The 57,671-nt window shown below is 69.6% G+C and carries 50 protein-coding genes (1 of these 50 running past the window's edge); 29 read left to right on the top strand and 21 right to left on the bottom strand.

Features of this window, described 5'->3' with window-relative positions; all coding sequences use genetic code 11:
• Window positions 1-1,266 carry the 5' portion of a ferredoxin reductase family protein gene (locus ACWEOW_RS15105; RefSeq protein WP_452270035.1) on the bottom strand. The gene continues 195 nt to the left of window position 1, outside the view, so only the first 1,266 of its 1,461 coding nucleotides appear in the window; its start codon is at window positions 1,264-1,266; the stop codon falls past the left edge of the window.
• Between the two features lie 62 nt (window positions 1,267-1,328).
• On the opposite strand from ACWEOW_RS15105, the gene ACWEOW_RS15100 reads away from it, so the two are divergent.
• Window positions 1,329-1,997, top strand: coding sequence for a response regulator transcription factor (locus ACWEOW_RS15100; protein ID WP_452270034.1), 669 nt, complete (start codon window positions 1,329-1,331; stop codon window positions 1,995-1,997).
• A complete protein-coding gene (locus ACWEOW_RS15095; RefSeq protein ID WP_452270033.1) occupies window positions 1,997-3,352 on the top strand; it encodes a sensor histidine kinase in 1,356 nt (451 codons plus the stop codon). Before ACWEOW_RS15100 ends, ACWEOW_RS15095 begins: the two co-directional genes overlap by 1 nt.
• Before the next feature lie 318 nt (window positions 3,353-3,670).
• On the opposite strand, the gene ACWEOW_RS15090 is transcribed toward ACWEOW_RS15095, so the two are convergent.
• The 5 genes from ACWEOW_RS15090 to nhaA form a co-directional block, all read right to left on the bottom strand.
• On the bottom strand, window positions 3,671-7,630 hold the full coding sequence (locus ACWEOW_RS15090) for a S8 family serine peptidase (protein ID WP_452270032.1): 3,960 nt from the start codon (window positions 7,628-7,630) through the stop codon (window positions 3,671-3,673).
• Window positions 7,631-7,849: 219 nt separating this feature from the next.
• Window positions 7,850-8,731, bottom strand: coding sequence for a serine hydrolase (locus tag ACWEOW_RS15085; RefSeq protein ID WP_452270031.1), 882 nt, complete (start codon window positions 8,729-8,731; stop codon window positions 7,850-7,852).
• Between the two features lies 1 nt (window position 8,732).
• A complete protein-coding gene (locus ACWEOW_RS15080; protein ID WP_452270030.1) occupies window positions 8,733-9,644 on the bottom strand; it encodes an alpha/beta fold hydrolase in 912 nt (303 codons plus the stop codon).
• 23 nt (window positions 9,645-9,667) lie between these two features.
• Window positions 9,668-10,180, bottom strand: a complete 513-nt coding sequence (locus ACWEOW_RS15075) for a phage holin family protein (protein WP_452270029.1) — start codon at window positions 10,178-10,180, stop codon at window positions 9,668-9,670.
• 128 nt (window positions 10,181-10,308) lie between these two features.
• Window positions 10,309-11,697 (bottom strand): Na+/H+ antiporter NhaA, encoded by a 1,389-nt coding sequence (gene nhaA / locus ACWEOW_RS15070; RefSeq protein ID WP_452270028.1) that lies wholly within the window; start codon window positions 11,695-11,697, stop codon window positions 10,309-10,311.
• Window positions 11,698-11,935: 238 nt separating this feature from the next.
• On the opposite strand from nhaA, the gene ACWEOW_RS15065 reads away from it, so the two are divergent.
• Both ACWEOW_RS15065 and ACWEOW_RS15060 read left to right on the top strand, forming a co-directional pair.
• On the top strand, window positions 11,936-12,190 hold the full coding sequence (locus ACWEOW_RS15065; RefSeq protein ID WP_452270027.1) for a hypothetical protein: 255 nt from the start codon (window positions 11,936-11,938) through the stop codon (window positions 12,188-12,190).
• A gap of 81 nt (window positions 12,191-12,271) precedes the next feature.
• Complete coding sequence (locus ACWEOW_RS15060) at window positions 12,272-13,531, top strand: hypothetical protein (RefSeq protein ID WP_452270026.1); 1,260 nt, start codon at window positions 12,272-12,274, stop codon at window positions 13,529-13,531.
• Here the strand turns inward: ACWEOW_RS15060 and ACWEOW_RS15055 are convergent.
• Window positions 13,528-14,337, bottom strand: a complete 810-nt coding sequence (locus ACWEOW_RS15055) for a GNAT family N-acetyltransferase (protein WP_452270025.1) — start codon at window positions 14,335-14,337, stop codon at window positions 13,528-13,530. The two genes, ACWEOW_RS15060 and ACWEOW_RS15055, sit on opposite strands and share 4 nt — an antisense overlap.
• Window positions 14,334-15,476 (bottom strand): dTDP-4-amino-4,6-dideoxygalactose transaminase, encoded by a 1,143-nt coding sequence (gene rffA, locus ACWEOW_RS15050; protein ID WP_452270024.1) that lies wholly within the window; start codon window positions 15,474-15,476, stop codon window positions 14,334-14,336. The genes ACWEOW_RS15055 and rffA overlap by 4 nt, the downstream gene beginning before the upstream one ends.
• Before the next feature lie 40 nt (window positions 15,477-15,516).
• On the opposite strand from rffA, the gene ACWEOW_RS15045 reads away from it, so the two are divergent.
• From ACWEOW_RS15045 to ACWEOW_RS15035, 3 genes are all read left to right on the top strand, one after another.
• On the top strand, window positions 15,517-15,921 hold the full coding sequence (locus ACWEOW_RS15045) for a GtrA family protein (RefSeq protein WP_452270023.1): 405 nt from the start codon (window positions 15,517-15,519) through the stop codon (window positions 15,919-15,921).
• A 36-nt stretch (window positions 15,922-15,957) separates the two neighbouring features.
• Window positions 15,958-17,028, top strand: a complete 1,071-nt coding sequence (locus ACWEOW_RS15040; RefSeq protein ID WP_452270022.1) for a glycosyltransferase family 2 protein — start codon at window positions 15,958-15,960, stop codon at window positions 17,026-17,028.
• Between the two features lie 107 nt (window positions 17,029-17,135).
• Entirely contained in the window at window positions 17,136-19,337 is a 2,202-nt protein-coding gene (locus tag ACWEOW_RS15035; protein ID WP_452270021.1) for a hypothetical protein, read from the top strand.
• A gap of 23 nt (window positions 19,338-19,360) precedes the next feature.
• Here the strand turns inward: ACWEOW_RS15035 and ACWEOW_RS15030 are convergent, their stop codons facing one another.
• A complete protein-coding gene (locus tag ACWEOW_RS15030) occupies window positions 19,361-20,821 on the bottom strand; it encodes a hypothetical protein (protein ID WP_452270020.1) in 1,461 nt (486 codons plus the stop codon).
• A 165-nt stretch (window positions 20,822-20,986) separates the two neighbouring features.
• Between ACWEOW_RS15030 and ACWEOW_RS15025 the strand changes: the two genes are divergently transcribed.
• The 10 genes from ACWEOW_RS15025 (at window position 20,987) to ACWEOW_RS14980 (ending at window position 31,058) form a co-directional block, all read left to right on the top strand.
• Window positions 20,987-21,163: a Flp family type IVb pilin gene (locus ACWEOW_RS15025; RefSeq protein WP_452270019.1), complete on the top strand. Its 177-nt coding sequence runs from the start codon at window positions 20,987-20,989 to the stop codon at window positions 21,161-21,163.
• A gap of 156 nt (window positions 21,164-21,319) precedes the next feature.
• A complete protein-coding gene (locus tag ACWEOW_RS15020; protein ID WP_452270018.1) occupies window positions 21,320-21,472 on the top strand; it encodes a Flp family type IVb pilin in 153 nt (50 codons plus the stop codon).
• A gap of 11 nt (window positions 21,473-21,483) precedes the next feature.
• The gene (locus tag ACWEOW_RS15015) at window positions 21,484-21,969 is read left to right on the top strand and encodes a TadE/TadG family type IV pilus assembly protein (RefSeq protein WP_452270017.1); all 486 of its coding nucleotides are present in this window, start codon (window positions 21,484-21,486) and stop codon (window positions 21,967-21,969) included.
• Entirely contained in the window at window positions 21,957-23,282 is a 1,326-nt protein-coding gene (locus ACWEOW_RS15010) for a pilus assembly protein TadG-related protein (protein WP_452270016.1), read from the top strand. Before ACWEOW_RS15015 ends, ACWEOW_RS15010 begins: the two co-directional genes overlap by 13 nt.
• 29 nt (window positions 23,283-23,311) lie before the next feature.
• Window positions 23,312-24,106, top strand: a complete 795-nt coding sequence (gene cpaB, locus ACWEOW_RS15005; RefSeq protein ID WP_452270015.1) for a Flp pilus assembly protein CpaB — start codon at window positions 23,312-23,314, stop codon at window positions 24,104-24,106.
• Window positions 24,103-25,275, top strand: coding sequence for an AAA family ATPase (locus ACWEOW_RS15000; RefSeq protein WP_452270014.1), 1,173 nt, complete (start codon window positions 24,103-24,105; stop codon window positions 25,273-25,275). The genes cpaB and ACWEOW_RS15000 overlap by 4 nt, the downstream gene beginning before the upstream one ends.
• On the top strand, window positions 25,272-26,654 hold the full coding sequence (locus tag ACWEOW_RS14995) for a CpaF family protein (protein ID WP_452270013.1): 1,383 nt from the start codon (window positions 25,272-25,274) through the stop codon (window positions 26,652-26,654). The genes ACWEOW_RS15000 and ACWEOW_RS14995 overlap by 4 nt, the downstream gene beginning before the upstream one ends.
• 5 nt (window positions 26,655-26,659) lie before the next feature.
• Complete coding sequence (locus ACWEOW_RS14990; protein WP_452270145.1) at window positions 26,660-28,651, top strand: type II secretion system F family protein; 1,992 nt, start codon at window positions 26,660-26,662, stop codon at window positions 28,649-28,651.
• Between the two features lies 1 nt (window position 28,652).
• Window positions 28,653-29,570 (top strand): type II secretion system F family protein, encoded by a 918-nt coding sequence (locus tag ACWEOW_RS14985; RefSeq protein ID WP_452270012.1) that lies wholly within the window; start codon window positions 28,653-28,655, stop codon window positions 29,568-29,570.
• A 27-nt stretch (window positions 29,571-29,597) separates the two neighbouring features.
• On the top strand, window positions 29,598-31,058 hold the full coding sequence (locus tag ACWEOW_RS14980; protein WP_452270011.1) for a hypothetical protein: 1,461 nt from the start codon (window positions 29,598-29,600) through the stop codon (window positions 31,056-31,058).
• 3 nt (window positions 31,059-31,061) lie between these two features.
• On the opposite strand, the gene ACWEOW_RS14975 is transcribed toward ACWEOW_RS14980, so the two are convergent.
• The 3 genes from ACWEOW_RS14975 to ACWEOW_RS14965 form a co-directional block, all read right to left on the bottom strand.
• Window positions 31,062-31,610 carry an NADPH-dependent FMN reductase gene (locus ACWEOW_RS14975; RefSeq protein ID WP_452270010.1) on the bottom strand — a complete coding sequence of 183 codons (549 nt, stop codon included), beginning with the start codon at window positions 31,608-31,610 and terminating at the stop codon, window positions 31,062-31,064.
• Between the two features lie 166 nt (window positions 31,611-31,776).
• Window positions 31,777-32,781 carry a lytic transglycosylase domain-containing protein gene (locus tag ACWEOW_RS14970; protein WP_452270009.1) on the bottom strand — a complete coding sequence of 335 codons (1,005 nt, stop codon included), beginning with the start codon at window positions 32,779-32,781 and terminating at the stop codon, window positions 31,777-31,779.
• Between the two features lie 196 nt (window positions 32,782-32,977).
• The gene (locus ACWEOW_RS14965) at window positions 32,978-36,754 is read right to left on the bottom strand and encodes a S8 family serine peptidase (RefSeq protein WP_452270008.1); all 3,777 of its coding nucleotides are present in this window, start codon (window positions 36,752-36,754) and stop codon (window positions 32,978-32,980) included.
• Between the two features lie 273 nt (window positions 36,755-37,027).
• On the opposite strand from ACWEOW_RS14965, the gene ACWEOW_RS14960 reads away from it, so the two are divergent.
• Entirely contained in the window at window positions 37,028-38,014 is a 987-nt protein-coding gene (locus tag ACWEOW_RS14960) for a helix-turn-helix domain-containing protein (RefSeq protein WP_452270007.1), read from the top strand.
• Window positions 38,015-38,194: 180 nt separating this feature from the next.
• Entirely contained in the window at window positions 38,195-39,070 is an 876-nt protein-coding gene (locus ACWEOW_RS14955) for an LLM class flavin-dependent oxidoreductase (protein WP_452270006.1), read from the top strand.
• A 183-nt stretch (window positions 39,071-39,253) separates the two neighbouring features.
• Here ACWEOW_RS14955 and ACWEOW_RS14950 read toward each other — a convergent pair whose 3' ends face one another.
• From ACWEOW_RS14950 to trpS, 3 genes are all read right to left on the bottom strand, one after another.
• On the bottom strand, window positions 39,254-39,610 hold the full coding sequence (locus tag ACWEOW_RS14950; protein ID WP_452270005.1) for an META domain-containing protein: 357 nt from the start codon (window positions 39,608-39,610) through the stop codon (window positions 39,254-39,256).
• A gap of 87 nt (window positions 39,611-39,697) precedes the next feature.
• Complete coding sequence (gene acs, locus ACWEOW_RS14945; RefSeq protein WP_452270004.1) at window positions 39,698-41,707, bottom strand: acetate--CoA ligase; 2,010 nt, start codon at window positions 41,705-41,707, stop codon at window positions 39,698-39,700.
• Between the two features lie 208 nt (window positions 41,708-41,915).
• Entirely contained in the window at window positions 41,916-43,061 is a 1,146-nt protein-coding gene (gene trpS, locus ACWEOW_RS14940; RefSeq protein WP_452270003.1) for a tryptophan--tRNA ligase, read from the bottom strand.
• Between the two features lie 290 nt (window positions 43,062-43,351).
• On the opposite strand from trpS, the gene ACWEOW_RS14935 reads away from it, so the two are divergent.
• The 10 genes from ACWEOW_RS14935 (at window position 43,352) to ACWEOW_RS14890 (ending at window position 52,131) form a co-directional block, all read left to right on the top strand.
• Entirely contained in the window at window positions 43,352-44,236 is an 885-nt protein-coding gene (locus tag ACWEOW_RS14935; RefSeq protein ID WP_452270002.1) for a hypothetical protein, read from the top strand.
• Window positions 44,237-44,890: 654 nt separating this feature from the next.
• A complete protein-coding gene (locus ACWEOW_RS14930; RefSeq protein WP_452270001.1) occupies window positions 44,891-45,784 on the top strand; it encodes a hypothetical protein in 894 nt (297 codons plus the stop codon).
• A 25-nt stretch (window positions 45,785-45,809) separates the two neighbouring features.
• Complete coding sequence (locus tag ACWEOW_RS14925; protein ID WP_452270000.1) at window positions 45,810-46,997, top strand: TadA family conjugal transfer-associated ATPase; 1,188 nt, start codon at window positions 45,810-45,812, stop codon at window positions 46,995-46,997.
• A gap of 113 nt (window positions 46,998-47,110) precedes the next feature.
• Window positions 47,111-48,061, top strand: a complete 951-nt coding sequence (locus tag ACWEOW_RS14920) for a type II secretion system F family protein (protein WP_452269999.1) — start codon at window positions 47,111-47,113, stop codon at window positions 48,059-48,061.
• Window positions 48,058-48,708 carry a type II secretion system F family protein gene (locus ACWEOW_RS14915; RefSeq protein WP_452269998.1) on the top strand — a complete coding sequence of 217 codons (651 nt, stop codon included), beginning with the start codon at window positions 48,058-48,060 and terminating at the stop codon, window positions 48,706-48,708. The genes ACWEOW_RS14920 and ACWEOW_RS14915 overlap by 4 nt, the downstream gene beginning before the upstream one ends.
• Before the next feature lie 57 nt (window positions 48,709-48,765).
• Window positions 48,766-48,954 (top strand): DUF4244 domain-containing protein, encoded by a 189-nt coding sequence (locus ACWEOW_RS14910; protein WP_452269997.1) that lies wholly within the window; start codon window positions 48,766-48,768, stop codon window positions 48,952-48,954.
• Window positions 48,955-48,995: 41 nt separating this feature from the next.
• Window positions 48,996-49,325: a TadE family type IV pilus minor pilin gene (locus ACWEOW_RS14905; RefSeq protein WP_452270144.1), complete on the top strand. Its 330-nt coding sequence runs from the start codon at window positions 48,996-48,998 to the stop codon at window positions 49,323-49,325.
• Window positions 49,250-49,786 carry an Rv3654c family TadE-like protein gene (locus tag ACWEOW_RS14900; protein WP_452269996.1) on the top strand — a complete coding sequence of 179 codons (537 nt, stop codon included), beginning with the start codon at window positions 49,250-49,252 and terminating at the stop codon, window positions 49,784-49,786. The genes ACWEOW_RS14905 and ACWEOW_RS14900 overlap by 76 nt, the downstream gene beginning before the upstream one ends.
• Before the next feature lie 215 nt (window positions 49,787-50,001).
• Entirely contained in the window at window positions 50,002-51,408 is a 1,407-nt protein-coding gene (locus tag ACWEOW_RS14895; RefSeq protein ID WP_452269995.1) for a hypothetical protein, read from the top strand.
• A 60-nt stretch (window positions 51,409-51,468) separates the two neighbouring features.
• Window positions 51,469-52,131 carry a class F sortase gene (locus tag ACWEOW_RS14890; protein WP_452269994.1) on the top strand — a complete coding sequence of 221 codons (663 nt, stop codon included), beginning with the start codon at window positions 51,469-51,471 and terminating at the stop codon, window positions 52,129-52,131.
• Between the two features lie 140 nt (window positions 52,132-52,271).
• On the opposite strand, the gene ACWEOW_RS14885 is transcribed toward ACWEOW_RS14890, so the two are convergent.
• From ACWEOW_RS14885 to ACWEOW_RS14860, 6 genes are all read right to left on the bottom strand, one after another.
• Window positions 52,272-52,736: an RrF2 family transcriptional regulator gene (locus ACWEOW_RS14885; protein WP_452269993.1), complete on the bottom strand. Its 465-nt coding sequence runs from the start codon at window positions 52,734-52,736 to the stop codon at window positions 52,272-52,274.
• Between the two features lie 244 nt (window positions 52,737-52,980).
• The gene (locus ACWEOW_RS14880; RefSeq protein WP_452269992.1) at window positions 52,981-53,991 is read right to left on the bottom strand and encodes a sulfate/molybdate ABC transporter ATP-binding protein; all 1,011 of its coding nucleotides are present in this window, start codon (window positions 53,989-53,991) and stop codon (window positions 52,981-52,983) included.
• On the bottom strand, window positions 53,988-54,797 hold the full coding sequence (gene cysW / locus ACWEOW_RS14875) for a sulfate ABC transporter permease subunit CysW (protein ID WP_452269991.1): 810 nt from the start codon (window positions 54,795-54,797) through the stop codon (window positions 53,988-53,990). Before cysW ends, ACWEOW_RS14880 begins: the two co-directional genes overlap by 4 nt.
• Window positions 54,794-55,834: a sulfate ABC transporter permease subunit CysT gene (cysT, locus tag ACWEOW_RS14870; protein ID WP_452269990.1), complete on the bottom strand. Its 1,041-nt coding sequence runs from the start codon at window positions 55,832-55,834 to the stop codon at window positions 54,794-54,796. The genes cysW and cysT overlap by 4 nt, the downstream gene beginning before the upstream one ends.
• Entirely contained in the window at window positions 55,831-56,862 is a 1,032-nt protein-coding gene (locus ACWEOW_RS14865; protein WP_452269989.1) for a sulfate ABC transporter substrate-binding protein, read from the bottom strand. The genes cysT and ACWEOW_RS14865 overlap by 4 nt, the downstream gene beginning before the upstream one ends.
• 363 nt (window positions 56,863-57,225) lie before the next feature.
• Window positions 57,226-57,671, bottom strand: a 446-nt coding sequence (locus ACWEOW_RS14860; RefSeq protein ID WP_452269988.1) for a hypothetical protein, incomplete at its 5' end; no start/stop codon positions are given.

Below are 57,671 nucleotides of genomic sequence, written 5' to 3'. Positions count from 1 at the left end.
CGCCGGTGGACCCACGAGGGACAGGACCTGGTGGCCCGCGAGCGAGGCGAGCCGTTCGAGCTCGGGGTGCAGCGGCAGCTGGTTGACATCGTTGGCGCGGTAGACCACGGTCACGTCGCCAGGTGCCGCATGGCCCTCGAGGACGAGCTCTTCGAGCAGCGCGCGGACCGGAGTCACCCCGATCCCGGCCGCGATGAGCAGCACTTTCGGGCGGGTCCGGGCCCGGGTCGTGAAGGCGCCGTAGGGGCCTTCCACGAGCACGAACGTGCCCGGTCGAAGGTCGGCGATGCGTTCGGAGTGGTCGCCGAGGGCTCGGACCGTGATGCGCAGCGTCCGCCCGTCGGGCGCCGCGGACAGCGACCACGGGTGGGCGGCGAAGAAGAGGCTGGGGGTGACGAAGCGCCAGTTGAAGAACTGCCCGGCGCGCACGTCGAGGCGGTCGAGGTGGCGCCCTCGCACGACGACCGACCAGACGCCGGGGCCTTCCGGCCTGACCGCCGTGACGCGCAGCCCGTGGCGGGCGCTCCGGACCACGGGGAGCAGCACCCGCCACCAGGCGACGCTCGCCGCGACGACGACCCAGAGGGTCCACCAGTACGCACGCGACACCAGGGAGGCGTTGAAGTCGGTCCCGAGCGAGATCTGGTGGGGGACCGCGAGGATGACGGCGGCATACGCCATGAGATGCACAGCGTGCCACCACTCGTACGACAGGCGGCGACGCGCGATCCGCACGGACGTGACCGCGATCGCGACGAGCGCGGCGGTCGCCAGCAGGGCGAGGAGCAGGTCGTCACCGCCCGTGACCAGGATGAGCAGCTCGCGCAGCCAGCCGAACGGCCCGGTCAGCCCGTCCGCGGAGGCGTAGCCGAGCAGGATCGCCCCGACGTGGACGAGGACGAGGGGCACGGTGATGCGTCCGAGGATGCGGTGCGCGGCGAGCGCGCGGTCCATCCCGTAGACCCGGTCGACCCAGGGCACACGGGCGGCCAGGAGCACCTGGAGCAGCAGCAGGTCCATCGCGACGAGGCCGGTCAGCCGGCCGACGGCCGTCAGCCGGTCGCCGACGTTGCCGCTGAGCAGGGCGTGGCTCCCACCCCCTGCGAGGAACTGCACCACGACGACGACGACGCTGCTGATGGCCAGGACCTCGAGCACGTCGGCTATGCGCGTTCGCCAGCGCCGGAACTCCGCTCCGCGCCGCAGCGCCCGAGCCGCGCGGGTAGGGACGCGTGCCCGGTCGGGAGATGCCAGAGTGTTGCTCACGAGGTCGATCGTCCTGAGCAGATCTCAGAAAGTTATGAGACGGAGGGGAGATCGTGGGCCGCATGGACGACCTGACGCTCGGCGCGCGACTGCTGCTCGTCGAGGACGACCCCCAGCTGTCCGTGATGCTCGAGCAGCTGCTCACCGAGGAGGGGTATGCCGTCTCGGTCGTCCGCGACGGGCAGTCGGGTCTTCATCGCGGACTGGTCGAGCCGTGGGATGTTCTCGTCGTCGACCGCGGCCTGCCCGGGATCGAGGGGGTCGACCTCGTTGCGCGGCTCCGGTCGAAGGGGGTCGCCGCGCCGGTCCTGTTCCTCACGGCTCGGGGCACCGTCGCGGACCGCGTCGAGGGCCTGGACGCGGGGGCTCAGGACTATGTCGTCAAGCCGTTCGACGTCGACGAGCTGCTCGCCCGACTGCGTGCGCTGCGGAGGCCGCTCGGGGCGGGGTCGGCGGAGCTCGCCGTTGGGACGCGCCGGCTCGTCGTCGCGGAGCAGCGCGTCACCGGGAACGGGCAGGACGTGGTCCTGTCGCGCCGGGAGTCCGCGCTCCTCGAGGTGCTGGCGCGCCGGCCGAGGCGGGTGTTCACCCGTGAGGAGCTGCTAGACCGTGCATTCGACCGTGCCGACACCCTCGGCGCCGTCGACACGTACGTGCACTACCTGCGCCGCAAGCTGGGCAAGGGCGTTGTCGAGACGGTCCATGGAGTTGGGTACCGGTTAGGGGCGTAGTGACGAGATCGACTGACACCAAAGCTGATCCGGTCGCCAGAGCCGCCCGGTCGATCGCGACGCGCATCGGGATCACGACCGCGGTCGTGGTGCTGCTGGCCATCCTGGGCGCGGGTATCCTGTTCGACCGGCAGCAGGCCACCGAGATCCGGCGGCAGGTGATCGCAGCGGCGCAGACGGTCGACGACGTCGGCGACGCGCCGCCCGGCATCTGGCTGGTCGAGGTAACGCCCTCCGGTGCGAACGCGACCCCTGGCACTCCGCCCTCCATCGTGGCCGCGGTCCAGACGGCGGTCGATCGCGAGGCCGGCCGCGACGGCTCGGCCGGAACGACCGCGGCGTCCGGTGGCTCGGGCGGCTCGGGTGGGACGACCGGCGCGCCGGGCGGCGGCGGCAGCGCATCCGGGGGAGCCACGGCATCCGGCTCGTCCGAGCCGCGCATGATCTCCGTCATCTCCGACGGCCGGGACTGGCCGACCGCCGGCGTCGAGCGGCACGGCACGACCTTCGCCGCGGTCTACGACATCAGGCTGCACCAGCAGCAGGAGCGGAACCTCCTGCTGTCCATGGCGGTGGCGGGACTCCTCGGCGTGGCTCTGTCGGCGGTGGTCGGCCTGCTCGCCGCCAGGCGCGCGGTGCGACCGCTGGCCGAGGCGCTGGAGCTGCAGCGCCAGTTCGTCGCGGATGCCAGCCACGAGCTGCGGACTCCGCTGTCGGTCATCAGCATTCGCGCGCAGATGCTGCGACGCCGGCTGCGCGCCAGCGGCCGCGACGAGGAGGCCCAGGAGGTCGAGCAGCTTGTCGCCGACACGAAGGTGATGAGCGACGTCGTCTCCGACCTGTTGCTGTCGGCTCAGCTCGACGCGACCGAGGCGACCAAGGACGCGGTGAACCTCGTCCACGTGGCGGAGCAGGTCGGCCAGTCGCTCGAGCCGTATGCCGCAGAGTCGGGCGTGACCCTCGCGTGGCCGAACGCCGCGCACCGTCGGCCGGTCGTCGTCGACGGGGTCGCTTCGAGCCTGCGTCGCGCAGTGCTGGCCTTGGCCGACAACGCGATTGCGCACTCGCCGGACGGGTCGAGGGTGGAGCTGCGGGTCGAGGCCCGTGGACGTGAGGCGGTGGTGGACGTCGCTGACCAAGGGTCGGGTGTGGATGCGGCAGACCTCAGCCACCTGACGCGCCGCTTTGCTCGGGCGAAGGACGACGGGGCGGGGCGCCGGTTCGGGCTCGGCCTGGCGCTCGTCACCCAGATCGTCCGGTCGCACGGCGGGACGTTGGCGGTCGACCAGACGCCCGGAGGCGGCGCGACGTTTTCCCTTCACCTGCCGCTGGCTGAGGACGGCGAGGACGAGTAGCGGCGGTCCACTACCACCCGCCGCCCCGGCCTGTCGCCCAGCCCCCAACCGACCGACACAGCGGTGGATGTGGCGGCCAAGGCAGAGATGCCTGGCCCACGCTCGGACTCGGATCGCTCTTCGCCGGTCTGGTCTCCAGTTTCGGTCACTCGACTCCTCCGGTTCGTGTGGGGCACCCAGACGCGTCCGGGTCTTGCCACTCTCAGAGACGGACCAGCGCCGGGAACGTGACGCGTCCGGTTTGTCACGGCCCCATGGAACTGACCCCTCGACGCAGCAGCTCTGCAGTCGAGGGGTCAGTTCCATGGCCGAGACGCGTCAGGTGACCTTGACGGCTCGGTTGGGGCTGTAGCCCGCGAGATGGTCGGTGTCCGCCGGCTTGTAGACCCGGTAGGTCGCGGTGCCGCGGGCGGTCGGCTTGACCGAGAACGAGTAGGTGCTCGTGGAGCTGAGCGCCTTGCTCGTCACGGTCGTCCACGTGCCGTTACCGGCATACCGCTGGAGGTAGACCGTCTTGCCCGCGTGAGCCGGCGACACGGACCCGGTCAGCGTGAACGTGCCGCCTAGGGCGACCGAGGTGCGGCTCGCCGTGGCGGTCACCGCCGTCTTGACCCCGACCCGCCGGAGCGCGCTGCTGGAGCCGACATAGGCGGTCGACCCTCGGTACACCCACATGTAGTCGACGGAGGCGGTCGGCTTGTGCGCGAAGGAGACTGCACCGGTCGAGCTCGACGTGCGTGTCGCGGCAAGCGTCCACGTGGTCGTCCCGACCCGGCGCCAGTAGAGCTCCGCCGGGGCGCCGGCGATCGCGGCACCCGTGTCACGCCGCGTGACCTTGCCGCTCACCGTGACCGAACCGCCCGAGGTCAGGGAGGTGACGTTCGAGGTCATCGACACCGCGGTGCCCACGAGCTTGGCCGACGCTGCGGGACTCAGCTTGCCCGCGCGGTCCTTGACCCAGACGCGGAAGGAGTAGACCGCGCCGGTGAGGTTGCTCGCGGTCATCGCCGTGCTGGTGCCCGAGTAGAGCGCCGTGCCGGAGCTGACGTCCGCGGGCGGGGTGGCGCCGGTGGCCATCCGCACGATGTAGCCGTCGAGATCCGTGATCGCCGGCGCCTTCCATGCCAGGGTCGCGGCCCGGAGTGCGCCGGTCGCCGTGAAGCTGCCGACGGCGGGCGGCGTCACGTCCGTCGTCCGGAAGGTGGAGGTGATCGGCGTCGTCATCTGGTTGCCGTCGGTGTCCTTCACCCCCGAGACGAGCAGGCGGTAGGGCGCTGCGTCGTAGAGCGGCGACGTCGGCTTGATGGTCGCCACCCGAGTGGCCGGGTCGTACGTCACGGACGCCGGGACGCGAGCGCCCGTTCGACCGTTGAGGATTCCGACGGTCGCGTTCGTGACGTATGCCGGGTCGACGTCGCGCTGGAAGGTGACGGTCGGCAGGTAGGTGAGGGTCATGCCCGAGCCGAAGTCGGACGGCGTCGTGCTGCGGACCCACAGCTGCTCGCCACCAGACGTCGGACCACCGGCGTTGCGCAACAGGTCGATTCCGGCGTTCGATGCCACCACAGCGTCTGTCTGGCCGTCGTCGCTCAGGTCACCGAGAGCGAGGCTGTAGAACCGCATGTAGTCCGCGTAACCCATCTGGGAGGTGATCGGCTTCGCGAGCGTGCCATCCGCCTGCTGCGTCAGCACGCTGACCTTTCGGAAGATGCCGTGTGCCGACACGAGGTCGATGCGACCATCGCCGTCGATGTCGCCTGCCTCGACCGTCTCGGGGGAGTCGGCGACGGGCAGGAGGCTCGGCCCGGCGAGGGTGCCGTCGGCGGCTTGGGGCCAGACGACGAGCTGGGAGTTCGGTGGGTTGCCGCCGATCGTGCCGACGAGGTCGGCTCGCGAGTCTCCGGTGATGTCAGCCACCTCGATCCCGTGCGTGGGAAAGTTCGTGCCGACCAGGTGGTCCGTGGCCGACCATCCATCAGCGGTGTTGTGCAGGACACGCACGCCGGTGTTGTTGAGTTTCACTGCGACATCGACTTGCCCGTCGCCGTCGAGGTCACCCAGCTCGATCTCGTAGCCCCCGGAGTCCGACACCGTCGTACGCCGCCACGAGCCGTCAGGCTGTGCCATCAGCGTGGCGACATCCGAGTACGAGCTCGTCACGAGGTCGACCCGTCCGTCTGCATCGAGGTCGCCGGCCGCGACGTACGTTCCCGTCGCCCCGGGCACGACGGCGGCCTGCTCGAGGGTCCCGGTCTCGGACTGGGTGAGGACCTGCACTCCGATACTGGTCGACAGAACGACGTCGTTGCGGTGGTCGCCGTTCACGTCCGAGACGACGATGTTGTTGGGCAGTGCGGCGTCCACTGTCTGGTACGGCACTGGAGCACCTGGCGTGCCGTCGTCCTGCTGCGGCAGAACATAGAGAGGCGCACTCGGCGTGTTGGTGAAGGTCGGCCCCGCGAGGATGTCCGCCCTGCCGTCGCCGGTGACGTCGCCGACGGCAACGGCCGACGCCGGTGCGGCCGGCAACGAGATCGACGCAGCCGGGTCGAAGACTCCGGCTGGGGTGTCCACCACTCCAAGGGAGTAGGTGCGCGTGTCACGAGAGCCGTTGTAGTTCCGGACGGCCAGGTAGTAGGTGCCCTTGCCCATGAAGAAGGACAGGGTCTCCAGCTCGCCCTCGGCGTAAGAGTCGGCCACACCGATCAGCCTGAGGTCCTGGTCATAGACACTGACCACCATGTCGACGTTCTGGGCGAGGGTCGGCTCATACGCCGAGGGCCTCGCCAGGACGTCCACAGACCGGGCGCTCGCGGACTCGTAGCGATACCAGTCGACGTCGCCTTCGGCCCCGATGGCGCCGGTGGCCGAGTCGGCCATGACGACGGCCCTCGCCGGCACGTCGTTGGGCTCGTTCACCCCGGCCGACGGTTGCGGGAAGTCGGCCGCCCACGTGCCCCCGACGGCATACGTCGCGTCGACGATGCCCGCCCCGTAGAAGGGGTCGATCCCTCTCGGGCCCGCGTCGCGGGCAGTCGTCCTGAGCCGCGCCGCGACCTGCGCCGGTGTGTACGTGGGGTACTGCGCACGGATGAGCGCCGCGATCCCCGAGACGATCGGTGCGGAGAAGGACGTGCCCGAGCCGACGTAGTAGTCGTACGTGCGCCACGTCGAAACGATGTCGAAGCCCGGCGCCGCGACGTCGACCCAGTCGCCGTGCGTGGAGAAGTCGGTCAGGCGGCCGTCCTTGTCGGTGGCGGCGACAGCCACGACCTCGGCGTATGCCGCCGGGTACTCGGGCTGGTCAGCTCCGGTGTTGCCTGCGGCAGCCACGACCACGGCGCCCTTCGAGACGGCATACGTCACGGCGTCGTGCAGGAACGGGCTGTCGTCGGCGCCGCCGAGCGAGAGGTTGATGACCTTCGCGCCCTTGTCGGCGGCCCAGCGAATGCCCTGGATGACGTCGGAGTCGGTGCCGTCGCCCTGCGCGTCGAGCACCTTCACGGGCATGATGCGGGCGTTCCAGGCGACGCCGGCGATGCCCTCCGTGTTGTTGGTGTTGGCGCCCGCGATGCCGGCGACCATCGAGCCATGGCCGTTGTCGTCGCTCGCGGCACCGGCCGGGATGGCCGTGTCGGTGATGGCGTTGAAGCCGGCGAGCACCCGGCCCGCGAGGTCGGGGTGCCCGCCATAAACGCCCGTGTCGACGACGGCGATGATCTGCGAGGTGGAGCCCTTCTGACGATCCCAGGCAGACGGCATACGCACGGTGTTGAGGTACGGCTGGTCGCCATAGGCATAGGCGAGGTCGTTGGGCGCGACCGACGCCGTACGGATGTAGTCGAGGCCGACCTGGGCGACCTGGCTGTCGCCGCGCAGGCGGCTCGCGAGGTCTTCGGCGGAACCGCTCGTCTGCAGCTCGACGACGTCCGTGCCCGCGACCCTGCCGACCGCCTTGGCCCCACGGTTCCTGACCGCCTTGTCACGGGACGCCTGCGAGGCGGACCTCTTGAACTCGACGAGCACCTTGCCCTGGGCGTGCTTGCTGTGCTCGGTCTTGCCGCGATGGGGACGCGGCAGTGGCTTGGCGTGCAGGCGGTTGCCCGGCGATGCGCTGGCGGCCGGCGCGCCGGCTGTGGTGGCCGTGGTGGCGGTGCTGGTGGCGGTGCTGGCGGCGGTCGGCGACGAGGACGCGACGGCTGCTGAGGTGGAGACGGCCAGGACGGGCGCGGCGAGCGCGGCCGTCAGGGCAGCCGCGAGTGAGCGGCGACTGAGCATGAAGGGGCCCCTGTTTCGGTGAGTTGGCGAGCGAAGTCTGCCAGAGGACGGTGACGTCAGCGCGTCGAGTGTGGGCAGGTTCGCTCGGACATACCATCTACTCGCCTGACCGCCGAGCTGCGCTCAGCTGCGGCGCCCTCGACGGACTTTGTGTGTCCGACGGTCCGCACGCTGGAGACTCTCCACGAAGGACAAGTGCGGAAGGTCGACAGCGCGCGCTCAGAGAGTGGAGAGCACCTTCTCGCCGATGTGGCGCATGCCGCGGAGCACCGCCCAGATGGTGAGCGGCTCGAGGCGCGTGCCGGTCGCCGGCTCCCAGTTGGCGATGGCGGCCCACGTCACCGTGCGGTCGCCGACCGTGACTCCGCCGACATCGGCCCGGACGCCCGAGTCCGTCCCGGTCTTGTTCCACAGCAGTGGACTGCCCCCGAGCGAGACATGGTGTGCGATCGGGTCCATGCCGCCTTGCTCCACTAGCGCGGACCCGACCATCGACTGGTCGACGTTTGCCGAGAGCCACTGGCGCACAAGACGATCCGCCTCGGGGCTCGCTGCGGCTCCAGCGGCCACTCGGCTCATCAGCGCACTCAGCTCGATGGCGGTGCCGGTGGAGAGCGTCGCCGGATGCTCGGCCGACCGCACGTCGCGCACCCGGTCGTGCAGAGCGGTCGCGCGCAGCCCGAGGGCCGTGGCGCGCGCTGCGACCTCGGCGAGCCCGACCCGGCGCAGCAGGACGTTCGTCGCAAGGTTGTCGGACACGGCGCCGACGAGCGCCGCGACGTCGATGAGCGGGAGGGTCTCGACCGAGAGGGTGTGCCACAGTCCTGAGTCACCGACCCACAGGTCGACCGTCCGGGTGAGTGGCTCGTCGGGCGAGAGCTCGCCCGCCGCGATGGCGCGTGCAGTCTCGATGAGCAGCAGAACCTTGCCCACGGACGCGGTGCGCAAGGGCACGTCGCCGCCGACGACCCCGAGCGGCATACCGGAGTCCAGGGGACTCGTCGAGCGAGCTCCCCGACTCCCCTGTCCCGGCTCCGCCTCGACGCGCCGGACGCACACCGACCACGTGACGCCGCCGGCGTCTGGAAGGTCGAAATCCAAGTCAGGCAAGGGAGTCCAGCCATGAGACCAGGGCGGCGCTGACCTTCTCGGGAGCCTCCTCGGAGAGGAAGTGCCCGGCGCCGTCGATCGTGAGGCTGCGATAGTCGCCGGGCACGAACGCGCCGGACCCGTGCGTCGCCTTGGCCAGGACGCACCCGTCGTCGGACCCCTGGAGCTGCAGCACCGGCACGCGGACGGCGTGCCGGATGCGACGCATGAAGATCGGTCCGTCGGGTCGGACGGACGAGCGGCCCAGCCACCGGTAGTGCTCGGCGGCGGAGTGTGCGACGAAGGGGATCATCATGCCGTCGCCGTAGCGCGCGATGTCCTCGTCGGTCGGGTACGCCCCGAAGGGGGAGGCCCAGGAACGCATCAGGCGCTCGACGTACTCGTGCGAGCGGGCCATCTCGCGCTCGGGAGCGAACGGCTTCTGCAGCGCGGCGATCCACCCCGATGCGCGCCGCTGCTTGCGGTCGCTCCACGTGGCTCTGCGCATGATCCGCGGGTGCGGCATCGACAGGGAGGCGATGGCGCGCGTGACGTCGGGGCGGAAGGTCGGCATGCACCACGTGACCCAGCCGCCGAGCCCCTGGCCGACGATGACGGCGTCCTTCTCGCCGAGGGCCCGCACGACACTCGCGGTGTCGAGCGTCGACATGTAGGTGTCGTATCCGCGGGGAGGCTTGTCGGATCCGCCATAGCCGCGCAGGTCCATCGCCGCGGCTCGATAGCCGGCATGCGCGAGCGCCACCAGCTGGTGGCGCCACGTGTACCAGAACTGCGGGAAGCCGTGCAGCAGGAGCACGAGCGGCCCGTCGCCCAGCTCCGCGACGTGGAAGCGCGCGCCGTTGGCCGACACGTAGCGGTGCTCCCACGGGCCCTCGATGTTGACGAAGGCGGCGTCGACCGGCATCGGTTGGTGGTTTCGGAGATCGGTCAAGCGTCGCGGGATGGGTCAGGTGCGGGCGGCGTCGCGGGCGCGGCGGCCGTCGCTTGCGGGAGGCTGGGCTGGTCCCACGGCGGGCGGGGCGCGGGGACAACGGTGCCCGGGTGCTCGGTCGCAGCCTTGATGCCCTCGATCGTCTGCTGGGTGCTGGCGATCGCCTTCTCAGGCGTGGGGTTGACCGTCTTCAGCTTGCGCACGCCGAGCCAGGCGAGCAGCGCCGCGACGAGCAGCATGAAGACCGTGACGATGAGGTATGCCGCCCAGGCCGGGAGGCCGAGCGCCTTCAGCCCTTCGGCGATCGTGGTGAAGATGAAGTAGACGGAGTAGAAGACGATGACCGCAGCCGCGGCGAGCAGCCCACCACCGGTGCCGGCCTTCTTGAGCTGGACCGAGATCTCCGCCTTGGCCAGGGCGATCTCGCTGCGCACGAGCAGGGAGATGTCCTGGGTCGCGGACGCGACCAGCTGGCCGAGGGTCCGCTCCTGCCGGGGATCGGTGCTCATCGCTCACTTCCTCGGTTCTCGGGTCGCGAAGCGCGAAATACGCCCGCCGAAAGCCACCCTACTGTGCTCGCCATACCCAAACATGGCAGGCAGCGCCAGCGGGGGCCGACCACGAACAACAATGGTCCTCACGCCGACTCCTCCGTCTCGTACACGTCGGGGATGCCGTCGTGGTCGCGGTCAGCGGCCTCGCGGACCTCGACGCGGCGATAGTGCGCGTTGCGGATGCGCAGGACGACCGCCGCGAGAAGGGAGGCCAGCAGGCTGCCGGTGAGCACCGCCAGCCTGGCGTGCTCGTCCTGCTCGGTGCCGCTGCCGAACGCGAGCTCGCTGATCAGCAGGCTGACGGTGAAGCCGACGCCGGCAAGAAGAGACAGGCCGAGGACGTCGGTCCAGGAGAGGTCCTCGTCGAGCTCGGCGCGGGTGAACCGCGCGACCGTCCAGGTGCCACCGAAGACTCCGATCGCCTTGCCGGCGACGAGCCCGACGATGACGGCGATGGCTGCCGGGTCGTGGAAGGCTGCGGCCAGACCGCCGCCGACGACGGTCACGCCGGCCGCGAAGAACGCGAACACCGGGACCGCGATCCCGGCCGAGAACGGCCTGATCCGGTGCTCCATCCGCTCTGCGAGCGAGTGACGGTCCGGGTCGTCCTCATGCTCGCGGTTCACCGGGACGAGCAGGCCGAGGAGCACGCCCGCGACGGTCGAGTGGACACCGCTCGAGTGCACGCACACCCAGGCGAGGACGGCTGGGACGGCGAGCAGGAACGGGTTGGTCAGCTTGCGCTTCAGCAGGATTCGCCATGCGGCAAGCGGGAGGACTGCGGCCAGGAGCCAGAGCACCTTGACCGACTCCGTGTAGAACAGCGCGATGATCGTGATCGCGATGAGGTCGTCGACGACAGCCAGGGTGAGCAGAAAGGACCGCAACGCGCTCGGCAGGTGCGTCCCGATGACGGCGAGCACCGCGAGTGCGAACGCGATGTCGGTCGCCGTGGGCGTCGCCCAGCCGCGGAGTATGCCGCCGACGTCGGTCGCGCTGTCGCCTCGGGTGAGCGTCAGCGCCGTCACGACGTAGAGGATCGCGGGGAGCGCGACACCGCACGCCGCCGCGGCGATGGGCAGGGCTGCCTTTCGCCGGTCGGCGAGGTCACCGGCGACGAACTCGCGCTTCAGCTCGATCCCCGCGACGAGGAAGAAGACCGCGAGCAAGCCGTCAGCGGCCCAGGCGCTGAGGCTGAGGTCGAGGTGGAGCGCAGGGGGGCCGACGACGATGTCGCCGAAAGCGGCATACGACTCCCGCCAGGGGGAGTTGGCCCAGACGAGTGCGAGGAGTGCGGCCCCGAGCAGCAGCGCGCCGCCCACGGTCTCCGTGCGAAGGAGGTCGGCGACGTAGCGGGCCTCGTGCCACGTCCCGCGGCGCAGCAGGCGTTCCGACGACGTATGCCGCTCGGGCGACGCGTGCGGGTCGGGCGACGCGTGCGGGTCGGGCGACGCGTGCGGGTCGCTTGCCATGGAAGCCTCCGAGCGGATGGGTGCGTGATCGCCGACCAGACTTCCCGGCACACCATGGCTCGCGCGTCGCCGCGGGGAGCGCGAGGAGCCGCGTCGAGTCTATCGACGGGCTCGCGCGGCTCACCCGACACAGCTGAAAGCGACTATTCCGACACTGCTGGTTCGACGGGGCCACGGGCCCTACATTGGGCGACTGGGGGGCGAATCCTGTCCGTCAACGTGCGCTCGGGGGAGAGGCATGACCGAGAAACCTGCAGGCTGGTACTACGTCGGCGATGGCAAGCTGCGCTATCGCGACGACTACGGCTGGACCGAGTTCTACATGGACACTACGGACCCGCGAGCCGAGAAGTGGCCGCCGCCCACGCCGAAGACCATGCTCCAGCAGGTCCGGGAGGACGAGGCGAAGCGCTCGGCGGAGGCCGCTGCGCGCTCGGGGGGCTGGTTCAGCCGGTCCCGCAAGGCGCGGAAGCCGGACGGCCGCACCGCATAGCGGAAGCGCAGCCACCCTGTTCTGTGTCGAACCTGCCCGAACCGGTCACGGGACCTCCGCCGACTGCATAGGGTCGCCCCGATGACCACACCGACTCACCGCAGATCACTACGTCAGGCCATCCTGGCGATGGTGCGCGACCGGGCCACTCTCGTGCCGCTCGGGATCTTCGCGGCCTTCGGTTCGGTCTCCGCCATCTTCCTTTCGATTGGCGCGAACCGACAGATGGCGATGATTCAGGATGGACCTGCCTATCACGTCAGTCTTCCCATGCAGGAAGCGCCAGGCTACTTCGGCGTTCTCGCGAACTGGGACGGTCAGTGGTTCCACACGATCGCCACCAACGGCTATCCGGTGCCCATTCCCATGGTGGACGGAAAGGTCACTGAGAACGCGTGGGCGTTCCTGCCCCTCTATCCGATGCTCGTGCGCGGACTCATGTTCGTCACCTCGCTGCCGTTCACGGTCTGCGCGTGGATGTTGAGCATCGGTCTCGGGGCCGTGGCGATGGTGATGCTCTATCGTCTGGTGCTTCCACGAGCGGGGGCGTTCAACGCCGGAGCGCTCCTGGCCTGCCTGTGTGCGTATCCGACCGCGGTGCTGTTCCAAACTGCCTACGCGGAGAGCTTGGCGCTCCTGCTGCTCGTCGCTGCGTTGTTCGCCCTCAGCCGGCGTAGGTACTCGCTCGTCGTCCTGGTCGCGCTCGGCTTGTCGCTCACCAGACCGATCGTGCTTCCGCTGGCGGTCGTCATTCTGGTCCACGGCCTGGTGCGACTCCGCTCCGAAGGTCGTGGTTTCACGACGCGCGATCGCGTGGTGGTTGTCGTCACGGCCGCTGTGACCGGATTGTTCCTGGGTCTCTGGCCGCTCATCGCTGGCATTGCCTCGGGGCATCCGAATGCCTATCTGGACACGCTTTCTGCGTGGCCGGTGAACCAGGTCGGGAGTGGTCCCCTTGGCGGAGGATGGTTTGCAGATGCGCTGTCCTTGACGCCGGCGACGATAATCGCAGTAGCGATCACCCTGGCTGTCGTACTGATTGCGCTACGGCCCGGTGCCCGGAGCTGGGGAGTGGAGCTGAGGGGCTGGGGGCTCGCCTATCCCCTCTACCTGCTTGCTGCATCCCGCCCGAGTCCCAGCATTGTGCGGTACCTCATGTTGAGCATCGCGCCGCTGTGGCCGTTCGTCGAGATGCCCAGTGCTGTGGTGCCAGCTCGGTACCACCGGCTTTTGCGATGGCTGCCGCTGGTCTTGGTCATTCTCCTTTTCCTGGTCGCACAGTACGTGTGGATCACGCGAGTGTTCAGCTTCACGACGACCGGCCCGTCTACGTACCCCTAGGTCGCAGCGCGCGGCATGGAAGGCGTCGTAGCGTGCATGGTGTCGAATGCCGCGAGCGGCACCATGCCAGCACGCGACCACAGACGCTGGACACGAATGTTCTGGACCTGGGTGGAGATCAACAGTCTGCTGGATCCGCGGGACGCTGCCTGGCGAGCGCATTCACCAAGAAGGCGCCCGTAGAGCCCCTGTCCCTGGGCTGACCGAGCAAGACCGGCGAGCTCGATCTCGAGGTCGTCTGCATCCGTGTCGAAGATCAGGGTCGCGACGCCGACGGGTCTTCCGTCGACGCGCATGAGCATCACATCGTCGGGGCGGTCCTCGAGCGTCCGCTCAGCCCACTCGACGTATCCGGCGAGCGCGGCCTCGGCAGACAGGTCGGGGTTCGCGAGGTAATGGTTGCCATATGCCTGGAACGAGTCCTCCACGATCATTCGGACCGCCTCGACGGCCGTTTCCGGATCGCGCGACGCGGGGCCGACGTGGATGCTCGGGTCCGGCGTGGCCTCAGTCGCGTTCAGCACGACAGCTGCAGGCGCCTCCCAGTAGACGAGCGCGTCGGCATGGAGGACCGCACGACCGGACTGTGCGGCCACCGCACCGAGCGTGAGCATCCGGCTTGGCCATCGCGCGATGATGAGCTCTTCCTCGGCCGAGCTCAACACCACCGCGACGAACTCGGCGGCCTTCGGCTCCTCACTGTCCCACCCGACGCTCAGCCGACCGACGGTGACTCCGAAGCGTGAGGACTCAAGGGGACTGGGCCGGAAGCCGAGCTCGTCACCACTCAAGGATGCCCAGGTCATCGGCGTCGGGTTCGGTAGGCGCAGATGACCTCTGTCACCCGTCGCGCGTCGTCGACAGACATCCCAGCATGAAGGGGGAGCCGGACAAGTCTGGCGGCGACGTTTTCAGTCACGCGGCAGGGCTCAGGCGCACGACCGAGGGCCACACCGGCAGGTGACGAGTCCAGCGGCTGGTAGTGGAAGGTGGCGACGATGTCGTGTGAGGCGAGGTGGTCGATGAGTCCTCGCTGATCCTCCGCCTCGGGCATCACGACATAGAACAGGTGTGCGCTGTGGCGACATCCCTCCGGCACCGCCATGAGACGCGCTCCGACCGCGCCCGCCCAGTCGGGAAGAGCGGACGCGTAGTGGTCCCAGATAGCATGGCGTCGGGCCTGGATCAGCTCGAAGTTCTCGAACTGTGCAAGGAGCACGGCGGCGAGCAGCTCGCTGGGCAGATACGACGACCCGTGATCGACCCAGGTGTACTTGTCGACGGCTCCGCGTAGGAACGCCGTACGGTTCGTGCCCTTCTCACGAATGACGTTGGCCCGCTCGAGATACGAGGCATCGTTGATGAGCAGGGCCCCGCCCTCGCCGGAGGTGATGTTCTTCGTGTCGTGCCAGCTCTGAATGCCAAAGGTTCCGAACGTGCCCAGGTGCCGCTGGCCGCTGAATGCGCCGAGGCCGTGCGCGTTGTCCTCGACGACGTCCAGTGCGTGGTCGCCCGCGAGCGTCATGATCGAATTCATGTCGGCCGCGACCCCGCCGTAGTGCAACACGAAGACTGCCTTGGTCCGGGGTGTGATGGCCTCCCCGGCCTTGTTGGGGTCCATGTTGAGCGTGTCAGGCGAAATGTCGACGAAAACCGGAGTCGCGCCGCGGAGGGCCACTGCGCTGGCAGTCGAGGAGAACGTGAATGCCGGAACAAGCACCTCGTCGTGCGGCCCGAGGTTCAGCAGCATCGCAGCCATCTCGAGAGCGTGGGTCCCGGAGGTCGTCAGCGTGGCCGCCGAGGCTGCCGTGTACGTGATCAGCCACTCTGTTGCTCGCTGGGTGAAGCTGCCGTCGCCATGCCAGTGCGTCGATGCCAGCACCTCGGCGAGGTATTCCTGCTCCAGGCCGGTTCGGAACGGCGCCGAGAACATGATTCGCTCCACGGCGCCAGTCTTGCATCGCGACAGGGCCTAGTCTCGCAGGGTGCTGACACCCCCTCAGGGCGGCCGAACTGGCGCCCTGCCCATCCGGTACGTCGTGGTCGCGGGTGCGACCACACTTGGATACCTCGGGGTGCTCAAGCTGTTCCTGACGACCGACCTGCCCTACATGGTGTCGATCCTTTGCGCGCAAGCCGTGGTCATCCCGGTGGCGTTTGTCGCCTACCGGTCCCTCGTCTTCGGCCCGGGGAGTACGGTATTCGTCGACTTCACACGGTTTGTCGGCGTATGGGCAGGAGGCGCGATCCTGGGTGCCGTCGCCACACCGATTCTCGTGGAGCTAGTCCGGATGGACCCATGGATAGCCCAGCTCCTCGCCATCCTGGTCGTCGCCGGCATCTCGTTCCTGAGCCATCTACGGCTCAGTTTCCGCCGGAGTGGCCGTTGACCGACGGGCGAGCGGGTCAGCGTCGATACTGATCCGATGAAGGTGTCGGTCGTCGTTCCGTGCTATCGCTCCAGGGAGACACTCCCGGACCTTGTCGAAAGGCTCCACCGTGCCCTGCCCGCGTGGACGGACGATTTCGAGGTGATCCTCGTCGTCGACGGTTCACCGGATGACACGTATGCCGTGGCGCGACGTCTCGAGCGTCGGCATCCGCGCACCGTTCGGAGTCTGCTCCTGCGCAGGAACTACGGCCAGCACAACGCGATCCTCGCAGGCCTCTCCCGGTCGAGGTTCGAGGTCACGGTCACGATGGACGACGATCTGCAGCATCTGCCGGAGGAGCTCGGAAAGCTTCTCGAGCCCCTGCAGAACCCCTTAGTGGACCTGGTGTACGGCGTTGGTGACGTCGAAGAGCACGGTTTTGCCCGCTCCCTGGCCTCTCGGCTGGTCAAGGGCGGCCTGGCTGTTGCCGGAGTGCCGAACGCTCGCGACGTCAGTGCCCTGCGAGCCTTCCGGACTGACCTTCGGGACGGTTTTGCCCATGTCGCCGACCCGTTCGCCTCCGTGGACGTGCTGCTCAGCTGGACGACGACGTCGGTCCGGCGGGTGCCCGTTCGGATGGCACACCGGGCGGTCGGGCAGTCGGCCTACACCTTCATGGGCCTTGCCCGACACGCCATGAACATGGTCACGGGCTATGGGACGGCACCGCTGAAGCTCGTCGCGTGGATGGGCTTTCTCTGCTCGGTCCTGGGCTTCGCGCTGTTGGTGACGGTCCTCGTCAGGTACTGGATGGGCTCCATCGAGGTGGCGGGCTTCACCACGCTGGCCTCGCTCCTGGCCATCGTCTGCGGCGCAGTCATGCTCTCCATCGCCATTCTCGGGGAGTACGTCGGCAGGCTGCACTTCAGGTCTATGCAGCGTCCGATGTACCTGATCAAGGAAGACAGCCGCATCGACGGCCCGCGTGCCGGCGTTCCCGGGATCGAGCTGCCGACCATCGTCGAGCAGGCTGATGACGACGCCATAGCGGACGCACTGGCAGAGCGATACGTAGCGTCCGAGCTGGAGTCCGAGCCTGAGAGTCGCGACGAGGTCGTGGGCTGACCGTGGCCAGCACGTTTATCTCGGGAACGCAGCGTGCGGCATACCAACGTCAGGCAGACTGACCCCTCGTGCGACCGGGGAGCGTAGGGACCGTGGTGGGATCGAGGGTGAGCCCGTCGGGCTCACGCCTGCGAGCAGCCGCCGGCCCGGTGGCGGTGGTCGTGCTGACCTCGGTCGCGGCCACGCAGGCTCTGCAGGTCTGGAGATGGCGGCCAGGGACCCCCTTGGGCCTGTCCGTGGACTTCCTCCACGTGGCTGCGCTGGTCCGGGGTTATGTCGATTACGGGCCATATGCCAACAACCTGACCTTCGGCGCGCCGTTTGGGATGAGCACTGGGTGGTCGTCCACCGGCGACGACCTGCACGTCTGGATCCTGACTTTGATTCAGTGGCTCACGCGCGATGCGTTGACGACAATGGCCCTTTACTTCTTCCTGTGCTTCCCGGCATCGGCGCTTGCCATGTATTGGCTGGCGCGGCAGTACTCGATCACCCGTCCGGCGGCCGTGATGGCCGGCGTCCTCTTCGCTGTCCTGCCGGGGCAGCAGGAACGTTTCCAGCACCTGTTCCTCACGGCATACTGGGCGATCCCGTTCGCCGCCTACCTCATCATCGAGACCTGTCGCGGCCGGAGCTTCTGGAGATCGCCGAGCGCTCGGTTGTTCGTGCCGGTGTTCGGTCGGCGTCTGCCGGTGAGTCGTCTGCTGATGCTTGTCTGCATAGCGCTGGGAGACATCTACTACGTCGCGTTCACCCTCGTGATCATCGCCCCGATCCTGGCTCTTCGCTATCTGGCCAACAGGGACCTGGGGCGTGCCCTCCGTCTCGCCCTGCCTTCGGCGCTCGTGGCTCTCATGGCATTGGGCAGCATCGTGTTCGCGCGCATGCGCATCTCAGGCGAGACCGTGACCGGGCCGATGGCCTGGGGGCGAACGTTCGTCGACTCCCAGAACTGGGCGGGTCAGCTCATCGACCTGTTCCTGCCATGGTCGGGCCACCGGGTCGCGAGTCTGGCGACGCTGACGAACGTGTACCTGGCACGGACCGAGAACTACCACGAGTCGGATGCGATCGGCGTCGTCGCCCTCATCGGCGTGGTCGGAGTCCTGGCGGTTGCGCTGTCCCGCCTCCTGTCTGGCAAGGCCCGCGAGGCCTCGGTCGTGTCCGCGATCGCCGTGAGCGCGCTGATCACCATCGGTTACTTCTGGCAGGGTGGCCTGGACGCCCTGGTCGCGGTCTTTGTGACGCCCCAGATTCGGACGTGGTCACGCCTCTTTGCCTTCATCGCCATGTTCGGGCTGTTGGCAGTCGGCCTCTGGATCTCGTGGCTGGCTTCGCGCGGCTGGAAGGCGGCAGCCCGCTGCGCCGCGCTCGTCCTGCTCCTCGTCGGCGTGCTCGACCAGACCAACCCGGCGCGCGCCCCAGCGTACGAGGTCAACCGGGCTCGACTCGCCTCGCTCTCCGAGTTCGGCACGCAGGTGGCGGCAAGGTGGGGCCCACAGTGCAGGATGTTCGAGCTGCCGGTGGTGCAGTTCCCTGAGGTGGAAGACGACGCACTCTCGGATTTTCTCGCACTTGGGGTCGCGGCACCGCAGCTCTCCTGGAGCTTCGGCGCTATCAAGGGCACCGCGGCGTCCGACTGGCAACTTGGACTACCGCTCACCGATCCGGTCGCCCTGGGAGACCAGCTCGCGGCGGCGGGCTTCTGTGGGGTCGTGGTCCACAAGGAGGCGGACACACGGATACCCGAGACCATTCACGGCCTGGCGACAGCCCTGGGGTCGCCCATTGCCCAGACCGGAGACGGGCTGTTTCGCGCCTACGACCTCAGGCCCACGGCAGAGTCCCTGGACGGTCGCCTGACACCCGACCAGCTGACGACCCTGCGGCAGCGCGTCTTCCACCCGGTGGTCGCCGGGTTCGGCGGCGTCTTTGCCGTCCCGGAGTCGACCGGCCCGGTCCAGCGCCTCGGCCCCACCCCGAGCATCGGGTTCAGCAACATGAGTGATCGGACCCAGAACGTCCGGGTGGCCATCGAGATTCGTGGAACCTTCTCGACCAACCGGTTCAGGCTCCACGGGCTCCGCGACACCGACTGGGTGACCGTCGGCGAAGGCGAGTCGAGAACGCTGAACCTGGAGCTCCCGCTTCCACCAGGCCAGTCGACGCTCTCGATCGAGGAGCGGGGGGCCGTCGAGGACCTCGCACTGCTGAGAGAGCTCGCAAAACTTCCGATCCTGTCGTCGGCAACGGTTGAGGCAGTGTCGCCCGATGACGTGAACGTGGGGCTGAGTCTCCCGACGCCCTGAGGCGCCTTGTCGTCTCGCGCCAGCTATCGGGCCGTATGCCGCTTCATCACGACGTAGCCGTCGGTCGTGGCCACGGCGTCGAAGCCATGCTCCACAGCGAGCCGCGTGCCTTCGGAGCCGGTCGGGGCGACCACGACATCGACGTGCTCGAGGACCCGGCTCGCCGTCTCGACCCCGTGCCAGTAGTCGAGGTAGTCTGCCTGGTCGGACCGGTCGAACGCGTCGATCGGGTTCGACATCCAGACCCGGACGCCGCCGGCGGCGAGGTCCTCCGCGAGGGAACCCGGCGCCAGAACCGTCCTGCCCGTCGACTGCGACGCCACAGAGTCGACGAGCGTCGCCGGGACGAACGACCCGCCGCGCATGGCGAGCATCGCCACGGAGGCGAGCGCCGCCAGGCCCAGCACGACACCAGCCACGGGTCCCGATCGCACGGCGTGGCGCCCGGGTTCACCGGCCCGGCCCCGAGCTCCCAGGCGGGTGAACGCCAGTGCCGCCGGGACGAACAGAATGACGAGAAGCCAGAAGCCGTTTCGGGCCGACAACAGCGTGCCGGCTCCCAGACCCACGATGGCGACCCACTCCCAAGCGGACGCCGCCCGCGACAGCGCGACAGCGAGAACGAGGACGCAAGCGACAGCGATCAGCGCCACGTCGAACGGGCGGTCCAGACTCGGCGGCGCCCACAGCTCCTGCCGTCGTGTGGCCGCCTCGTTGGTGAGGACGGACGTGTAGTAGCGCCAAGTGTTCACGTGGGCGGGGTTGACCGCGAGGGCAAGAACCCCCACCAGGCCGACGGCCACAGCGGTGAACGCCTGGCCGGGCACACGGATCCGGGAGGCGACCAGGTAAGCGCCGAGGAGCGCCACTCCGACGAGCGCCGACCCATGCAGGTTGCCCCAGACGACAAGAAGCGGAGCTGCCAACCAGATGGCCCGCGTCGGTCGCTCGTGCTGACGCCTGAGCAGGACGACCAGGAGCGCCGCGGGCACGAACGCCAGGAACTGAGCACGCACGATGCCGAGAACCGGTAGAGCGCCGAAGGTGACCGCGATGACGGTTGCGGCCGTCGGCAGGCTCCCCGCGCCGGCTGACATTGCCTCGAGCGCCAGCAGTGCAAGCAGCGCTCCGGCGGCGAGGACCAGGGCTGCCGGAAGGGCCCAGTCGCCCATGTCGTCGATGGCGTAGAAGACGAGCTCGCCGAGGACGGGGACGTTCGCCCACGAGCTCGAGTCGGCAGCAGCGAAGGGCACCCCGGCCGGGATGCGCCCCGTCGTGGCGATGTGGTGTCCGAGTGCAGCGAGCCACCTGGCGTCGGCGCCGAAGGTCACCGACCGGGCCAGCAGGACCATGGCGATCGCCACCGCTGCGGCAGGCGCCGCGGCCGTGAGCGCAGCCCGCCGGCGTGACGCTTCGTCACTAGTGGCTGGTCCCCGAAGCGCTTGGTCCGCCATCCCGGTCATCGATCCCCCAAGCAAATGCATTCCCGCATGATGATGCACCATCTACACCGGTTCGGGGGGCGGATCATGCCCGTCCTGCGGGTTACATGTCAAATTTCGGGATTCTGGTGACACTTGTCTGGCAGTCGCCTACGGTGCTCCCCGGGGGACCACATCGGGTGGCCCGTTTCCAGGGAGGATCTCTTCATGACCAAGCTTGCTGCCAAGCTGCAGACCCGCATCCACGCCGCCAAGGACAAGGGCGCCACCGCCGTCGAGTACGGCCTGCTCGTCGCCCTCATCGCCGCCGTCATCGTGGCGATCGTGGCCGCGGTCGGAAACAAGGTCAGCACCGCCTTCAGCACGGTGAACAACGCGCTCTGACGCGAAGGCGGCCCGGGCATGCCATCGCGTGCCCGGGCGCCAATCAGATCCACCACGCCGGAGCGGGTAGGCTCCGGCCAGGGTTCACCTGGCACAGCCAGGTCAACCTGGGAGGTCTTGGGAGGGATTACCGTGTATGGGCTGTTTCGGAACCTCGTGACACGCCTTCGGGGCGTGCGCGAGCATGGGGCGACTGCAGTTGAGTACGCCCTGCTTGTCGCACTCATTGCCGCCGTCATCATCGCCATCGTCTTTGCCCTCGGCCAGACGGTGAGCGGTGCGTTCAACACCGTCAACGACGCGCTCTGAGCGGAACCTTTGTGCCCACCCAGTTACAGTCCCACGATGCCCTGCCGTGGCAGCCGCGAGGCGCGGTCAGGCGTCGCTCGTCGAAGCGTGAGTCGGGCACCTCTGCAGTCGAGTTCGCGATTCTCATGCCGGTTCTCTTCATGGTGATCGCAGGAATCGTCGACTTCGGCCGCGCTTTCTTCCTCGAGATTCAGCTCGCGAACGCGGCGCGCGAAGGGGCGCGTGCCGCGGTCGTTCTCGCCGGCGACTCCACCTATACAGCCAAGGTCACGGCTCGTGCGACCGCGGGCGCCCCGGCAGTCCAATCCTTGACCATCTCGACGACGTCGCCGGACAGGCTCTGTCCGACTCCGGCAGACCCGAATGCCAGCGCGCAAGTAACGGCGTCGGCGCCCTTCAGCTGGATCATCATGCGACCGGCGATCGCTCTGGTCGGGGGTACTTGGGGACTCAACGGCACTCTCTCTTCCACGGCGGTGATGCAATGCGGTGGCTGAATCTGCGTTTCGGGAAGCCAGCAGGAGAGCAGGGCGCCGTCGCGACGCTCGTGGCGATCCTTGCGGCAACCGGGGTCATCATGGGCATGCTGGCGCTCAGCGTCGATGTCGGCAACATCATGTTCGAGCGCCGCCAGCTGCAGAACGCGACGGACGCGACGTCTTTGGCGCTGGCCCAGGCATGTTCAAACGGTCAGACCGGGGCCGGACAGGCGTGCGCGTCGGCGGCGGACGCGTCTACGCGGCTCAAGCCGCTCGCGAATGCTAACTCCAAAGACGCTCTGACCCGGGTCCCGGACACCGGGATCTGCGGCAACAACGTCCCGACGCTGCCGGCATGCACGAGCCCCGGCGTGGCCAGCCAGATGAGCGAGTGCAACCCGCTCAACGACTCGATGGACCCGAACACGAAGTACGTCGAGACTCGGACGTACACCGAGTCGGGCGGTGGGGCGACCGTCCTGCCGAAGTTCTTCTCGCAGGCGATCACCGGAGGCGGCGGCGGGACCACTGTGACCGCCTGCGCTCGCGCCGCGTGGGGTCCGATCGGCGCCAGCAACCCGAGCTTGCCCCTCGTCCTCGGGATCTGCAACTGGAACCAAGCCACCGCCAATGGCACCAAGTTCGCACCGTCGCCGCCGTACACGCCCGCGCCGGGAGACCCGACCGCTACGGCTCCTAACCCGGATGTCGACGGTGACGGCAGCGGCGACATCTGGCCCCGGATGACCCAGATCTTCGCGCACGTCAACGGCTCCGAGACCGCGGCACTTGCCGCGAAGTTCCCGTGTGGGCAGGACCTCTCTGCGCAGTCGGGCCAGCTCACTCCTGGAGGCTTCGGATGGGTCAAGACCTGCAAGACGATGGCGAACCCGCCAGCCGCCTGCGACAACGTCACTGACAACTGCCTGGCAGCCTTCCTCTCGAACGGGACGATCGAAAGCGACCCTGGAGCGTCGATGCCAACGGACTGCAAGACCGTCCTGCCTGGCTTCGTCGGCAAGGAGGTTGACATTCCCGTGATCACTGCGGTGACCGGGACGGGCGGAAGCGCTGTCTTCACCGTCAACGGGATATCGACATTCTTCGTCGCCGGAATGTCCGGCATTCCTGGCGTCGCCGATGTCGTCGCGTACAACGACAACGTCGCGGCTTATCGCGACTCGACCTGCATCGACACAAGCACAACCCAGTACAAGCGTTACCAGAGCACCTGCATGTGGGGCTGGTTCACCTCGCCCATCCGGCCCGTCGGAAGCATCGGCGGCGGGACCACCGGGCGGGGTCCGACAACGATCGCTCCTGCCGGCTGACCAGCCAGAAAGACTCTCGAGGGAATTACATGAATCGTCGCATTCTCGCCATCATCGTCGCCGTTCTTCTTGCTGTCGGCGGCGGCGCACTGGTCATCATGTATGCGCAGAACGCCGACGAACGGGCGATCGCGGAGCAGACCCCTTCAACCGTCTGGGTCTCCAAACAGCTCATCCCGACGGGCACGACCCTCAAGGACGCCCAACGTACGGGCTTGATCGCCGAGACGTCGGTCGCCGCGAAGGCGGTGCCGGCAGGTGCCCTGCAGGACATCAACGCGGACAACAACTCGCTGCTGGCGCTGTCCGAGATCCCGCCCGGCCAGTATCTCCTCGCGGCAGGCTTCGGCACGACGCCGGTCGGCACCAAGGCCATCGAGGTGCCGAGCGGCATGCTCGCCGTGTCGGTCGCGCTGTCTGACCCGGCTCGCGTCGGTAAGTTCGTCACGCCGGGCTCGCACATCGCGATCTACCAGTCGTACAAGATCAAGGACCTGCGCGACACTCCCGAGGCCAAGATCCTCAACGACAACGACATCCACGGCACGAGCCTTCTGCTCAGCGATGTCCTCGTCATCGGCATGGGCGACTCGCCGCTGGCCGGTGCGGCGGCGCAGCAGCCGGAAAACGGCCAGGCAACGACGACGCAGGGCGCCACTGGCAACTTCCTCGTCACCGTCGCGGTCAAGCCGTCCGATGCCCCGGTGCTCATCCACGGCATCAACAACCGGGTCCTGTATGCGGCCCTCCGAGGCTCCGACGTCAAGGTCGACCCGGGTCTGGAGGTCACGGATCTCCAGCTCAGAGATGCGGTGAGTCGATGACGATCCTCTGGGACTATGACCCCGTCGCCACCGAGAACTACCGGTTCGCGCTGGGCGGCGACGCGATCCAGATGAACTCCAGTGCCCGGGTCAGCCGGGCCCTGGAGGACGACCCGACCCAGACGCTGGTCGTCATCGGGCCTGACATCGACCTCGAGTCGGCATGCGAGCTCGCAGACCGTGAGCGGGTCGACCGTCCCGAGCTCGGCGTCATCCTGCTGCGCCATCGCCTCGACATCACTGCCCTCGCACAAGCGCTGCGCAGCGGTGTCCGAGAAGTCGTGCAGGCCGATGACCAGACGGCGCTCGCGGAAGCGGTGCGCCGTTCTCTGTCTCTCACGCAGCAGCTCGCCGGGCACACCTCCCACGGGGTCGGGCGGGACGGAAAGGTCGTCACCGTCTTCAGCGCCAAGGGCGGCGTCGGCAAGACGACGATGTCGACGAACCTTGCGACGTACCTCGCGTCCACCGGTGCGAGGACACTGCTCGTCGACCTCGATCTCATGTTCGGCGACGTCGCGATCAGCCTCCAGCTCCAGCCGCACGGCTCGGTCCGCGACGTCGTCGCCATGAGCGGACACCTCGACGAGCAGGGCGTCCAGTCGGTCGTCACGACGCATCAGGACAGCGGTCTCGATGTCATCGCGGCGCCGGCTGACCCTGCCGATGCCGACCGCGTTCCGTCGCACGTCGTCGTCGAGCTGCTCCGGGTGTCGCGCATCCAGTACGACTACATCATCGTGGACACGCCACCATCGTTCACCGAGCACGTGCTCGCAGCGTTCGACGTCAGCGACCTGACGGTCCTCATCGCCACGCTCGACATCCCGGCGGTCAAGAACCTTCGTATCGCCATCAACACGCTCGACACTCTCGGAGCAACGAAAGAAGCACGGACGATCGTGCTCAACCGTTCCGACGCGAAGGTGGGCCTCAAGGCCGACGACGTCGAGGCTGCGCTCAAGACACCGATCTCGGCCAACGTCCCCAACAGCCTCTCGGTGCCGGCCTCGATCAACCGGGGCGTGGCGATCGTCCTCGACGACCCGCGCAACCCGGTGTCGGTCGCGATCCGGGACCTCGCCGACCACGAGATCCGCCGCCGCTTCGGCGAGGACATGCAGAACGGCGCGAAGCGCAGCTTCGGCCTTTTCGGGGGTAAGAAATGAGCAACCTGGCCGACCGTCTCGACCGCGCCCGGCAGTCGCAGATCGCTGAGCCCGCCACACACGCCCCCGTCAGGCCCCAGAACGGCGCGGCCCGCAGACGGGGTGCCGACCCGTTCGCCAACGTCAAGGAGCGGGTGCACCAGTCGCTCGTCGAGTCCCTCGGCCCGCGGCTCTACGACCCCCACCTGTCGGAGTCGGAGCTCGCCGCGCAGGTGCGGCAGACACTGCAGGACGTCATCGACTCCGAGCAGACGCCCCTGTCCCACTCCGACCGGACCCGCATCGCCCAGGACGTCTCCGACGACATCCTCGGCCACGGCCCACTCGAGCCCTACCTGCGCGACGCAGAGGTCTCGGAAATCATGGTCAACGGGCCGGACGACATCTACATCGAGCGTGACGGCCGGATCTATCCGGTAGACGCCAGCTTCTCCGACGAGTCCCACCTGCGCCGGACCATCGACAAGATCGTCGGCCGGGTCGGCCGGCGCGTCGACGAGTCGAGCCCGATGGTGGACGCCCGCCTGCCCGATGGTTCGCGTGTCAACGCGGTCGTGCCGCCGATCGCGCTCGATGGCTCGCTCCTGACCATCCGGAAGTTCTCGGCCGACCCGTTCACCGACCGCGACCTCATCTCGTTCGGGACGATGTCCGTCAGTGTGCGCAACTTCCTCGAGGCCTGCGTGAAAGGCCGTCGCAACATCGTCATCAGCGGCGGCACCGGCTCCGGAAAGACCACGACCCTCAACGTGATCAGCTCCTTCCTTCCCGACGACGAGCGCATCATCACGATCGAGGACGCCGCCGAGCTCCAGCTTCACCAGGACCATGTGCTACGGCTCGAGGCCCGCCCGTCCAACATCGAGGGTCGCGGCGAGATCCCGATCCGCGAGCTCGTGCGCAACAGCCTGCGCATGCGTCCCGACCGCATCATCGTCGGAGAGGTCCGCGACGGCGCGGCCCTCGACATGCTCCAGGCGATGAACACCGGTCACGACGGGTCGGTCACGACGGTCCACGCCAACTCACCCCGTGACAGCCTCTCCCGCCTGGAGACGATGGTCCTCATGGCCGGCGTCGAGCTGCCCGTGCGCGCCATCCGCGAGCAGGTCGCCGGCGCCATCGACCTCATCGTCCAGCAGTCGCGCCTCAAGGACGGCTCGCGCCGCATCGTCCAGGTCACCGAGGTCGTCGGCATGGAGTCCGACGTGGTCACCCTCCAGGACATCTTCACGTTCGACTACTCGGCCGGCCGCGACGAACACGGCCGCTTCCTCGGCCAGCTCGTGCCGACCGGCATACGTCCCAAGTTCACGCAGGACCTCGCCGACCTCGGCGTCGACCTCCCCATCTCGCTCTTCTCCCGGGTGGGCCTGTGAGCCGTATGCGCCAGCGCGTCGCAACCTTGACGAGCGTGCTGGGACTGACGCTGGGCACGGTGGTGCTGGGCTCCGGCATCGCCCATGCCGCAGACCCGGTCACTGTCGGGCTCAGCGACGTCAAGACGTCGACGGACGCCAACGCGTCGACTCTCACGGGAGTGCTTACCCTGCGGAGCAAGTCGGACGTCCAGGTCGACCCGTCGAGCCTCAAGGTCACGGTCGACGGCAAGGAGTACCCCGCCACCATCAACCAGGCTCCGAAGCGCGACCGCAAGGCCATCCTCGTCATCGACACGAGCGGCTCGATGGGCGCACAGGGGATGGCGACGGTGCGGTCCGCGGCCCGGACCTACCTCAAGACCGTCCCGGCGGACGTCAAGGTCGGTGTCGCCTCGTTCGCAGACACTGCGGGCGTCGACCTGCCGCCGACCCTGGACCGCGCTGCCGCACAACGCGTCATCAACGGACTGGTGGCCCGAGGTGACACGAGTCTCTATGACGGCGTCCAGGACGCCGCAGTCGCCCTCGGCACCACGGGCGACCGCAGCATCGTGCTGCTCAGCGACGGCGCGGACACCATGGCCGTCAACAAGGCCCTCGCGCTCAAGAACACCGTGACTCGCCTGCAAGGGCGTGACATCCGCGTCGATGTCGTTGCGTTCAAGACGAGCGACCCCGACGCCACCAACGCGCTCAAGGCGTTTGCAGCCGCGAGTGGCGGGTCCGTCGTCTCCGCGAGCAACTCAGCCGCAGTGTCGTCCGCCTTCCAGACCTCGGCGCAGGCGCTGAACCGCCAGGTGCAGTGGGCTGTCGAGGTGCCCGAGACCCTGACCGGTCAGCACAAGTACGAGATCTCCGGCAAGGCCGGCGACACCGACTTCGACTTTGCCAAGACCGTCGCGTTCGGCACGCCCCCGGCTCCCGCACCGACGGGCACGCCGGCGGCGACGCCGGTCGCCACCCCGCCGGCCGCAGCACAGGGACAGTTCTCCCTCGGCTCGGTCGACTTCACGGACAAGACCCCGTTGATCGCGAGCCTGGCGCTGGCCCTGGCGCTCTTCCTGCTCACCGCGATCGTCCTCATGCCGTCGTTGCAGACCAGGCGCGAGCGCCGCGTCGCCTCGATCGACGAGTATGTCGCCAGCAGCGGAATGTCCTTCTCCCGCAAGGAGATCAAGGCCGTCCAGAGCTCCCTGGCGACCCAGCTCGTCGACCTCGGCGAGCGTGTCATGGCCGACCGGAAGTCGACGAGCAAGACCATGGCCCTCATCGAGCGTGCCGACCTGCCCTTCCGGGCCGGCGAGTGGCTGCTGCTGCGGGTCGTCGCGGTGATCGTGGGTGCCTCCCTGGGGTTCCTCCTCGCCGGCGACGCCAAGCTGCTCGGGCTTGCCGCGGGTGCCGTCCTGGGGATCATCGCCATGCCGATCTGGCTGAGGATCATGGCGAACCGCCGCGCCAACAAGTTCGAGGCCCAGCTGCCCGGACTCCTGACGCTGATCTCGACGAGCCTTCGCAGCGGTTTCGGGCTTCCCCAAGCGCTGGAGGCTGTGGCGCAGGACGCTGCGGAACCAGCGGGCAAGGAGTTCCGCCGCGCACTCGCCGAGACACGGATCGGGACCGACATTTCCGACGCGCTCGACCGGGTGGCGGCCCGGATGGACAGCCAGTCGATGCACTGGACCGTCCTGGCGATCCGCATCCAGCGCGAGGTCGGCGGCAACCTCGCAGAGACGCTCAGGACGACCGCGGGAACGCTGCGAGAGCGGGAGTCGCTGCGGCGTCAGGTCAACACGCTCTCCGCGGAGGGTCGCCTGTCGGCGTACATCCTCATCGGACTGCCGATCCTGCTGTTCTTCTACATGCTCAGGGCCAACTACGCCTACGTCAGCCTGCTCTGGACGCACCCACTGGGGCTGATCATGAGCGCCGCCGGTTTGGTCGCCCTGATCATCGGCATCTTCTGGATGCGCCAAGTCGTGAAGATCGAGGTCTGACATGGACATGAACCCGATCTATCTCGCCGCCGGCCTTCTGGCCGTCGGCCTGCTGGTCGGCATCCTGACCCTCGGCCTGTCGTCCGGCGAGCCGCGAGGCGTCGCCAAGTCGCTCCTGCTCATCGAGGACCAGGTCGACCATCGCAACGCCGTCAAGAGCGACCTCGGCGGCAAGGACCGGTTCGTCACGCCGATCTTCGAACGCACGCGTGGCCTGGCCCAGAAGCTGTCGCCGAGCGGTGCCGAGGAGCGTCTGACCGCGATGCTCGACCGGGCCGGCAACCCGGCGCCGTGGACGGTCGAGCGGATCATGGGCGCCAAGGGCGCCGCCCTGTTGCTCGGGGTGCTGCTCGGGGTGATCTACAGCGACTTCCAGCTGGTGGGCGTGCTGTATGCCGCTGTGCTGGGCGGCGCGCTCTTCTTCCTGCCGGACCTGCTCCTCTACAACGCCGCCCTGCGCCGCCAGGAGCAGACGAGCAAGAGCCTGGCCGACGCGCTCGACATGCTCAGCGTCTGTGTCGAGGCCGGCCAGGGCTTCGACGCCGCGCTGCTCCAGGTCGCGCGCAACGTCGAAGGTCCGATCGCGGGCGAGTTCGCCCGTGTCATCTCCGAGATCCAGATCGGCAAGTCGCGCGGCGAGGCGTTCTCCTCGATGGGCGAACGAGTGACCCTGCCCGAGGTGAAGAGCTTCACGACCGCCTTGGTGCAGGCCGACCGGCTGGGCCTGCCGATCGCCGCTGTGCTGCGAGAGCAGACGACGAACATGCGGCTGGTGCGCAAGCAGAAGGCGGAGGAGAAGGCTCAGAAGGTCACCATCAAGATCCTGTTCCCGCTGATGTTCTGCATCCTTCCGGCGCTGTTCGTCGTCATCATCGGCCCGGGAGCCATCCGAATGATCCAGGCCTTCTCCGGCTTCTGACCGGTCCGCGCAATCTCCACCATCACCGTGACCTCGACGACGAAGACCACCAGCCCGGCATCGACGGAACCGGACGACCAGGATTCCGCGGCTCCGGCCGGAGTCGTGAGCTATGGGATACGTGTCGCGATTCCCGGGATCCTGATCGCGTTCGGTGCCGTGAAGGTCCTGCAGTCGATCTCGGACCCCGACACCTTCTGGCACATCCGCGCCGGCGAGCTGCTTTCGGGCAGCTGGGACTTCGTCATCAACGACCCGTACAGCGCCTCGTCGCAGCTGCCGTGGATCTTCAACCAGTGGCTCCCGCAGCTGCTGATGTTCCAGGCGTACGACCACTTCGGGCTGCCCGGGGTTGCGTGGCTTCGGTCGCTGGCAGCGGTCGCGATCTTCGCCACCCTCTGGTGGGTCTGCCGGCGCAGGTCCGGACTGCTCATCACCTCGATCCTGCTCGCGCTGACGACGGTCGGGATGGCCGGGAGTCTCTCGCCTCGGCCCCAGGTGGTCTCGTTCGCGTTCGCGATGGTGACGACCTCGGCATGGATGGACACGATCTCGGACAAGAAGCCGCGCTGGTGGCTCATCGCCATCTCGTGGGTCTGGGCGTGCTCGCACGGGCTGTGGTTCGTGGGGGCTGTCATCGGCGGCGTGGTGCTGGTCGGCATGCTCGTCGCCAGGCTGCTGTCGATGCGCGAGGCCGCCCGCCTGGCGCTCATCCCCGTCCTGTCCGTCGTCGTGGCCATGGCCACGCCGGTCGGCCCGCGGCTGCTGCTCTCGCCGTTCCAGGTGCACGACGTGACGCAGTACATCACCGAGTGGCAGCCACCCGAGGCGACGTATCTGCCGCTTCTCGTCGTCCTGGTGATGCTGGTCCCGCTGATCGTCGCCGTCGCCCGGAAGCCGAGCCGCCAGAGCGTTCCGCTCGTACTGCTCGCGCTGCTCGTCCTTTTCTTCGCCATCACCTACGCGAGGACGGTGGCCATCGCGGCAGCGATCGCTGCGCCGATGGCCGCGGCGGCTCTGCAGGCGGTCCTCCCGATCCCGGCGGAGCGGATGACGCGACGTGAGGTCGTCACGACGGCGTCACTCGCCTGCGTCGGGCTCGTGCTCGCGGCCGTGATGGCGCCCTTCGTCGCGGCGAAGCCGGGGCTCGGACCGAACGCACTCGACAAGGACATCGCTGCGCTGCCACAGGGGACTGTGGTCTGCAACGTGTGGGAGTACGGCGGGTGGCTCATCCTGCAGCACCCGAACGTCAAGGTGACCCAGGACCCCCGCGCCGAGCTCTACACCCAGGCCCACATCCGGCACTACCTGGACTTCATCAATGCCCTGCCGGGCTGGGAGAAGTACCCCGCGGAGAACAGGTGCACCTACGCCCTGGTCGACAACGACCTGGCCGTGACGAACAACCTGCGCGCCCAGCTGGGCTGGACCGTCGTCGCAGACCGTGGCGGCACGAGCCTGCTGCGGGCCCCCGCGTCGAGCTAGCCGTCAGCCGGCGGTGACGGACTCCAGCTCGCCGACCTTGGCCGACAGCGCCTCGAGCAGGGCGGCAAGCTCCGCCTGGCGCTCGGGTGTCGCGGTCAGCTCACCCTCGGGCGAGACGTCCTGGGTGAACACGAGGCCGGTCGAGCCGACGACGTCGGCCTTGACGTGGCCGAGCACTTTGGTCAGGTCGGCGGTGGCGTCGGCCGCGCCGGTCCAGCCGTAGCCGACGAGCGCGATCGGCTTGTGGTCCCACTCGGCGAAGAGGTAGTCGATCGCGTTCTTGATCGGGGCGGGGAAGCTGCGGTTGTACTGCGGCGTCACGACGACGATCGCGTCGGCCTCGAAGACCTTGGACGCCCAGTCCTTGGTGTGCGACTTGGCGTAGTTGCCGTTGCGCGGCATGTCCTCCTCGTCGAAGAACGGGAGCGACGAGAGGTCGAGCAGCTCCACCTCCCAGTCGGAGGCCGGGGCCTGCTCGGCGACCCACTGGGCCACCTTGGGGCCGATGCGGCCGGGACGCGTGCTGGAGACGACGATACGCAGTTGATTCACGGTTCAACTAACTATCACGTGGCGCTGGTCATTCCCTGAGGGTGTCCAGAGGGAGTGTGCGATGGGTCACGTGGTGGAGCAACGCAGATGCTCCGCCCAGCCGTATGCCGGGTGCGTCCTCGAGCGGGTGGGCGCACCCCACCCAGAGTCGAGCGGTCACCTCGAGTCAGGGGCCGGCGACGGCACCCGACGACACGGCATCGACGATGCCGAGGACCGTGCTCGCGTAGCGCACGGAGTGGTTGTACGACAGGACCGCCGCCCGCATCTCGGCCGGCTGGGACAGGTCGCGGCCACCAGCGCACAGGTAGTGCGCGGCCGCGAGCGCAGCGTCCTCGATGTTCTGCGGGTCCTTCACGCCGTCGCCGTTGCCGTCGGCGCCCCAGATCCGCCACGTCGCCGGGATGAACTGCATCGGACCCACCGCGTGGTCCCACACCGGGTCGCCGTCGAGGGCGCCGCCGTCCGAGTCATGGATTGCCGGGTAGGCGCCGCCATCCAGGGCGGGGCCGATCACCGGCGGCACGGCGTCGTGTGCGGCATCAAGCGTGCGGCCACGGAGCGTCGACGACTCCACCTCGCCGATGGCGGCCAGGAGCATGACAGGCAGGTGGCACTGCCCGGACTCCACCTTCGCGGCTGCCACGTAGGCCGCCCAGATGATCTGGTCCTTGGTCAGTGCAGCCGAACGCCCCCTCTTGGTGGCCACGCTGGCGAACGGGACCTTGATGACGGCCTTCGGCTGCCAGTCCCGGGGTTGCGCGCTCGACCCACCGCCGGGCTCGAGGCTCGCCGCCGACTGCGGCCGCCTGCCAGCCCGCAGACCAGCCTGCGAACCAGCCTGAGACGCAAGCGGATTCGTCACCACCGATGTCACCGTGATGAAGAACTGCAACAGAACCGGTGACACGAAGTCGTCCGTCGTCCGTCCGAGCGCGTCCAGGTAGGGGTCCGGTGCGGGCGGGGCCGCAACCGGTGCTCCCGGTGCCGGAGTCGCGCGACCGTCCGGCCCGATGCTGGCCAGCGCCGACGGCGACGGTGTCGGCACGGGTCCCGCGTCGTCCGCGTGCGCCGTGGTCGCCAGCCCCACCGATGCCAGCCCGACCGGCGCCAGCGCGACGGCCACCCCAGCGATGGCCGCGGCGACGAGTCGCACTGTCCGACGCGGCATACCGACCATGATCCCAGCCCCTCGACGACCTCGTGCCCACACCGTACGGATTCGCAGGCTACGTGCAGAGCGAGCAGGCACTCGCCGACGCACGCTCACGGCATACTCCGCCGGCTCCGCGCCGAACGACGTATGCCGCCCGCCTTGGGGCGGACGGCATACGTCGTGGGGCTGGTCAAGGCCCGAGTGATCCGGGTCAGCGGACGGCGTACGCCCCGGTCACGACCTGGGTCACCGTGGCGCCGGAGCTGTCGGTGACCTCGACCTTGAGGGTCACGTTCTTGCCCGACGCGCCGGTGTGGTCGACCGTCGCCGTCCAGGCGCCGGCGGTGTTCGTCACCGTGGCGTCGGTCCATGTCGTGCCGCCGTCGTACGACCACGCGACCTTGGCATCGGTGATGTCACCGGGCGTGTAGCCGCCGTGCCCGTCGACGCGGATCGACAGCTGCTGGCCGCCCGATGCGGCGAGCGTCTTCAGACCGTCCTCCGGCAGACCCACCCTCGGGAACATCAGCGGCAGCGCCCGCGAGAACACGTCAGGCTCGATGTGCGAGCGGAACGCCCACGTCGTGGCCACCTGCGTCGACCGCTTCCAGGACTGGGCGGAGGGGCCGAACTTGAACTGGTTCATCGTCAGCTCGTAGAGCGAGTCCTCGGCCGGCACCTCGAAGACACCGGACGTGAACGGGCTCGACCCGATCAGGACTCCGTCGCGCTTGAGCTGCAGGCTTCCGGCGTCGCCGAAGCTGCCCGGCATGGCTGCGTGGCCGAAGCCGTCGCCGTACATCTGCGGCGCGAAGCCCATGAGCTCACCCTGGCGCTCCGCCGTCAGCTGCTCGACGCCGTCCTCGTCGTGGATCGCTGTGGGGGCGATGACGCCGCCGTGCCACTGCTCGGCGCGCGTGCTGCCGGCCGGGTAGCTCCGCCACGGGCCCTCCATGGCCTCACCGAACGGCAGGCTCGACATGACCCACTGCTTCCACTGTGTGCCGTCGTCGGTGAACAGCTCGGTGCGCTTGCCCGGCTCGGGCACGGAGTCGAAGTTCGACACGGCGAGGCTGGTGCCGTCGGGGCGGCGGATCTGGGAGAAGCCGACGAACGCCGTGTCCACACCCATCGCGGTGTACGTCGCGTCGACGCTGCCGAGCTTCTTGTCGTGCACGACGTACGTCTTGTCGTCGGTGACCGGGGTGTTCTCGGTGAAGCCGAGGTTGTAGACGTACGGGCTGCGAGCCGTGGCCTTCCACGCGAGGGTCAGCTCGTTGCCGGGGGCCGAGGCGAGCGCCGCCTTGAGGGCGTCACCCTCGGCCATCGGCAGCGCGTATGCCGCGACCGGGACCGCCGGGAAGCCGACGCTCGGGAACCACTGGCCCGTCACCGGACGATAGAGCAGCAGCGCCTTGGCTCCGGCCGACTTCGCGAGGTTCGCCATGGCCGAGGTCAGGTTGCCCGTGGGCGAGGTGAGCCGGACGAGGGCCACCTTGTCCTTCACCTTGGCCGCCGTCAGGTCACTGGCCGTGCCTGCACCGGCGTCGACGACCGGGGCCTGGGCCGCCCCGTCGAGACCTGCGGCCGTGATGATCGGAGCCGTCGGGTGCAGGGTCGCACCGCCGACGACCGACATCGACTCGACCGCAGGCGCGTACCGGCGGGTGTACGTGCCGAGCTCCCACGTCCCGTTCTGCGGCTTGCCCTGGACGTCGGCATAGATCGCCTTGACGGTGGACCCGCCGAGCATCGAGCCGGCGTGGATCCAACCGTCCCACAGGCGTGAGAAGGTCAGCGTCGTCGACGCGGCCACGCTCGGCCGGTCGGTCTTCACCGACAGCAGGTGCGCCTTGCGGGCGTCGAAGTCGATCGTCGTGTCACCCGAGATCGTGATCTCGGGGCGAGCGAAGTAGGCGATCGAGTCCAACGCCGGGGCGTTCTTGTCACCGTCGGGGGACTGGACGTAACCGGACAGCAGGTACGTCCCCGGCCGAACGGCATACACCTGCTCCGCCGCGCCGTTGTTGGAGCGGCGCTCGCCCTTGGGCGAGTCCGTGTTGATGACGTCGACGGACGAGGCGCCCGCAGCCGGGTTGCCGAGGCGGTCCGTCATCCGGATCCTCAGCGTCACGGTCTGCGGCTGGACGTACATCGCGAACGGGGTCGTGACCGTCCGGCCGTCAGCCGTCCTCGCGACCACGCGACCGGTGATGTCGCCGTACTGAGCGGCGTCGAGCTTGACGGCCGGGTTCACCATGAGGGGCACGACGGCCTTGGCGCCGGCGGGCACGGTGACGGTCGTCGCCCCGAGCTCGGCCGCCGGGAACTTCAGGGCCGAGCCGTCGTCGCCGGTCATGCCGGCCACGGCCAGTGTCAGCGTGACGTCCTTGTCGGTGAGGTTCGTGTAGGGGACATCGAGCGTCTTCTGCTGGCTTGCGGGGTGCGGCCAGTCGAAGGTGCCGGCCTGCAGGACCTCGCTCGTCACCTCTTCGTCGAGGGCGGCCTTGACGTCGACGCGGCCGGCGCCCGACGCGCGCACGTCGCCCGGGATGTTCGGGTCGCTCGACGACACGAGGGCCGCCTTGAGCTGGGAGCCGGTCCACTCGGGGTGAGCCTGCTTCACGATCGCGGCCGCGCCCGCGACGTGCGGGGTCGCCATCGACGTGCCGGACCTGGACACGTAGGCGTCGTCCCCACGACCGCCCGCACGAGCGGCCGAGATCGCGACACCCGGCGCCGAGATCTCCGGCTTGAGCGTGTGGGTGTATGCCGCCGGGCCGCGGCTCGAGAACTGGGCGGCGGAGTCGTCCCGGTCGACCGCACCCACGGACAGGACGGCTGGGGCACATGCCGGGCTCGAGACGGTGTTGTTGGCGGGGCCCGAGTTGCCTGCCGCGATGACGAACAGGCTCGAGCTCGTCTCCGAGAGGTGCTGCGCCGCGGTCGCCATCGGGTCGGTGCAGTCGCCCGGGGCGCCGCTCTGGCCGAGGCTCATGGAGATGACGTCGGCGCGCTGGGCGACGGCCCACTCCATGCCGGCGATGATGCCCGAGTCGGAGCCTGACCCGTAGTCGTCGAGGACCTTGCCGATGAGCAGGCCGGTGCCGGGGGCGACGCCCTTCTTCAGGCCGTCGCTCGCTGCGCCGGACCCGCCGACGGTCGACGCGGTGTGCGTGCCGTGGCCGTGCTGGTCGTCCAGCGCGCCGCCGTAGGAGCCCGTGAAGTCCTGCGAGCCCACGATGCGGCCCTGCAGGTCAGGGTGCTCGGCGTCCGCACCCGTGTCGAGGACGGCGACCTTGGTGCCCGTGCCCGTCAGCCCGAGTGCCCACGCCTGGTCCGCGTGGATCTGCTTCGTCGAACGGTCGAGCATGGCGCTCACCTTGCGGTCCAGCCAGACCTTCTCGACCTTCGCACCCGCCGAGGTGGACGGGTCCGTGATGTCGGCGAAGAACTCGGCCGCGTTGCCCTTGTCGGCCTTCATCGCGACGCCGTCGATCGAGCGGAGCGTCTTGCCCTTGGTCGCGGCCTGCGGCGTGGTCGGGGCCGAACGCGTGTCGACCCGCGTCGTGTAGGTGGTGATGACGGGAAGGGTCTTCGTGCTCGCGTCGTCGTATCCCTGCGCGACGAGCCCGGTGACGTTGAACAGCTCTTCGTCGACCTTGCCCTCCGCCAGCGCCTTCGCGGCGTCCTCGGGGTAGACGTACACGTCGTTGCCGACGCGCCGGGTCTCCACCGTCGGGACCGTCCCGTCCTCGCGAGGCAGGACCGTCACCGACGGCGACTTCGTGCCGGCACCCTCGACGACGACCACGTCGCCGGTGATGAGGGTGACCTGGTGGGTCTTGGCGGTGGCTGCGGTGCTTGCGGCGGAGCCGACGATCGGGCGTCTGCTGACGTCCTGACCGAAGGCAGTGGGAGTGGCCGCGGTGGCGGCGAGGACCGCGACGGCCGCCACTCCGAGGCTGTAACGCCAGGTTGGGCGCATGCTCTTCCTCCGAACGGTGGTGCGCGGGCCCGCCTGATCGGGCCCGCGCAGCTGAGGGGGCAACGCCGGGACGAGGGGTGACCCGGCGCCGGGCGACCCAGCGCCGGGGGACCAGCGCCGGCTGACCCGGCGCCGCCAGAGTGCCCGAGTGACCGGTTCGTCCGGAAGAATGAGGACAAGGCGGTTGTGCGCCATGGCGGGGGTACGCCACGTGGCCTCTGGTGTGGTGCGTGCCGCCGCCGTGACGTGTCGTGGATGGCGAAAGGAGCCTGCGTGGACGTCCTCGGGGCCTTGGGTCTGACGCCCGAGGAGGCCGCGCTCTACCGCGTCCTCGTCGGAATCGGCGCGACCGGCCTGGCCGACGTCGCCCGGCGCAGCAACGTGTCGAGCCCCGAGGCAGAGCTGGCCCTCGTGGCTCTCGAGCAGCGCGGCCTGGTGGCGCAGTCGGCCGCGACGCCAGGCAGGTGGGTGGCTGCCCCGCCGGGCATTGCGCTGCGGGCACTGGTGAACGACCGGCGCCACGAGCTGGAGCAGGCCGAGCTGGCCGCCGCACGGCTCGCCGACATCCACCGCACGGAGGCCGCCGGAAACGTGCACGACCTCGTCGAGGTGGTCGTCGGAGCGAGCGCCGTCGGCCAGCGGTTCCACCAGCTGCAGCTCGGTGCCGTCGAGGAGGTCTGTGCCTTCGTCAACGACCAGCCGACCGCGGTCCCGGCCGCCGAGAACCAGGCCGAGGACATCGCGGTCGGCCGGGGCGTGCGCTACCGGATCGTCCTGGAGCGGGACGTCGTCGAGCAGACGTCGCAGCCCGAGCTCGTCGCCGTGCTCCGTCGCGACGAGGAGGTGCGCGTCGTCGACCGGGTGCCCACCAAGCTCGTCATCGCCGACCATCGGACCGCCATGGTGCCGCTCGAGGCAGAGTCCTCCGACCCGGCCGCTCTGGTGATCCACGCGACCGGGCTGGTGCAGTCGCTGCAGTCGCTCTTCGACCTGGTCTGGCGCGACGCGTGGCCCCTGGTGTTCGCCTCGCCCGAGGCGGAGGAGGTGGTCGAGTCGCAGCCTGGGCCCGACGAGTTCGACCTGCAGGTCCTGTCCCTGCTCATCGCCGGTGCCTCGGATGCCCGGGTGGCGCGGCAGCTCGACGTCGGGCTGCGGACCGTCCAACGCCGGGTGCGCTCGCTGATGGACGCGACCGGGGCCACCACGCGCATCCAGCTCGGCTGGGCGGCATACGAGCACGGCTGGCTCCGCCGCCGATGACACCCAGGGGACCGTGTCGTAGTCCTTGGGCAACAGACGGGGTCGTAGATCTGTCGGAAGGTCTGCGTCTTCTGGTGGTGATCGCCCCCAGCACACGCAGACCTTCCGCGTGACGATCTGCTGCACCATCGGCGTCCGGCAATCCAGCCTGGCGGCGGCGGGCACCCCTAGGCTGCAAGCGTGAAGGTAGGCATCGTGCTTCCCCAGTCAGCGGCCGAGGGCGGCGACACGTGGCGCGAGATCCTCGCCGTCGCGCGCCAGGCCGAGGCCGGGGGCGTCGACAGCCTCTGGATCTGCGACCACTTTCTCCACCGGCCAGCGGACGGTCCCGAGAACGGCTACCACGAGGCGATGACGCTGCTCACCGCTCTCGCGGCATCCACCGACCGGGTCGAGCTCGGGTCGCTCGTGCTCGCGACCTCGTTCCGCAGCCCAGGCATTCTCGCGAAGATGGCGACGACCCTCGACGACGTCGCCGACCAGCGCCTCATCCTGGGTCTGGGCTGCGGTTGGCACGAGCCGGAGTACCGCGCGTTCGGCTACCCGTTCGACCACCGCGTCGGCCGGTTCGAGGAGGTGCTGGCGGTCGTCGCGCCACTGCTCGCCGGCGAGCGAGTTACCTTCCACGGCAACTGGACTCACCTCGATGACGCCGTCGTCCTCCCCGCCCCGCGCCGGCGGGTGCCGCTCCTCGTCGCGGCCGAAGGCGATCGGATGCTCCGCCTCACCGCTCGCCATGCCGACCAGTGGCAGACCGCCTGGTACGGCCGACCCGACGACCGCTGGACCCAGCGGCTGGGCCGCTTCCGCGCGGCCTGCGAGGCGGAGGATCGCGACCCCGAGTCGCTCGCGCTGACTGTCGGCGTCGACGTGCACGGCTCGCTCGACGACCTCACTGACGAGGCTCGGCACCTGCCGGTCGACGCCGGGGCCATCGCCGACGGCCTCGCGGCCTGGTCCGACGCGGGCGTGCACCACGTGCAGCTCGGCCTCGAGGTATGCCGCCCTGCCGACGTCGACGTGGTCGTCGACGCACTCGCCCGCACGCGCGCCTGACGGCGCGCTGGCGCGCAGTGTGCCCCTCGTCGACGGGCGTGGCAGAAGCTCAGCGACGTCGCATCAGCTCAGCGACGTCGCATCAGCTCAGCGACGCCGCAGCACTGCGACGTCGCTGAGCCTCGTCGGCGTCGGTGAGCGAACCGGCCGGGCGGCATACCCGTCGGTGAGCCAACCCGTGCGTCAGCCGGGGGGTCCGGGCTGGCTGAGGACGAGGACCAGCCCGTGGTCGACGCGACCCAGCCTCAGCCACCCATCGCCGTACTGGAAGGCCTGCCAGCCCTCGAGCGCGGCCAGGAAGCGACTTTCCTGCTCCATCGCCTCGGGCGAGCCGGCCATACGCGTCATGCCTGTCCCGACGATACGGACCAGCTCGTCCTCGGCCTCGTAGGTCCCAGAGATCCGGTTGACGCCGGTCGTGCCGGCCAGACGCCCGTCCTCACCCAGGGAGATCCGCGGTTTGGGGTCGATGGTCTCGCGGCCGTCGATGGACTCCACGACCCAGGTGTACGGCTCGGGCGGAGGCGGTCCTTCGGTCACCCGCCTGAGTCAACCACGCCGGCGACGACAACGGTGGGTATGCGCGTGCACACCCACCGTTGCCTACCGTTCTGCGATCTTGTGGTGTCAGCTGTCGCTGGACGAGCCCTTCGACAGGCCCGACTTGATCAGGTCCATGACCGAGCTGTCCGCCAGCGTCGTCACGTCGCCGACCTCACGGTTCTCGGCGACGTCGCGCAGCAGGCGCCGCATGATCTTGCCGGAGCGCGTCTTGGGCAGCTCGGGCACGATCATGATCTGGCGCGGCTTGGCGATCGGGCCGATCTCCTTCGCGACGTGGTTGCGCAGCTCCTGGACGAGGTCCTTGCCCTCGCCGACCTCGTCGGCCTCCTGGACCGCCTCGGAGCGGAGGATGACGAACGCGCACACGGCCTGTCCGGTCGTCTCGTCGGTGGCGCCGACCACCGCAGCCTCGGCGACCTTGGGGTGGGACACGAGGGCCGACTCGATCTCGGTGGTCGACAGGCGGTGGCCGGACACGTTCATGACGTCGTCGACCCGGCCGAGCACCCAGATGTCGCCGTCCTCGTCCTTCTTCGCGCCGTCACCGGCGAAGTAGAGACCGTCGAACCGCGACCAGTACGTCTCCTTGTACCGCTCCGGGTCGCCCCAGATGCCGCGGAGCATCGCCGGCCATGGCTTGGTCAGCACGAGGTACCCGCCGTGGCCGTTCGGCACGGAGTGGCCGTTGTCGTCGACGACGTCGGCGGCGACGCCCGGGATGGCGCGCTGTGCCGAGCCCGGCTTCGCGGCGGTCACGCCTGGCAGCGGGCTGATCATGATCGCGCCCGTCTCGGTCTGCCACCACGTGTCGACGATCGGGCAGCGGTCGCCGCCGATGACGCGGCGGTACCACATCCACGCCTCGGGGTTGATCGGCTCGCCGACCGACCCGAGCACCCGCAGCGAGCTCATGTCGAACTTCGCCGGGATGTCCTCGCCCCACTTCATGAACGTGCGGATCGCGGTCGGGGCGGTGTAGAGGACGCTGACCTTCTTGTCCTGGACGATCTCCCAGAAGCGTCCCTGGTGCGGCGTGTCCGGCGTGCCCTCGTACATCACCTGCGTCGCGCCGTTCGTGAGCGGCCCGTACACGATGTACGAGTGCCCGGTGACCCAGCCGATGTCGGCCGTGCACCAGTAGACGTCGGAGTCCGGGTGGACGTCGTGGACGACGGCGTTGGTGTATGCCGCCTGGGTCAGGTAGCCGCCCGTCGTGTGGAAGATGCCCTTCGGCTTCCCGGTCGTGCCCGACGTGTAGAGGATGAACAGCGGGTGCTCCGCCTCGTGCATGGGCGCCTCGTGCGTGGGCGCGGCAGCCTCGAGCGCCTCGTGCCACCACACGTCACGCCCGTCGGTCCACTCGGTGTCCTGGCCGGTGCGCTTGACGACGAGGACCTTCTGGACGCTGCCGCTCTCGCCGCCGTGAGCCAGCGCCGCGTCCACCGCCGGCTTCAGGGCCGAGGCGCTGCCGCGGCGGAAGCCGCCGTCCGAGGTGATGACGACCATGGCCTTGGCGTCGTCGATGCGCGTGCGCAGCGCCTCCGCCGAGAACCCGCCGAAGACGACCGAGTGGGGCGCGCCGATGCGGGCGCAGGCAAGCATGGCGATCGCGGCCTCGGGGATCATCGGAAGGTAGATCGCGACAGTGTCGCCCTTGCCGACCCCGAGGTCGGTCAGCGCGTTCGCGGCCCGCTGCACGTCGGCATACAGGTCGGCGTAGGTGATGTCCTTCGTGTCGCCCGCGGGCTCGCCGACGAAGTGGATCGCGACCTTGTCGCCGCGCCCGGCCTCGACGTGGCGGTCCACGGCGTTGTAGCAGGCGTTCAGCTCGCCGTCCTGGAACCACTTCGCGAAGGGGGCATCCCAGTCGAGCGCCCGGGTGAAGTCCTTGCCCCAGGAGACGTACTTGCGGGCCTGGTCCGCCCAGAAGCCCTCATGGTCGGCCGCGGCCTGGTCGTACAGATCGGCAGTGCCGTTCGCGTTCGCGGCGAACTCGGCCGCTGGCGGGAAGGTCCGGCTCTCGTGGAGGAGGTTCTCGAGCGTCTCTTCGCTCACGGTGTCCACCTTTCGCATCGACTATGAAGCGGTCGCACTGTCCAGCGTGCAGTCCAGCGTCCATCGCTGGGACGCGCCTGCGACAACTCAAACGCAGGCTAGTTGCACCGACAAGAGCGGAGTGAGGCAGGTCTCGTCGCTACTGGCGAGTAGCCTGCCGAACGGTCCTGGTTCGCGGACGAGCGGTCGTGCGGGCACGCAGGACGTCGTGGACGTCGTGGTCGGCTCAGTAGGCCATGCCCATCACCGCCCGGACGGTCGCCAGGGTCCGCTCGGCCACCTCGCCGGCGCGAGCGTTGCCCTCGTGCAGCACCTGCGCAAGGTATGCCGGGTCGCGGGCCAGGTCGGCTCGGCGCGCCCGGTGTCCTGCGAGGGACTCGTTGACCGCCTCGGTGACGACGTCCTTGAGACGCTGTGCTCCGCCGTCGCCGACTCGGTCGGCAACAGACTCGGGTGCCTCCTCGAGGAAGAGGCCGGCGATGGTCAGCAGGTTGGCGACCTCTGGCCGGTTCGCTGGATCGAACGTGACCCGCCGCTCGGAGTCCGTTCTCGCGCTGCGGATCCGAGCCTCGGTCTCATCGGCCGTGTCGCGCAGGTTGATGACGTTGCCCTTGCTCTTGGCCATCTTGGTGCCGTCCGTGCCGAGGAGCAGCGGAACGTCGCTGAGCAGTGCCTCCGGTTCGGCAAACACACTCTGCCCGCCGGCATACCTGGCGTTGAACCGGCGCGCGATGGCGCGGGTCTGCTCGAGGTGCGGCAGCTGGTCCCGGCCGACCGGCACGATCCGGCTGTGGCTGAAGAGGATGTCGGCGGCCTGGTGGACGGGGTAGGTGAGCAGCAGCCCGGAGAGCGGGCGGCCGCCCGAGAGGGTCAGCTCATCCTTGACAGTTGGGTTGCGCCGCAGCTCGGCGTCGGTGACCAACGAGAGGAAAGGCAGCATCAGCTGGTTGAGCGCGGGGACGGCGCTGTGCGTGAAGATCGTGGTGCGGGTGGGGTCCAGACCCGCCGCGAGGTAGTCCAGCACCAGGCCTTGGACGTTGGCGCCGATGTCGCCGACGGAGTCGCGGTCGGTGATCACCTGGTAGTCGGCGATCACCACGAACGTCTCGACGCCCTTGTCCTGCAGTCGAACCCGGTTGCGCAGGCTGGCGAGATAGTGGCCGACGTGAAGCGGACCGGTCGGCCGGTCGCCGGTGAGCATCCGGAAGCGAGTCGGGTCGGTCGACGCGTGCTCGTCGATGAGTCCGTCGAGGATGACGCTTCGCTCGCGAGCGCGAACGTAGGTGGCGCTCTCGGTGACGTCGAAGGGTGTCACCCCGACGGTGTCGGCTGGGTGGGTGGCTGGCGCGGTGGTTGCGGTCGTGGTGGTCATTGCTGCTCCTTGGATGTGGAGCCCACGGGTGACCGACGTCGGAGAACGCGAAGAGCCGCCCGTGGGCGGCTCGTGATGGGTTGGTTCGATGGGCCGCCTCAGCTGGGCAGCCACCACGCGCGATGGGTCGACGTGAACGAACTCATACATCGAGGGTAGCGGACGGCCGCGACGGGTGCCCGTCGTCCGGGCTGCACGGCGGATCGAGCCGACAGGGCTGGGCCCCCGGTGACGCGTGGGGGTGCTCACCATTGGGCGGTCGCGGCTGGCGACGTCCGTAGGCTGAGCCGGTGCCAGACCCGACCGCCGCTCAAGCCGCGATGCTTGACCGGCTCGCCGTGCTCACTGACCTGCCCGAGGTGCGCGAACGAGCCGATGCGGCCCGCGAGGCATGCACGCGGCTGCGCTTCCACGAGGCGCTGCGCCGGAGGATCCCCGAGGCTGCAGCCGAGTCACGCGTCCGAGGAGCGCAGGCGAGCGGTGCTCTAGACGGTGCGGACCTCCCGGTGCCGGTGGTCCGCGAGCTGATGAGCGGCGTTCGCCCGTGGCCGACCGAGCCCGACCCTGCTCTTCGCGAAGTGAAGGGAGCCGTATCTGCCACGGCGGAGACCGAGCACGTGGTCGGGCTCGTCCGAACTGCGCCGATGCAGGCCCTTGCCCGGCTGCATGTCGCGGCGGCGACGCCGCTGCTCTCTCGGGGGGTGACGGCCGACAGCCTGGGCCGACCTCGCCTCGAGGGCGAGACCTGTGCCGAGCTGGTCGACGTGGGCCCGGCGCCGTCGGCCGCAGTGGTCGCGACCCGGCTGGGTGCACTGTCGGAGCTCATCGTCGCTGCGTCGGCGTCTCCCCGCGTGCCAGCGGCTGTCGTTGCCGCGCTGGTCCATGCCGAGATCGCGACGATACGACCGTTCGTGCACGGCAACGGTCTCGTCGCTCGGGCCATGGAACGCGCGCTCCTGCAGGCCTCCGGGCTCGACCCGACGGGGGTGGCCGTGCCCGAAGCCGGCCACGCGGCCGGCGGGGGACCGGCATACCTGGGGGCCTTGGTGGCCTACGCGCAGGGCACGGCGGCGGGCGTGGGCCTCTGGCTCGCGCAGGCTGGGTCCGCCTACGTGCGCGGCGCGCAGGAGGGTGAGCGCGTCTGCGACGCCGTGCGAGCGGGGCGCCTCGCCTGATGCGCTCACCCATGCACGCCTGATCGTGCGGGGTGTCCACGGGGGTGGACAGTTTCTTGCTGTCCGTTCACTGTGGGGGGTGTCGCCACGCCGAGGGCCTGGGGTACAACGGATGCAGGAACCCCATCGCCGAGAGGCGTAGATCCGGATCCGCCGCAAGACAGATCTCTCGAGAATCACTGAGTACCCACGCGAGAGCAGTTCGCTTGGAACCGTCCACCCTCGGGACACAACCGAGGCGACACTCACAGGATGCACGCCTGGTAGCTCGGTACTTCTCCTGAGGCCCCCGACCCCGGTCGGGGGCCTCGCCCTTGTGCCGGGAGCTTGAGCCCGCGGGCCGCTGGGGGCATAGGGCGCATGAGTCCTATGTCCTTCAAAAGCCGTCTGTGTCATGACATGGAGGTTTGCATTCACCACCGACAACGACGACGATGGAGCGCGGTGCCGGCCCGCGACCCCCTTGTTGGTGGTCCGCGAGGCGCCCGCGATCTGGCCCCTCCCCCCCGGGCGCCACGGTCGTGAAGGTGGCCTCCGTCGTCCCCCTGACGGAGGCCACCGCCACTTTCCACACCTCCTCGGCCCGTGATGGGGTTGTCCACCGCCGGACGTATGCCGCTGGGCACCGACCGCTCGTGAGGCGACGGTTGGCGCATGGGAAACGTCATTGCCTTCGTTCCGGCGTCAGGAGGGGTCGGAGCCTCCACCCTCGCGGCGGCGGTCGCCGTCCGAGCCGCCATGGTGGGCCGCTCGTGCGCGGCCGTCGACCTCGATCGGTATGCCGGCTCGCTGGAGGTCAGGTTCGGGGTGGAACATTCGGCCGGCTGGCGCTGGCCCGAGCTGTCCGAGGTGGCCGGTGTCGTCGACGGGGAGGCGCTGGCCGCCGAGCTGCCGATGTCGTGCGGTGTGGCCGTGCTCGCCGGGTACGGGCCGCATGGATGGGGGCGAGCTCCGGGCGATGTGCCCGGTGGCCCGCCGGGTGGCCAGTGGACCGAAGGGTCGGGCGAGGACGACGGCGAGCCGTTCGGACGCAAGCTGGGCGCGTCGCCCTCGGAGGCCCGTGAGGGGGGCGACTTCCTGGTGCAGCTCGCGGATGTCGTCACGGGCCTCTCGTTGGCGCTCGACCTCACCGTCCTCGACCTGTCACGCGATGTGGACGTGCTCGCGGCGGTCGCGCACCTCGTCGACGCCGTGGTCGTGGTTGCCGGGTCGGACGTCGGGCAGCTGACCGCACTGTCGCACGTCGTGCCCGGTGTGCGGCGAGTGGTGCGGGCGTCAAGGGTCGCCGGCGGTTCCTGGGAGAGCGGCCCGCCGCCCCTGCCGGTCGAGCCGTGGCTCGTCCTGCGCGGCACAGGCGTGGAGCCCGCGTTGCAGGACCTTGTCATGGACGCGCTCGACGTGCCGCTGGTCGCCGTCGTCGGCGACGACCGGCTCGTGCTCGGCGACCTGGCCGACGGTCTCCCTCCGGGAGCTCGGGCGCGAGGCGATGTCGTTCGGGCCGCCGACGCCGTGCTGCTTCGGCTGGCGCGCCAGGAGCTGGCGGCGTGAGCGGCTGTCTCGGGCGGTGGGTGCGGTGACGCTGACCCCCGCAATGTGGGAGCGGGTCAGGGGGGGTCTCGCGCCCGACGTCCACGAAGTCGCCGGCGTGGCGGAGCAAGAGCACGGCGCACTCGGCGCGCGCAGGGTCGCAGCGTCGCGGGACGCTCTGACGGCCAAGGTTCTCGGTGCCGGTCCGCTGGACCACTGGCTTGACGCCCCGGGCGTCACGGACGTCGCCGTCAACGGGGACGGCCGCATCTGGGTCGACCGTGGCAGCGGCATGGAGGACGTCGGCGACGGGATCGCCCCCGAGGCGGCGCGCGCGCTCGCGGTCCGCCTCGCCGGGATCGCCGGTCGCCGGCTCGATGACTCGAGCCCCTGGGTCGACGGCCAGCTGCCCTCAGGTGCCCGCCTGCACGCGATGCTGCCGCCGCTGGTCGCGGGTGGCGCACACATCACCATCCGTGTTCCGTCCTCCACGCCCGTGTCGCTCGACGAGCTCATGGGCCGGGGGATGGTCCCTGCCCACTGGGACGTGGTGCTTGGGGAGATCGTGCGCAAGCGCCTGGCGTTCGTCGTCTCAGGAGGCACCGGAGCAGGCAAGACAACGCTCCTCGCGGCCCTGCTCGCGATCACCGACCCGGTGGAGCGGTTGCTCGTCGTCGAGGACGTCCGCGAGCTGAACGTCGACCATCCGCACGTCGTACGCCTCGAAGCCCGCCCGCCCAATGTGGAGGGCACCGGCGAGGTCACGCTGACCACGCTCGTGCGCCAGGCCTTGCGGATGAGGCCCGATCGCATCGTTGTCGGTGAGGTGCGTGGTGCCGAGGTGCGAGAGCTCCTCGCGGCGCTCAACACCGGCCACGAGGGCGGCTGCGGCACGGTTCATGCCAACGCTCCATCGGACGTCCTCGCGCGGTTCGAGGCGCTCGGCGCACTCGCCGGGCTCGGGCCGGTTGCGGTGCAGTCCCAGCTCGCCGCCGCGATCGACATCGTCGTTCACGTCGCTCGCGAGCGCGGCGAGCGTCGCGTGGCGTCGATCGCGGCGGTCTTCCGTCGCGGCGACGGCCCGTCGGTCGTCCCAGCGCTCGAGTGGAGGGGGGCCGGCTTCCCCGCCACGGCCGGGCCCGCGTGGCCGTCGCTCGCTGCGCGGCTGGGCCTCGACCCCGGGGTGGTGCACTCGCACGCCGACCACATCCGAGGAGCGGGGGTCGAGACGTGAGTGGCCTCCCGGTCCTGCTCGCCTCGCTTCTGCTCGGGGCGGCAGTTCTGTTGTGGCCTCACCGAATTCGCGTTACCGCGAGCTCGGCTCGCGAGACATCGCGCGGTGCGGTCGTGGGGCACCGCACGGTGGTGCCGGTCAGCAGGGTGGCGCTGGGCGATGAGGCAGTGCGCGACGGCGCGGTGCTGGGCGGCGCGGTGCTGCGCGACGGCGCGGTGCTGCGCGACGGCGCGGGGGTGCGCGACGGCGCGGGGGTGCGCGACGGTGCGGGGGTGCGCGACGGCGCGGGGGTGCGCGACGGCGCGGGGGTGCGCGATGGCGTGACCATGAGTGGCGGCCGGCGGTTGCCTGGGGGGCTCGGTGCCGCTGGCCGTGCCGGGGAGGTCCGTGCTGCGCTGCGCTCGCTATGGCGCGAGGACCCGGTCCAGCTCGTGCGCGCGTGGCGGCTGCGTCGCCGGCCGGAGAGCCTGGTCGATGTCGTGCTCGACCTGCTGGACGGCATACGCCCCGCTCTGGAAGCGGGCTTGCCGCCGGCCCGGGCGGTCGAGATCGCGGGTGCTTGCTCGTTGGGCCGCGACCGAGCCCGTGGTGCGAGGAGCGCGTCCACCACGTCGGGTCGGACGCGTCGCCGGGAGATCGAGTGGCTGGTCGAGGCGCTCGTCGAGGCGGCGGAGGCCGGCACGCCGATGTCGTCGACCTGGGCCGAATCTGCCCGTCGCAGTGGTTCGGCCGAGCTTGGCTTCGTCGCATCTGCCTGGCGCCTGTCCGAGACGACCGGCGCACCGCTCGCGGCCGCCGTCGGCCGGGCCGCGGAGGGACTGCGTGATGCGAGGACCCGCCGAGGCAAGGTCGCCGTCGCGGTCGCCGGGCCCAAGGCGACGGTGACGGTGCTGACCGCTCTGCCGCTTACGGGGCCGCTCTTCGGCTGGGCGTGCGGCGTGGGCCCTGTCGCGATGTACCTGGGCTCGGGTCTGAGCCTGACCTCGCTGCTCCTAGGGCTGGCGCTCCTCGTGCTCGGGCGGTTCTGGTGCTCCCGGATCATCCGCGCGGCGGTGGCCGCATGATCGTGACAGCTTCCGCCCTGGTCGTCGCCCTCCTGCTCGCCGCGGCGGTCGGAGTGCTGCCGTCCAGGACGCATGCGAGCGACGAAGACGTGCGCACTGCAGGGGAGGGCAACGGGCGGCAGGACGTCGGGCCTGGTGCCGTCTCCTCTGACCATCGGTCCGCCAGCGGCACGTCTGCCTCGCGGACAGGCCGACGACGCATTGACAGCACGGCAGGTGACGCCGACATCTCGGCCGCCATGACGCTCTTGGCCCTTGCGTACCGATCGGGCCTTCCGACGTGGGACGTCCTGCTGGCCGTCGCGACGGGCGCTCGAGGAGCGGTCTCCCGAGACCTGCGGCAGGTGGCCGCAGCGCTTCGGTGGGGTGCCGGCGAGTGGGAGGCGTGGGGTTCGGTGGGTCCCGGCTGGTCCCCGGCCGCGCGGGCCGTCGCGATCGCGCAGCAGGCGGGAGTCCCTCCCGGGCCGATGCTGCTGGCCGCGGCCGAGGACCTCCGCCATGCCGACCTCGACCGGCTCGAAGTCGGGGCGGCGAGGGCGGGCGTGCGGCTCGTCGCCCCACTCGGCCTCGTGCTCCTGCCCGCCTTCTGCCTCACGACCGTCGTGCCGCTCGTCATCGCGCTCGCGGGTCGGCTGATGGCCGGCTGACCGCACCACAGGCCACCGGATCGAGGAGTCCGGACACATCAAGAGAAGGGGAAAGCTATGACACACAGACTGGTTCGCTCGCTGCAGGTGCGCCGCCGGGAGCATGGGATGACCACAGCCGAGTATGCCGTCGGCATCATGGCGGCGTGCACGTTCGCCTTGGTGCTCCTCGGCGTGGTCAAGTCCGACAGCGTGCGCAGCGCCCTTGCCGGAATCGTGCAGAGCGCGCTGGGCATCGCCGGGTGAGGTGTCGACCGGCCCGGTGTTCGGCGGGGCGCGACGTCGGGATGGTGACGGCCGAGCTGGCCGTCGCCATCCCGGCCGTGGTCCTGGTCCTGGCCGTGTGCCTGGCCGCCGTGCGGGCGGCCATCGACCAGATTCGCTGCATCGATGCCGCCCGAGTGGCTGCGCGCTCAGCCGCTCGTGGGGATGACCCTGCTCGGGTGCGCGGGTTGGCTCTGGCTTCGGCCCCCGACGGCGCGAGCGTGTCCGTCGTGGCGTCCTCGACGGTCCAGGTCACCGTGATGGCTCGGACCGGCGGATGGGGAGGCGTCATCCCCACCTGGACACTCTCGGCCTCGGCCGTCGCACCCGCGGAGAGTGCGGACCCGCCATGAGTTGTCAGCGACGCGCCGGCCTGACTGGCGGCAGCCTCCGCCGACGACCGGACATGCGCGTCTCGCCCGCACGCATGTCGTCCCGAGCGTCGGACCGCGGTTCCTCCAGCCTCCTGGTCGTCGGACTCATCGGCGTTGTGCTGGTGTTGACGGTCGGCGCATTGGCGATGGCCTCGGCCGTAGTCGCAAGCCATCACGCCCGGACGGCCGCAGACCTCGGGGCCCTCGCCGGAGCGACGGCGCTGCGTGGCGGTGCCTCGCGGAACCAGGCGTGCGCTGCCGCTGCATCCGTTGCCACTGCGAATGGCGCTGTGCTGCAAGAGTGTGCGATCCGCGACGGGCGCTCTCTGCTGGTCGTCACGGAGCGTCGCTCTGCCCTGTGGCCCGCGCCGGCCACCGCCAGGTCGAGTGCCGGGCCAATGTCGAGATCGCCACCCGAATGGCGGCTCCTGGCACCGTGACCGAGCCGTCGGCACTGCCGATCGCTCTCTGGACATCTCGCTGGTCCAGCGACATCAGCCGCCGTCTCGGGCGTCACACTGTCATGACCATCTTGAGAGCTCATCGGCGACGTGCCGTCTCTGTGCTGGCTGCTGCCGCTGTCCTTGGCATGGGGCTTCCCGCCTTCGCGACCAACGCAGGATCACACTCCGGGGTTGCGACCTCTGGTTGCGACGTGGTCTGGAACGCCAAGACGGTCATGGACACAGATCTCAACAACACGCAGGACGGCGGTGGCCTGGCGGTCGACCTCCAGGGCAACCCGGTCAGCTACAGCAACGGTGGCTACATGGTCGAGGTCCGGCCGGAGTTCGACGGGCCCGGGATCTTCGAGATCACGCACTGGTACACCGAGGCCCCTTCAGGGCCGACCACGGCCCCCGTCAAAGGCTCCTACCGGATCCCGGTCGCAACCGATGACACGATCCTGGATGGACACGTTGCCGTGACCTTGCCGGCGACCGCCACGAGCGTCTCCTTCGACCCCGTGTCGAGCAATGCCGCCATGCCGCGGTGGGGGGCTCCCTACTCGAACTACACCTGGGCGCGGCAGGCCTCGCTCGCTTCGAGCGACGACGCGACCCGGACCTACGTGGTCGATCTGGGCACGCTCGCGGCGCACACGGGCACCGTGTTCCAGCTCGACTTCACCGTCCCCATCGGGACCGACCTCGCCGACCCGGTCTACACGACGGCCCGGCTGAGCGGCACTGCGGAACAGGGCTCCGGCGCCTGCGCGGTGACCCGGCCTCCCGCGCCCACAGTCACGACCAAGGCGTGCAAGCTCTCACTCGCCGGGCAGACGGTCTTTCCCCTTCCTTCCCCGGACATCACGGTTCGCGACAAATGGGACGACTACGGTGCGGTCCACCTGACCAACGACCCGACCACCAGCGCCGACGATCTCTGGCGAACGACGCCCACGCCTGAGGGCGAGGTCAATGCCGACGGATGGGGCGCGCCGCCGCAGCGCTTCATGCGCTTCTACGCTGCCACCAACAAGGGGGTCGGGGACGCCACTTACACGGTCACCGCCGTCCAGGGGATGCGGTTCACGACCCCTCCCGACACGATCTACACGGGCACGCCAACGGGTATGGGCCAGCTCTATGGCAACGGCTTCACGATCCCGGTAACGGGTGCCGGCACCGCGACGGTCTCCGCGGACGGGACGACGATCACCCTGCACATCGACACGATGCCTGCCAAGTCCGGGTTCGCCTTCGTTGTTCCGGTCGCCGCGGACTCGAGCGGCAAGGCTTTCGTCGCGAACGAGACCCTGACCGCCTCTGTGCTGGGCTGCACAGACACCGCAGGGGGCGGACCGACGCCGACCACCACGCCGACCACCACGCCGACGGTGACGCCGACGGTGACGCCGACGGTGACGCCGACCGTGACGCCGACCGTGACGCCGGCACCGTCGGTGCACGGCCCAAGCGTCGACACCGGCGGCCACCTGATCGCGGAGCCGGCCAGCTCCGACTCCTCGCGCCCGGGTTCGCTTGCGATCATCGGCTGCGCTCTCGCGCTCCTGGCACTCGGTGGCCTGGCCCGGTTGCTGGCCCGCCGCGCGTCGTGAGTCCACATCGTGCCTGAACTGGACCGCCGCCTGAGGCGCGCATCGCTCAGGACGGCCTCGGTGGGCGCCCAGACGCCCGGTCGGCGGGCCGTTCAGATGGCTCTCCTGGCGGCGCTCATGTGCGTGGGCGTCGTCGGGGTCGCCACGATTCAGAGCGGTTCCGGACATGCGGCGGTGCCGACCGCGAGGCTCATGGACTTGCACGGTCGGCCAGTAGCGCCCGACGAGACCGCTGCCGCCCCAGCAGCTGTCGCGGCGCGGATGAAGGCCGTGCCCGATGTCGGGGGCCGGTTCAGGATCCCGTCGGTCGGGCTCGACGTCCCCCTCGGCGAGCTCTCGATGGCCGGCGGGACCATCACGCCGCCGACCTACACGTCGGCATACGTCGTCCGAAATCTCGGAGCCGGGCCGTCACGGCCAAGGTCAGGGACGGTGTTCGTGGCGATGCACTCGCTCCGAGGCGGTGGCACGGGGCCGGGCAACTACCTCATCGACGCGCGGCGGGAGGGGGCGTCGCTCCGGACAGGAAGCGTCATCCAGCTCGACTCGGTCACGTACCGGGTGACCAGGTCCGTGCTCGTCGACCGAGACCGAATTGGCGACGACACAACGGTCTGGGCCGACGTCCCGGGTCGGCTTGTCGTCATCACCTGCATGCAGACGCCATCGGGGGATCGTCCTCCCACCCAGAACCTCGTGATCGAGGCACGGCTGTCGCGCTAGACGCCAAGAGCAGGGCCCGTAGTCCACCCCGCCCGACGGCTGCTGGAGCTGGTGAGGCGGCTGGGGCGGGGCGCTCACTCGAGGGGGAGATCAGCCCATGAGGTCGAGTGGGCGCGTGGTCCCACCTGTCACGCGTCGGGTCAGCGGTTCTGCCACGCATCGGGCGTGGCCAGGAGCTGGCGGACGCGGTCGGGCAGGTCACCCGTTCGCAGGTCTTCCAGCGACGTGTCGTCGAGCACCTCGCGCAGGCTCGCCCGCACCGCGACCCAGAGGCTGGGCAGGTGGGTAGCCACCCCTTGGTACGTCGTCTCGTGGGGGCGCAGCCCGCGCACCTCGGCCAGGGGCCCGTCCACGGCGCGGAACACGTCGCCGATGCTGATCTCACGCCGTTCGCGGGCGAGCACGTACCCACCCCGCGCTCCGCGCCGGCTGAGCACCAGACCCGCCCGGCGCAGGTCCGCGAAGATCGCCTCGAGGAACTTGCGAGGCAGATCCTGACGGTGTGCCAACGAGTCGATGCTGACGGGCCCGGTGCCCTCGGCCTCGCCCTCGGCAAGGATGAGCATCGCCCGGACGGCGTAGTCCACACGCGCGGAGATGTCCACGGGTGCAGTGTGCCTCATAAGCAGCCAACCCCCCACGACCCAGCACACATGAGCCCTCACGAAAGTCGAGTGGTCATTTCGACACGGCCGGCGCGCCGACCGACTCGGCGTTTCGAAGCGACCACTCGACGGGTGGGATCAGGCTGGGATCACGTCGAGTGGCCGCTCGGTCTTGCATCCCAAGCGGCATACCGCTGAGACGAAGCGACCACTCGACGGGGTGGGCGGGCGAATGGACAACGGGTCAGATGGCGAGGGCCGGGTCGAGTTCCACGACGCTCGAACGCTGGGCCGCGCGCGCGTGCACTGTCTCGCCTTCCCTCAGCTGCAGCTCGGCTGCGTCGCGCCGGGTCACCTGGGCCGCGAATCGCTCACCCGAGTCTGCCCGCAGCTCCACCCGCACCTCGAAGCCCAGGGGCACCACCCGCTCGACGACGGCCTCGATGACCCCAGGGGAGTCGGGCACCTTGGCGTCCTGGGCCAGCGCGGTCGCGCGGTCCCGCTCCAGCACGATGTCGTGGGGCCGCACGAGCTGCCCGCCAAGCCGGGCCACCGAACCGAGGAAGCTCATGACGAAGTCGTTCGCGGGGCGCTCGTAGAGCGTGACCGGGTCGCCCACCTGCTCGATCCGACCCTTGTTGAGTACGGCGATCCGGTCGGCGACGTCGAGGGCCTCCTCCTGGTCGTGGGTCACGAGCACCGTTGTGACGTGGACCTCGTCGTGCAGCCGCCGCAGCCACTGGCGCAGATCCGTTCGCACCTTCGCGTCGAGGGCCCCGAAGGGCTCGTCCAGCAGCAGCACCTGTGGGTCGACGGCGAGGGCTCGCGCCAGGGCCATCCGCTGGCGCTGGCCACCGGAGAGCTGCGCGGGGTAGCGGTTGCGGAACCCCTCGAGGCCAACGATCTCGAGCAGCTCGTTGACGCGCCGGTCGATCTCGCCCTTGGGTCGCTTGCGGATCGTCAGCCCGAAGGCGACGTTGTCGCGCACGGTCATGTGCTTGAAGGCGGCATAGTGCTGGAAGACGAAGCCGATCCCGCGTCGCTGAGGCGGCTCGTCGGTCACCTCGCGGCCCTCGATCGTCACGGTCCCGGAGTCGAGCCCTTCGAGGCCGGCGATCGACCGCAGCAGGGTCGACTTGCCGGATCCGCTCGGCCCGAGCAGCGCGGTGAGCGACCCGCTCGGGATCTCGATGCTGACGTCGTCGAGCGCGGTGAACGCGCCGTAGTTCTTGCGGGCGTTGGTCACAGAGATCATCGGTCGGTCCTCTTGCGGTCGAGCAGGGTCATGAGCAGGAGCACGAGCAGGGCGATCCCCATGAGGAGGGTCGCGGCGGCATACGCGCCGTAGGTGTTGTGGTCGTCGATGTAACGCGCGTGGACGAGCAAGGTGAGCGTCTGCGAGACGCCGGCGAAGCCGGAGGACACCATGATCACGGCGCCGAACTCACCAAGGGCGCGGGCGACGGTCAGGACGATGCCGTAGGTCAGGCCCCAACGGATGGCGGGCAGCGTGATGCGCCAGAACGTCTGCCACGAGCTGGCGCCGAGGGTGGACGCGGCCTGCTCCTGGTCCTGGCCGATCTCGTGCAGCACCGGCTCGACCTCGCGCACGACGAACGGCAGCGTGACGAAGAGGGTCGCGATGACCATGCCGGGCAGGCCGAAGATGACCTTGAACCCGGCCCGGTCAAGCCCGCCGAACCACCCGTTGACGCCCCACAGCATGATGAGTGACACGCCGACGACGATCGGCGACACCGCGAAGGGCAGGTCCACGACCGCCTGCAGCAGCCCACGCCCCCGGAACCGGCCGCCCCGCACCAGCGCCAGGGCCGTGGCGACGCCGAAGATGACGTTGAGCGGCACGACGATCGCGACGATGAGCAGCGACAGGTTCAGGGCGGAGATCGCAGCCGGGGTGCTGATCGACGCGTAGAAGGTGCCGAGGCCCGGCGACAGCGCGCGCCAGAGGATGACGCCGATGGGCAGCCCGATGAGGGCGACGAGGTAGCCCAGGGCGACGACGCGCAGTGACAGCCGGGTTCCGCGCGAGATCCTCACGGCGCTCGCTCCTCTCGTCGCTGGGCCCGGCTTGCGACGACGCGCAGCACGAACAGGGTCAGGAAGGCGATCGCAAGCAGCGCGACGGAGACGGCCGCGGCGTTCTGCGGACGGTCGATCTCGATCTGCTGCTGGATGTACTGCGAGGCGACCTGCGTCTCGCGCGGGATGTTGCCGCCGATGAGCACGACCGAGCCGTACTCCCCGATGGCGCGCGCGAACGCCAGCCCCGTGCCGGACAGGATCGCCGGTCCGAGGGTCGGCAGCACCACGCGACGGAACGTGGTCCAGTTCGACGCGCCGAGGGAGGCGGCCGCGTCCTCGACCTCGCGGTCGGACTCGATGAGCACCGGCTGCACGGACCGGACGACGAACGGCAGCGTGACGAACAGCAACGCGACGACGAGCCCTGGGCGAGTTGCGTTGAGGTGCACGCCGATCGGGCTGTTCGGCCCGTAGAGCGACAGCAGCACGATGCTCGCCACGATGGTCGGGAGAGCGAACGGCAGGTCGATGACGGCATTGACGACGCGCTTGCCGGGGAAGTCGTCACGGACCAGAACCCACGCCACCAGCGTCCCGAGGACGGCGTTGACGAGAGCCACCGCGGCCGCCACGAGCACGGTCACCCACAGCGACGCGAGCGCGGCCGGCGCGGTCACCGCCTCCCAGAAGCCGGCCCAGCCGTCCGAGAACGCCGTCACGGTGAGGGCGGCGAGCGGCAGCAGCACGATGACGCTGAGCCACAGGGTGACGACGCCGATGCCGAGCGGCTGGGCGAGCCGACGTCGTGGGCGCCGACGTGCCGGTGCGGTCGGGCGCTGCGGCGTCCCGCCGTCGCCAGATGCCGCTGGATCACCGCCTTGGTATGCCGCAGGCCGAACCTCGGGGTATGCCGTCGCGCCTCGTCCCCGGGACGGGTGCGCTTGCGCAGGCGCCTCCTCGTGCGGCGCCGTGCCGCTCTCGGCGCCCGGCGCGCGCGACCGCAGGGAGGCCGAGCGCTCGGCCTCCCTGCGGTTGACGGCGTTCGACGTCACTTGGTCGCCTTGTCGTAGATGACGGCGATGTCGCCGACGTCCTTCTTGAACAGGGTGGAGTCGACCGCCTTCCATCCACCGAGGTCGGCGATGGTCCACAGCTTCGCCGGTGCCGGGAAGCTCGAGGCGAACTCGGCTGCGACCGTCGGGTCGACGACGCGGAACCCGGCCTTGGCCAGCAGGGTCTGGGCCTCAGGCGTGTAGAGGTAGTCGTTGAAAGCCGTCGCGGTGGTGAGGTTCTTGCTCGTCCTGATCACCGCCGCAGGGTTCTCGATCTTGAACGTCGTCGGAGGGGTGACGTGCTGCACCGCTTCGCCGTCGCGCTCGAGGAACAGCGCCTCGTTCTCGTAGCTGAGCAGCGCGTCGCCCGAGCCCTGGATGAAGGCCTCGCTCGCCTCTCGTCCGGACTTCGGCTGGATCTTCACGTGGTCGGTGACGAGCTGGTTGATGTAGGCCAGGCCGGCAGCCTTGTTCACGCCGCCGTTGCTCTTGGCGGCATACGGAGCCAGGAGGTTCCACTTGGCCGAGCCCGAGGAGAACGGGTTGGGGGTGACCACCTCGACACCGGGCTTCAGCAGGTCGTCCCAGTCCTTGATCCCCTTGGGGTTGCCCTTTCGGACGACGATGGTGACGACGGAGCCGAAGGGAATTCCCTTGTGCTCGTTGGCATTCCAGTTCTGGTCGACGAGCCCGGCGTCGACCAGGCGGGTGATGTCCGGCTCGACCGAGAAGTTGACGAAGTCGGCCTCGGCACCGGCGGCGACCTTGCGGCTCTGGTCGCCCGAGGCGCCGTAGCTCTGCTGGAACTGCACTCCCTTGCCGGCCGCGGTCTTCTGGAACGCCGGGATCACAGCGTCGAACCCGACCTTCGGGACGGCATACGCGTACAGGTTGATCGTGCTCGTCGCGGCACCCGCGGGGGTGGAGCCCGGCTGGTCCACGACGTCACTCGAGCCGCCGGCACACGCCGTCAAGCCGAGCGTTCCGGCGATGACGGTGGCGGCGAGAGCGATGAGCGGGCGTCGCATGATGTGGCTCCTCATGGGTCTGGCGCGGCTGCGCGGGGTCCGAGGAGAGCGGCTGCTTTCCTATCGGATATATGGGAGTTTCGAATAGCAGGGCGTTACTGGTCAAATAACTACTGCTTATGTCTCAGAGTGTGGTCCCTCACCCGCCTGCCCGCCCGCGCCCCCACGCGCCTGCCCGCCCGCGCCCTCGCCAGGCCCTGTCGACCGCAACACACCGAGCAGCCGCAAACTTCGCCGGAAATAACCGTCGAAGTTTGCGGCTGCTCGGTGTGTTGCATCGTGAGCCGGCGCGCGGGATGAGCCGGCGCGCGGGATGACCCGGCGCGCGGGATGAGCCGGCGCGCGGGATGAGCCGGCGTGGGGTCAGTCGGCGCGGGAGAGGGTGCGCACCTGGAGCACCGGGCCGACCATCGAGATCGTGGCGACGTCGACGGCGTGCTCACCGCTGACCGTCACGCGCGCCCCCGGCTCGGCGTCGACGGCCCATCCGGGCGGGAACATCAGCTCCCATGTGGTCCCGTCGTCCGCATCGAGCACCAGCGGCTGCATCTCGATCTCGGCGCGGCGCAGCGTCCCGCGCACGACAACGGTCGGCCGGGGTCGCTGCGACGCTGCCTTGGTGACGGCGTCGGCGAACGGGCCGGGAACGCGGCGAAGATCCTCGGGGGAGCGTCCCCGACCGGGTCCGGCCCCACCAGGTCCCGACCCGCTGGGCCCGGACGCGCTGGGCGCGGACCCGCTGGGCCCGGACGCGCTGGGCCCGGACGCGCTGGGCCCGGACGCGCTGGGCCCCGGACCCGCTCGGCCCG

The sequence above is a fragment of the Monashia sp. NPDC004114 genome, assembly GCF_053603855.1.
Note: the sequence above shows the minus strand (reverse complement) of the source record. Positions and strands in the feature narration are given on the sequence as shown.

Bases quoted from the DNA above. Each gene is read 5' to 3' on its own strand.
- ACWEOW_RS15100 (WP_452270034.1), top strand. From the start codon at position 1,329: ATGGACGACCTGACGCTCGGCGCGCGACTGCTGCTCGTCGAGGACGAC.
- ACWEOW_RS15090 (WP_452270032.1), bottom strand. From the start codon at position 7,630: ATGCTCAGTCGCCGCTCACTCGCGGCTGCCCTGACGGCCGCGCTCGCC.
- ACWEOW_RS15080 (WP_452270030.1), bottom strand. From the start codon at position 9,644: ATGCCGGTCGACGCCGCCTTCGTCAACATCGAGGGCCCGTGGGAGCAC.
- ACWEOW_RS15075 (WP_452270029.1), bottom strand. From the start codon at position 10,180: ATGAGCACCGATCCCCGGCAGGAGCGGACCCTCGGCCAGCTGGTCGCG.
- nhaA (WP_452270028.1), bottom strand. From the start codon at position 11,697: ATGGCAAGCGACCCGCACGCGTCGCCCGACCCGCACGCGTCGCCCGAC.
- ACWEOW_RS15065 (WP_452270027.1), top strand. From the start codon at position 11,936: ATGACCGAGAAACCTGCAGGCTGGTACTACGTCGGCGATGGCAAGCTG.
- ACWEOW_RS15060 (WP_452270026.1), top strand. From the start codon at position 12,272: ATGACCACACCGACTCACCGCAGATCACTACGTCAGGCCATCCTGGCG.
- ACWEOW_RS15055 (WP_452270025.1), bottom strand. From the start codon at position 14,337: ATGACCTGGGCATCCTTGAGTGGTGACGAGCTCGGCTTCCGGCCCAGT.
- ACWEOW_RS15040 (WP_452270022.1), top strand. From the start codon at position 15,958: ATGAAGGTGTCGGTCGTCGTTCCGTGCTATCGCTCCAGGGAGACACTC.
- ACWEOW_RS15030 (WP_452270020.1), bottom strand. From the start codon at position 20,821: ATGCATTTGCTTGGGGGATCGATGACCGGGATGGCGGACCAAGCGCTT.
- ACWEOW_RS15025 (WP_452270019.1), top strand. From the start codon at position 20,987: ATGACCAAGCTTGCTGCCAAGCTGCAGACCCGCATCCACGCCGCCAAG.
- ACWEOW_RS15010 (WP_452270016.1), top strand. From the start codon at position 21,957: ATGCGGTGGCTGAATCTGCGTTTCGGGAAGCCAGCAGGAGAGCAGGGC.
- cpaB (WP_452270015.1), top strand. From the start codon at position 23,312: ATGAATCGTCGCATTCTCGCCATCATCGTCGCCGTTCTTCTTGCTGTC.
- ACWEOW_RS15000 (WP_452270014.1), top strand. From the start codon at position 24,103: ATGACGATCCTCTGGGACTATGACCCCGTCGCCACCGAGAACTACCGG.
- ACWEOW_RS14995 (WP_452270013.1), top strand. From the start codon at position 25,272: ATGAGCAACCTGGCCGACCGTCTCGACCGCGCCCGGCAGTCGCAGATC.
- ACWEOW_RS14990 (WP_452270145.1), top strand. From the start codon at position 26,660: ATGCGCCAGCGCGTCGCAACCTTGACGAGCGTGCTGGGACTGACGCTG.
- ACWEOW_RS14985 (WP_452270012.1), top strand. From the start codon at position 28,653: ATGGACATGAACCCGATCTATCTCGCCGCCGGCCTTCTGGCCGTCGGC.
- ACWEOW_RS14970 (WP_452270009.1), bottom strand. From the start codon at position 32,781: ATGCCGCGTCGGACAGTGCGACTCGTCGCCGCGGCCATCGCTGGGGTG.
- ACWEOW_RS14965 (WP_452270008.1), bottom strand. From the start codon at position 36,754: ATGCGCCCAACCTGGCGTTACAGCCTCGGAGTGGCGGCCGTCGCGGTC.
- acs (WP_452270004.1), bottom strand. From the start codon at position 41,707: ATGCGAAAGGTGGACACCGTGAGCGAAGAGACGCTCGAGAACCTCCTC.
- trpS (WP_452270003.1), bottom strand. From the start codon at position 43,061: ATGACCACCACGACCGCAACCACCGCGCCAGCCACCCACCCAGCCGAC.
- ACWEOW_RS14930 (WP_452270001.1), top strand. From the start codon at position 44,891: ATGGGAAACGTCATTGCCTTCGTTCCGGCGTCAGGAGGGGTCGGAGCC.
- ACWEOW_RS14915 (WP_452269998.1), top strand. From the start codon at position 48,058: ATGATCGTGACAGCTTCCGCCCTGGTCGTCGCCCTCCTGCTCGCCGCG.
- ACWEOW_RS14910 (WP_452269997.1), top strand. From the start codon at position 48,766: ATGACACACAGACTGGTTCGCTCGCTGCAGGTGCGCCGCCGGGAGCAT.
- ACWEOW_RS14905 (WP_452270144.1), top strand. From the start codon at position 48,996: ATGGTGACGGCCGAGCTGGCCGTCGCCATCCCGGCCGTGGTCCTGGTC.
- ACWEOW_RS14900 (WP_452269996.1), top strand. From the start codon at position 49,250: ATGGGGAGGCGTCATCCCCACCTGGACACTCTCGGCCTCGGCCGTCGC.
- ACWEOW_RS14880 (WP_452269992.1), bottom strand. From the start codon at position 53,991: ATGATCTCTGTGACCAACGCCCGCAAGAACTACGGCGCGTTCACCGCG.
- ACWEOW_RS14865 (WP_452269989.1), bottom strand. From the start codon at position 56,862: ATGCGACGCCCGCTCATCGCTCTCGCCGCCACCGTCATCGCCGGAACG.